The following is a 57671-nucleotide window of genomic DNA, read 5'->3' as shown; positions in this document are numbered from 1 at the left end:
GAAATTTGCCTTTGTGGGTAGCCAAAAACGATAAAGAAATCATTGGGTTTATTACTTTAAGCGAAAGTAGTGGGGATACAGGAGAACTGCATTGCATGGGTGTTAAAAAAGCATATCATAGAAAGACTATAGGCAGTAAGCTATATAATGCATTAGAGCAGTATGCAAAAGACAAATATAAATATTTACAAGTAAAAACTGTAGATGAAGGACACTATAAAGAGTATGATCAAACAATTGCTTTTTATAAAAATGTAGGTTTTTCTAAACTTGAAGTATTTCCATCGTTATGGGATGAATGGAATCCTTGCTTAATTATGATTAAAGCTATTTAGGAGTTGATAAAAATGACTATACAGAAACTAAAGTCTATTATTGAAAACAGCAACAATATAGTATTCTTTGGAGGTGCAGGAGTATCAACGGAAAGCAATATTCCTGATTTTAGATCCGAAACAGGACTCTATAAAAAAGATAATACTCAAAAGTATTCTCCGGAGTATATGCTTAGTCACACTTTTTTTAGAAAGCATACAGAAGAATTTTTCGAATTTTATAAAACTAAAATGGTATATACCGAAGCAAAGCCCAATAAAGCCCATTTGGCTTTAGCCGAACTTGAAAAAAGAGGAAAGCTAAAGGCAATAATTACACAAAATATAGATGGATTGCATCAAATGGCAGGCTCCAAAAATGTGCTGGAATTACATGGCTCCATTTATAGAAATTACTGTGTAGATTGTAAAAAAGAATACGGTTTGGACTTTGTAATGAAATCTGAAAATATACCCAAATGTGTAGAATGTGGTGGCATAGTTAAACCGGATGTAGTTTTATATGAGGAAAGTCTAAATATGTATGTAATGGACAAGGCATTGGAATATATTAGAAATGCTGATGTACTGATTGTGGGAGGGACATCTTTAAGCGTATATCCTGCTGCAAATTTAATAGAATATTATAGGGGAAACAAATTGATACTTATTAATAAGTCTGAAACATATTATGACAGAAGGGCATTCCTTACATTTAACGATAGCATCGGTGAAGTTCTTAGTCAAGTAATCTAACAAATTAATGATGTATTAGGGAAGGAATGACTAAAAATCAATTCCTTTTCTATTTTCTACACCCTTAGTGTAATAGTGTTTTATTTCCTTCATTTCTGTTATTAAATCGGCAATTTCAACCAATTCTTTTGGTGCATAACGACCGGTGATTATTACTTCCACATGAGGAGCTCTGTTGCTGATAGCTTTTATTACTTCTTCTACTGTAAATAATTTAAAATATAATGCTATATTCAATTCATCCATTACCACGACATCATATTTACCGTCTTTTAAGACGGAACTCATCTTTGCAAGACCTTGTTCAGCTCGTTTTATATCATCTTCGGTAGGATCATTATAAATAAAACATTCTTTACCAAATTGCTCAAATTCAATATTAGGAACAAAATCCGTACAATTTACTTCGCTATATTTCATTCCCTTAACAAATTGCCCAAAAAATACTTTTTTACCTATAGAAACAGCTCTCAAAGAAAGTCCCAAAGCTGCTGTTGTTTTTCCTTTTCCATTGCCAGTGTAAATCTGTACATATCCTTTATCCATTTTTCAACCTCCTTGGAATCAAATACTCATATTAATTATATGTGATGATCATATTTTACCGTATGGAGACATTAAATTTATCGATATTTATAAAATTTCATCAAAATCACACATTTATGTAGTATAATTAAAAAAGCATCTAAATCAAAGGGTTTTTAAAAAACTCATTGACGGGAGGTTTTTTGTATTATAAAATTCAAAGGTAGAACTTTCCTACAAGAAAGCATGTAATTAATTTTAAATGAGGAGGATTTTGATTTGAAGAAAAAGAAAGGTACATATAAATATGTAATATTGGCAACTATTATGGCCTTATCTATAAGCTTAACAGCATGCAAAAGTGGTGATGCTGTTGCTAAGGTAAACGATGAGGTTATTACAAAAGATGAATTATACCAAGCATTGGTAGAACAAAATGGTGCACAAGTATTGGATAATATGATTACTATGAAGGTCATTGACCAGGAAGCTAAGAAACAAAAAGTTACAGTAACTGAAGAGGATATAAACAAAGATCTTGATGCATTGAAATCAAGTTATGGCGGAGAGGCAGAATTTAATAGTGCATTACAGTATTTTGGATATGATATTGAAGACTTAAAGAAGGATATTTCCTTGAACTTGAAGATAAAGAAGCTTATAGAACCCAGCATAACCATAACAGAGGATGAAACCCTTGAGTATTTTGAAGAAAACAAGGATTCCTTAGGAGAAGAAGAGCAAGTGAGAGCTCGTCATATATTGGTTGAAACTGAGGATGAGGCAAAAAAAGTAAAAGGGAAATTAGATGCCGGAGAAGACTTTGCAGACTTAGCTAAGGAGTATTCATTAGACGATTCAAAAGATAGCGGAGGAGAATTAGGTTTCTTTAGCAAAGGTAAGATGGTCAAAGAATTTGAAGATGCTGCGTTTTCCTTAGATACAAATGAAATTAGTGAACCGGTAAAATCTGAATTTGGATATCATATTATACAGTTAGAGGAAAGAAAAGATGCAAAGGAAGCAACCTTAGATGAAGTTAAAGATCAAATAAAAGATGCTATTTTAAACAATAAAATCAATGAAGCATATCCTGCTTGGTATCAAGAAGTATTAAAAGAAAACAAAGTTGAAAATTATCTTAACACAAATAACTAAATAATAGGGCATTGGGGTATCCCCAATGCCCTAATTATAATTCCTCATTTGATAGATTGTCTACCGTATTTTTATCAGGATCTACAATTATTGTTTTATAATCATCATAGATTACCATCCCGGTTTTTGCGTTTTTAGGCTTTCTTACATTCTTCCGTTGAGTATAATCTACCGGAACATGTTTAGAGTTTTTACCTTTGCTAAAATATGATGCTAGAATTGCAGCTTCCTTTAAAGTAGTTTCAGGAACACCCCTTCCTTCGGATTTTATGATAACATGGCTACCTGGCATACCTTGGACATGAAGCCATAAATCTTCTCTATGGGAGAATTTCAAAGTCAAATAATCATTTTGTTTATTGTTTTTTCCCACGTAGATTTTGATATTGTCACTAGAGATGAATTCCATTGGTTTTGATACTTTTTCTTCTTTTTTTCTTTTATGTTTTTTGTCATTGCCTTTTAAATAACCTTCACTTATTAGTTCGTCTTTAATCTCATCAAGTTCTTCAATTTCAGTTGAGTTTTCTAAGCTCAATAGAACATTTTCCAGATATTCTATTTCTTTTTCCGTTTCAGGAATTTGTTCTAATAAAAGCTGATTTGCATTTTTGAGCTTTGAATATTTTTTATAATATTTTTGAGCATTGTCGACTGGAGAAAGTCTAATATCCAATGGAACTGTTAGTTTCGCCATATTTTCATCATAAAAGTTTTCCAGTTCTATTTTATTTACACCTCTAGGTATTTTATAGATATTTGCTGAAATTAAATCCGCATATACTTTGTACTTATCCCTAGATTTACTATCAAATAGCTCTTCTTTTTGCTTTCCGAGTTTAAGCTGTGCTCTATCAAGTTTTACATGGATGGATTTTCTTATAGAGTGAGATTTTTGATTTATTCGATCCATGATATCTTTTCTCCTATATACATTATCAAGGATAGCGGATATGCTATTCAAATAAACTTTATTATCATTACCATATTGGTCTAAATCCAAACTATAAAACGCGATGATGTCATTTTTATCGCTTGTTGTGATATACATAGGAGTATAATTGCCACTTTCAACTAAATCCATTATATTTTTAAATTCCATGTATAATTTAGCCTTATCATCTTCATTAAGACTAATTAAAGTTCTATCAATATCTATATCAGCTTGAAAACATATTTCCCTAGAAATCATAGGGCTTAGTCCTAAATAGTTAAAGTATAAAAATTTATATATGGGAGTATTTTTGTTTTCATTTTCAAGAAGGCTAAAAAATTCTTTTCTAGAGGTTTTCAATGGATTTTTCTTATCTCCTATAGGAGGGTATTGGTATATAAATCCGGGAAGTATCTGTCTTACTCTGGACATATCCGCTGACACCCTTTTAACCGAATCGATAATTTTATTAGTAGGTTTGTCTACAAGTATTATATTGCTGTGTTTTCCCATTATTTCGACTATAAGTCTTTTTTCTGTGGGTGTTCCCAATTCATCTATTGATGAAATATCTATGAAAACTACTCTATCCATTTCAAACTGCTCTATATTTAATACGATTCCCCCAGATAGATGTTTTCTTAAAAGCATACAGAATACAGGAGGAGTAGTCGGATTTTTCTTTGAAAATTTAGTAAGATATATTCTAGGGTTATTGCTACTTGAAGAAATAACTAATTTATGGTTTTCGTTTTTATTATAAATATTTATAAGGATTTCGTCTTTTTCTTGTTGGTAGATTTTATCTATTCTACCTCCCAGTATTGTTTCTTTTAATTCTTTAATAACCGAGTTTGTTACGATTCCATCAAATGACATCTTATACCTCCAAAATTATTGAATGGTATTAGTATATCATAACTATTTAATAAGTAACAGTGAATTATGAACTGTGGGCTTTAAATTGTTAACATTTCTTAACAATTAGTGGAATTATTAATATATAAACTATATAATAGAGTTCAAAGGAAGATGAGGTGATATATTTGATAAAAAGTATGACCGGCTATGGTATGGGTGAATTTTCAAATGAACATTTTAAGTTTAAAGTTGAGATTAAAGCAGTTAACCACAGATATAGTGACATAAGCGTAAAGCTTCCGAGACACATCAATTACCTTGAAGAAATCATCAAAAAAAATATCAAGGGAAGAATAAGTAGGGGAAAAGTAGATGTATATATTAATCTGGAATATATCAATGAATCTGCTGTAGATGTTAAAATAGATACTCCCTTAGCGAAATCTTATAAGGAAGCATTGTCCAATTTACTTATTGAATTAAATATGGATGAAAATATCCGCCTTAATAATATATTGTCAATTCCGGATGTTGTGAGGACAGAGAGAAAAGAGCTGGATCAGGACATGGTTTGGGAAGTTTTAAGCAAGGCTCTTAACTTAGCGTTGGATAATATTATGATTATGAAAGAAACCGAAGGAAAAGCTTTAAGGATGGACATGTTAAATAAAATAGATAATATAGAAGGATTTGTTCAAAAAATCGAGGACAGAGCTCCTGTTGTGGTACTTGATTACAAGGCAAAGTTGAAGGAAAGAATCAAAAACTTACTTGAAGATAATGTTCCTATAGATGAGGATAGGCTTAGTAACGAAGTTGCATTCTTCGCGGATAAGAGCAGCATAGATGAAGAAATAGTTAGACTTTACAGTCATATAAAGCAATTTAGATCTATATTGGATGAGGATGATTCAGTCGGCAGAAAGGTTGATTTTTTAATACAAGAGTTCAATAGAGAGATTAATACTATTGGTAGTAAGGCAAATGATATTGTTATTTCGAAATACGTAGTTGATTTGAAGTCTGAATTGGAAAAGATAAGAGAACAAATTCAAAATATTGAATGATGGGGGAATAATATGTCGGCGAAGTTAGTAAATATAGGATTTGGGAATATTGTTACGGCAAGTAGGATAGTAACAGTAGTAAGCCCCGAATCGGCACCTATAAAGAGACTTATTCAAGAATCAAGAGATAAAGGTATACTTGTAGATGCAACTTATGGTAGAAGAACCAGATCGGTAATTGTTACAGATTGCAATATTATAATTCTTGCTGCTGTTCAACCCGAGACTATTGCTAATAGATTACAATCAAAAGATGATATTACTAATGAATAAAAAAGGTTGGTGGACTGAAATGTCAAGAGGATTTTTATTAGTTTTGTCAGGACCTTCCGGTACTGGAAAGGGTACAGTAAGCAAAGCTCTTTTGAATAAGAGGACAGATATTGTATTTTCTGTTTCTGCTACTACCAGAAGGCCTAGACCGGGAGAATTAAATGGGGAAAACTATTATTTTGTGGATGAAGAAAAATTCTGTGAAATGGTAAATAGCAAAGAATTTTTGGAATATGCTCATGTTCATTCAAATTATTATGGTACCCCTAAGGAATTTGTATTTGATGAAATAGAAAAAGGAGAAATAGTTTTACTGGAAATAGATGTTCAAGGGGCTTTGCAGGTTAAGAAAAATTATAAAGAAGCTGTTTTTATATTTTTATTGCCACCAACAATGGACGAATTGAGGAATAGGATAGTAAAAAGAGGTACTGAAACACAAGAGGATATAAATAGAAGGTTTGAAAATGCCTTTAAGGAATTGGATTTTGTTGGTGAATATGATTTTTTCGTTGTAAATGATAAGGTAGAGGATGCCGTTAAAGACATAGAAGCTATAATAAGATCCGAAAAATTGAGGGTAAAACGACATAAGGATATAAAGGATAGAGTATTATTACAGGGAGGTAAATAAAAATGTTAAATCCATCATTTAGTGATTTACTTAAAAATGGGGAAAGCAAGTATACTTTAGTTATGGTAGCGGCAAAACGAGCAAGACAAATTATAGACGGATCAAAACCCTTGGTTGAAACCAGCTCAAGCAAGCCTGTTACAATAGCCTTGGAAGAGCTAATTGAAGGGAAAATAGAATATGAAACGCCTAATACAAATAGCATAAAGTAGGTGTATTAAAATGTTAAAAGGAAAAAATATTTTACTGGGTGTAACAGGGGGTATTGCTGTATATAAAGCTGCTGACTTGGTAAGCAAATTACGAAAACAACACGCAAATATTGATGTTATAATGACCGAAGGAGCTACTAAATTCGTTACTCCGCTGACATTTCAGACTATGGCTGAAAATTTTGTTCACACGGAAATGTTTGGCACGGTTAATCATTTTGATGTAGAGCATATTTCTCTAGCCCAAAAAGCAGATGCAGTTCTCATAGCACCTGCAACTGCAAATACTATAGGAAAAATTGCGGGCGGTATCTGTGACAATTTGCTGACAACAGTAGTTATGGCTACAAAAGCAAAGGTAATCTTTGCTCCTGCTATGAACACTCAAATGTATAACAATTCAATCGTTCAGGAAAATATAAATAAATTGAAGAACCTAGGCTATGAATTTATTAAGCCGGGGGTAGGACTTCTTGCTTGTGGAGATTATGGCGAAGGAAAGATGGCTGAACCAAATGACATAGTAGAGTATTTAATTAACCATTTCGTAGAAAAGGATTTGTTAGGTAAAAAAATCGTAGTTACAGCAGGACCTACTATAGAACCATTGGATCCTGTACGATATATTTCAAATCATTCCAGTGGCAAAATGGGATATAGTATAGCTAAAGAAGCACATGCTAGAGGCGCGGATGTTGTATTGATTTCCGGTCCTACAGTATTAGATGCTCCCGAAGGTGTGGAAATAGTTAGAGTAAATACTACCGAAGAGATGTTCAACTCCGTTGGAGAATTTTTCGATACTTGTGATTGTTTAATTAAATCTGCTGCACCGCTTGATTATAAACCTGAAAATGTTAGTCCTATTAAAATTAAAAAAGATGACAAGGAAAATGATGAACTGGATATTAAATTCATAAGAAATCCTGACATAGCAGCATACTACGGAAATCGAAAAAATAAGCAAATCATGGTTGGATTCGCTGCTGAGACAAACAATATATTTGAGTATGCATCTGAAAAGCTAAAGAAGAAAAACTTTGATTTTATAGTTGCCAATGACGTTACCGAAACGGGTGCAGGTTTTCAATCTGACACCAATATTGTGACTATTATCGATAATAATGGTAACCTTGAAAAATATCCTATTATGAGTAAAAAAGAAGTCGCAAAGATTATATTGGATAGAGTATCTTTGCTTATAAAAAGTAAAGCCTAGAGTTAGTAAAAGATTATGCCATATCAAGTATTTCAAAGGATTGAATTAAGCCTAATTGAAATGGTTTTTTAATGGAAAGGTATGATTAAATGAAGTATGCTGAAGTTGTAGTTGATAGAAAGGCTTCTGTATTGGACAGGCCTTTTACTTATGAAATAGGGTATCAGTTTGAAAACATTTTGAAGGAAGGCATGAGGGTTATCGTTCCCTTTGGGAATGGAAACAAAGCTATAAAAGGATTTGTAATTAAAATAGAGGACGATTTTACATCAAATTTCAAATTAAAAGAGATAATAGATATACTTGACGATAAACCTTTAGTATCAAAGGAATTAATTCAATTAGGTCTGTGGATTAAAGAAGAGTATTTATCATCATATATGGATGCTTTTCAACCCATATTGCCTCCCGGAGACTTTAAAGAGATAAATACCTTTGTTGAGTTATTTAAGACAAAAGCAAATACAATTAATTTAAATAATGTTGAGAAAAGCATAATTGAATATCTAAAAGATAATCATGCTCCAATGCTTTTATCAAAATTAAAAGAAGATTTAAATATAAAGAATATTAATCCCATATTAAATAAATTAGAAGAAGACGGAATTATTGGGGTCAATATTGAAATAAAAACAACTGTTAATAAAAAGACTGAAAAATGGGTTAAGCTAAATGAAAAATATAATATTAATGAAGCTTTAGAAATAGTGGGCACAAGGGCAAAAAAACAAATTGAAATAGCAAATCATCTATATATAAATGGTGAATCTCAATGTACTAGACTTATAGAGGGATTAAATACCTCATTGAGCACAATCAAAGCCTTAGAAAAGAGAAATGTAATAGAAATTTATGATAAAGAAGTTGAAAGAAATGCAGTTAAACGCCCAATTCCTTATTATAAAAAACATGTATTGACAAAAGAGCAGTATAATGCTTTTGAATGTATTTTAGAAGAATATGATATTAAGTCCAATAAATTTCTCATTCATGGAGTAACAGGCAGCGGTAAAACCGAAATTTATTTGCAGTTGGTGGAGGAAATGCTAAAGAAGGGGAAAGATGCTATTATCTTAGTTCCTGAAATTTCCCTAACTCCTCAAACTATAGATAGATTTATGGGTCGTTTCGGTGAAAAAGTGGCTGTTATTCATAGCAAATTATCATACGGAGAAAGATTTGATCAATGGAGGAGAATAAAGACCGGTAAGGCAAAATTGGTGGTTGGTGCCAGATCAGCTATTTTTGCACCTTTTAAAAACTTAGGACTGATAATTATAGATGAAGAGCATGAAAATACTTATAAATCATCTCAAAATCCAAAATATGATACAATTGATGTTGCGGAGAAAAGATGTGATTTAGAACATGCCATATTGGTTTTAGGCAGTGCTACTCCATTAATTGAAACATACTATAAGGCTCAGCGTGGAGAATATAAATTATTGGAACTAAAGGAACGAGCGAACAAACAAAAACTCCCCGAAATTCTATTGGTAGATATGAGGGAAGAGCTATCCTTCGGTAACAAATCCATATTTAGCCGTGCATTATATAATGAAATAAAGGGAAATCTTGAAAACAATCGTCAAACTATATTATTTTTAAATAGAAGGGGATTTTCTAATTTCGTATCCTGCCGAAGTTGTGGGTATGTTGTAAAGTGTACAAATTGTGATATATCGATGACTTATCATAAAAGTATTGATAAGCTCAGATGCCATTATTGTGGCGCTACAAGAGATGTTCCACATGTATGTCCGCAATGCGGAAGCAAATATATCAAGTACTTTGGCGTAGGTACAGAACAGGTAGAGATTACCACAAAGAAATTGTTCCCGAATGCTAGGATAGCGAGAATGGATGGAGATACGACTTCATTAAAGGGAAGCTACGAGAACATCCTTGAAGATATGAAGTCCGGAGAAATTGATATTTTGATAGGGACACAAATGATCTCAAAGGGGTTGGATTTTCCAAATGTTACTTTAGTGGGAATTATCGCAGCGGATACTACCTTAAACCTTCCTGATTTCAGGTCCCCTGAAAAGTCATTTCAGCTGGTAACGCAGGTAGCAGGCAGGGCAGGTAGAGGAGATGACTTGGGGAAGGTTGTACTTCAAACTTACAATCCGGAGCATTATAGTATTGAATATGCAAAATTACAAGATTATAATAAGTTTTATAAAACTGAAATTATGCTCAGAGAAGAATTTTTGTATCCGCCGTTTGTAAATATAATTAGTATTTTAGTTTATGGAGAAGATAGATATAACGTACAGCATGTAATTAAAAGCTGTTATGATATAATAAAGAAGGAATCATTTTTTATTAATGATTTTAATAAGCACTTCATAGGACCAAATCCTGCACCTCTAGAAAAAATAAAAAACAATTATCGATGGCAAATAATTATAAAAATAGAAAATAATCATATGGAATGTATGAAAAATATAATAAAAAGGGTATGTATATTAAATGAGTTTAACTTAAAACTAGATAATGTAAAATTTAGCATTGACGTAAACCCATTAACAATTTTGTAGGAGGAATGAAATGGCATTAAGAGAAATAAGAATAGATGGGGATCCCATTTTAAGAAAAATATCTAGGGAAGTAACTGATGTAAATAATAGAATTTTAACTTTGTTAGATGACATGTTAGAAACCATGAAGTATGCAGAAGGGGTAGGGCTTGCGGCACCCCAAGTTGGAGTTTTAAGACGCGCGATAGTTGTGGATGTGGGTGAGGGAAGTATAAAACTTATAAATCCCGCTGTAATTGAAAAAAGTGGTGAGAATATTGATATTGAAGGATGCTTATCTATACCTTTAAAATCCGGGAAGGTTAAAAGACCTGAATGGGTGAAGGTGAAGTATCTTGATGTTGACGGCAATGAAAATATTATAGAAGCTACCGGGATTTTAGCGAGAGTTTTGTGCCATGAAATAGATCATCTAGATGGAATATTATATACCGATTTGGCCATAGAAACTTATGATGATGATGATGAATATTATGAGGAAGATAGAAAAGATACTGAGGAGTAGATGATAAGTGAATATTATTTTTATGGGAACACCGGATTTTGCTGTGCCCAGCCTTGTAAAATTACATGAACAAGGCTACAATATTGATTTGGTAGTTACTCAAAAAGACAAACCAAGAGGTAGAGGCAAAAAAATTCAATATCCTCCGATAAAGCAAAAAGCATTGGAATTTGGACTTGAAGTTTACCAACCCGATAGCGTAAATAACGAAGAGAGTATTGCAAAATTCAGAGAATTAAAGCCTGATGTTATTGTAGTGGTTGCTTTCGGGCAAATACTAAAAAAGAAATTGCTTGAAATTCCAAAATACGACTGCATCAATGTGCATGCTTCATTGTTACCTAAATATAGAGGTGCAGCGCCTATTAATTGGGCTATTATAAATGGTGAATCTGAAACTGGAATTACAATTATGCAAATAGAAGAAGGGTTGGATTCAGGTGACATAATACTAAGCCAATCTATTTCGATTACACCAAAAGACGATTTCGAGTCTTTGCATGATAAATTATCAGTATTAGGCGGAGAACTATTGATCAAAGCTTTAGAAGAGATAAAAATTGGCAAAGATAATAGGGTGCCTCAAGATGATAATCTATCCTCTTATGCACCAATGATTTCAAAAAGCACAGGGAAAATAGATTGGAATAAATCAGGAAAAGATATATATAATTTAGTTATGGGTTTAAGACCAACTCCCAGTGCATATACCATTTATAATGATTTGATTATGAAAATACACAAGGTAAGTTTAAAGCCGAAGATGGATAATGAAGAAATTGGGAAAGTTATTAAAGTAAATAGGGAAGGTATTTTTGTTAATTCAAAGGATAACTGCGTAGTCATTGAAGAAATACAATTCCCCGGTAAGAAAAGAATGAGCGTTAAGGATTATTTAGCAGGCAATAAGATTGAAGAAGGTATTATATTTAATTCATAGAGAGGAGAATTTGTATGTATCCATATGGTGGTTTATATGTAGATATTCCTTATTTGTTATATGTACTACCTGCATTAATACTTGCAAGTTGGGCACAAATCAAGATTAATAGTGATTTTAATAAATATTCTAGGGTATCCAGCGAAACCGGGTTATCCGGAGCAGAAGTAGCCAGAACGATATTGGATAGAAATGGACTTAATGATGTAAGGATTGAAAAAGTTTCGGGAAATCTTACTGACCATTATGATCCAAGGACTAGGGTATTGAGGTTATCAAATGGAGTTTATGGCTATACAAGTATTGCTGCAATGAGTGTAGCAGCACATGAAACAGGTCATGCAATACAACATTCAGAAGGATATTTTCCATTGATATTAAGAAACAATATTGCGCCTATAGCAAATATTGGCGCAAGAATGGTTTGGGTTTTTATTTTGCTTGGCTTTTTAGCAAGTGAAGTTTTTATTGAAGTTGGGATAGCATTATTTTTAGCTGTTGTATTGTTTCAAGTGGTGACTTTACCTGTTGAGTTTAATGCAAGCAGAAGAGCAATGTTGCAACTGGAAAATGGCATAGCGCCTCAAGACAAATTGAAACCTGCAAAAAAGGTATTGACTTCTGCAGCTTTAACATATGTAGCATCAACATTGGTAGCTATAGGTCAATTGTTAAGAATATTGACTATGACAAATAGAAGAAGAGATTAAAGGGGGGAACCCCTTTTTTCTTTAGGAGGAAAAACAATGGATATAAACACAAGGGAAATTGCCATTAAAATATTAACAGATATAAATCAAAATAATGCTTTTTCCAATATAGCTACAAATAAACATATTCCGGATGGTGTAGCTTCCCAAGATGAAAATTTTATACGCGAAATAACTTATGGAGTATTAGAAAATAAAATCTACATAGATTATATATTATCAAAATTGTCTAAAATCAAAATAAAGAAGATTCATCCAATTATCATGGAGATACTTAGAATAGGAGTATATCAAATACTTTTTATGGATAGGGTGCCTAATAGTGCAGCGGTCAATGAATCGGTAAATTTGGCAAAAAAATATGGACATAAAGGCTCTATAGGTTTTGTAAACGGAGTTTTAAGGTCTTTGATTAGAGATAAGGATAATATAATAAAAATAGATGATAAGGATTATGAATGTTATCTCTCAATAAAATATTCCCATCCGATATATATGGTTAAGTCCATAACAAATGATTATGGGATAGAGTTTACTGAAGAGATATTGAAGTCAAATAATGAAAGACCAAATTTAAATATTAGGGTGAATACATTAAAGACAGAAAAAGAAGTATTAATGTCCAAATTAACGGACTATGGTTTTCAGGTATTGGAAGGAAATTATGGCAAGAATACTCTTATAATTAAAAATCCTTCCAATATCACAAAGGTAAAGGAATTTAATGATGGATATTTTACTATACAAGATGAAAGCAGTCAACTCGTATCTCAAATCATGAACCCTAATCCAAATTCCTTTGTTTTGGACGTATGCAGTGCTCCAGGTGGGAAAGCTACCCATATGGCTCAGATAATGGACAATAAGGGGAAGATATTAGCAAGAGATTTTTATAATCATAAAATTGAATTAATCAACGAAAATAGTAAGAGATTAGGTATTGATATAATTGAAACAGAGGTATATGATGCTATAAAGCGAGATGAAACTTTAATAGAAAAAGTGGATTACGTATTATTGGATGCTCCTTGTTCAGGATTAGGGCTTATAAGACGTAAACCGGAGATCAGATGGAACAGGAAAGAAGAAGATATAAAAGAGTTGACTAATTTGCAATGGAACATATTAAACACCGTTAAGAACTATGTAAAAAATCATGGCATCCTTGTATATAGTACATGTACTATTTTGAAAGAAGAAAATATCAATATGATAAATAGATTTTTAGAATTAAATAAGGAATTTAGGCTAATGCCCTTTGGCAAAGAGCTTAAAACCAAGGAAAATTTGAATACAATCAATGAAGGGTATATTCAATTATTCCCTCATATCCACGGCACGGATGGCTTTTTTATAGCTAAAATGATTAAAGAAATATAGATATATTTTATAATATTATGTATAATAAATAAGAAAGATAGTGAATAAGCGTACAGTGAATTGTGATTTATTAAAGGGTGATATATTGAATAAAACTGAATTAAATAGTCTGACTCTGGAAGAATCAAAGGTATATATGATGAACATAGGAGAAAAGGGCTATAGAGGAGAGCAACTTTTTCAATATTTTAATAAGCATTTAAATTTGAATTTAAACGAATTAAAACAGCTTCCTAAAGAGACTAGAAATAAGCTAAAAGAAGTCGGCAAAGTAAATGAAATTGAAATATTGGAAAGATTTGATTCTAAAATAGATAGCACTAAAAAATATTTATATTTATTAGATGATAAAAATATAGTTGAAAGTGTTCTAATGGAATATAAACACGGGTTTACCACTTGCATATCCACTCAGGTAGGATGTAAAATGGGCTGTACGTTTTGTGCTTCGACTAAAAATGGATTTATTAGAGATTTAACTCCGGCTGAAATGCTCAATCAGATATATATGATGGAAAAGGACAACAATATAAAAATAAATAATATTGTTCTTATGGGCAGTGGTGAGCCATTGGATAATTATGATAATACTTTGAAATTTATTAATATAATTCATGAGGAAAAGGGTCATAACATTAGTCTGCGTAATATTACTCTTTCTTCATGCGGCGTAGTACCGAAAATATATGACTTGGCAAAAGAGAATCTTCCGATTACGTTATCCATTTCTCTTCATTCGCCTTTTGATGCAAAGAGAGCAAAGATTATGCCAATTGCTAAGCGATATAGTATCAATGAGTTAATGAATGCTTGTAAGTTTTACGGAGATTCAACAAATAGAAGATTAACATTTGAATATACCTTAATCGAAGATGAAAATGATGGGGAAAAGGAAGCAATCGAATTGGCAAAGCTACTTAAGAATATAAATGCACATATAAATCTTATTCCTCTTAATTCTATTAAAGAGTTTTCAAAGGATAGGCCTGATAAGAAAAGCATCGAAAAATTTAAAGATTCTTTAGAAAAAAAAGGTTTAAGAGTAACAATTCGCAGAGAAATGGGAAGCGACATAAGTGCATCTTGCGGACAACTGAGAAGAAGTTATTTAGAAAATAAACTTCAATAGAGGTGATTTTTATGATAGTAGGTGCAGTAACAGACATAGGAAAAATAAGGGATATAAATCAAGATTTTATGTTTGTGGGAGATGTTGAAAGCTTCCCCCTATATATTGTTGCTGATGGAATGGGAGGACACAACGCAGGGGAAGTAGCCAGCAATATGGCGGTACATATTATTAAAAAAGTATTTATAGATAATATTAAGCGCCTAAAGGATAAAGAAAACATAAAAAGGACTATTGAAGAAGCCATTTCCCAAGCAAATAAAAAAATATATTTAGAATCTAAAAAAGTCCTAAAGTACGCAGGAATGGGGACTACTATTACTCTAGCCTATATATTCAATAACAATATTTATATAGGGCATGTGGGAGATAGCAGAGCTTATTTTGCCACCGGAGAAAAGATTTATCAAATTACTGACGATCATTCTTTAGTAAACGAATTGATCAAAAATGGCAGTATTACTCCTGAAGAAGCCATAAATCATCCGCAAAAAAATCTGATAACCAGAGCTGTCGGGACAAGCAGTGAAATTCAATTGGATTTTTACATGCTGGATTATAAATCAGATGATATACTTATTATTTGCAGCGATGGATTGTCAAATATGTTAAGCGATGGTGATATTATGAAATTAATTAAAAGTGAAAGTGATGTTGATAAAGCATGCAATAAGTTAATTTCTGTAGCCAATGATAATGGCGGAAGAGATAATATAACTGTAATAGCAATTAAATTCTAGTAGTGAGGTGAAAAAAAGATGATAGGAAAAATTCTTGGAAATAGATATGAAATTTTAGAAAAAATAGGCGAAGGTGGGATGGCAAAAGTTTATAAAGCTAAAGATAAACTTTTAAATCGATTTGTTGCTATAAAAATACTTAAAGATGAATTTACAGAAGATGAGGATTTTGTAAGAAAATTTCGAAGGGAATCCCAATCAGCAGCCAGCCTATCACATCCAAATATCCTATATATATATGATGTTGGTGTGGAGGAAGAGGATAACAAAAAAATTTATTATATTGTAATGGAATATATAAATGGAAAAACACTGAAAGAAGTCATAAGAGAAAAGAATAAGTTATCGGCAGATGAAGCCATATATTATTCTTTGCAAATAGCGGAAGCACTTGAAAATGCTCATAAAAATCATATAGTTCATCGAGATATAAAACCTCACAATATAATGATTACAGAAGATAATCGGGTGAAGGTTACTGACTTTGGAATTGCAAGAGCTGTAACTTCATCTACCGTAACTACTACATCAAATGTATTGGGATCAGTACATTATTTTTCACCCGAACAGGCTAGAGGCGGCTATACTGACGAAAAATCGGATATCTATTCGCTGGGGATTGTAATGTATGAAATGGTGACGGGCAAAGTGCCTTATGAAGGTGACAGCCCAATAAGCGTAGCTTTAAAACATGTTCAAGATGACATAATACCACCTAGAGATATTGATGCAACTATTCCACTAAATCTTGAATCCGTAATTTTAAAGTGTGTTCAAAAGAAACAAAGCGACAGATATAATAATACAACAGAACTTATAAATGATTTGAAAAACATCAGATTGTTAGGTAAAGACGTTCATGTTGAAAGAGTAAATGATATGAGTTCTGCAACGAGAGTTATGCCGGCAGTTGAATCGGATATTAAGGGTGACAATAAAATGAATAAAAGTAAAAACAAAAAAACAAAGAAGAAAGGGAAAAAATCCGATGGCGGTATTAAGGTAATCTTTGCTGCAATTCTTTTAGCATTTTTGCTTGTAACAAGTATATTTTTTGGATTTTTTAAGTTTAAGTCTTTCTTAAAGTCTGATGAGATACCAGTTCCCAATTTAGTTGGAATGGATCAAAAAGTAGCTGAAAAGACCCTAAATGATTTAGGTTTAAACATGAAAGTTTTAGATAAAGTAAAGGACAGTAAATATAAAGTAGGAGAAGTAGTACATCAAGATGTGGATGCCGATCTAAAGGTCAAGGAAGGCTATACAATCGGAGTTACCATAAACGAAGGTGAAGAACTTGCCTTTGTTCCTTTGGTTATGAACAAACCATTGACTGACGCAGAAGCGCTAATAGAAGATGCAGGGTTACAAGTTGGAAAACGCGATGTTGAAACTTCAGATACAGTTCCTAAAAACTCTGTAATAAGGCAATACCCAGATGCAATGACGGAAGTTGCTGTAGACTCAAAGGTTGACTTAGTAATAAGCGAGGGACCGGAAATCAAAGAGGTTATAATGAAAAAACTTGTAGGGAAATCAATTGATGAAGCTCAAAAAATAATTACAGATGATGATTTGGTCGTTGGTGAAGTCAACACTCAGCCAAGTAATGAAATCCCCGCCGATATAGTAATTTGGCAAGAATATAATCAAGGAACAGTCTTGGAGACAAAGACGAGTGTGGATTTGATTATAAGCTCCGGACCATCTACAGATCAACCGGGAGATCAACCTACTGAACCCGGAACAGAAAGTGGAATGGGGTCTATTACGATTGTTTTACCTCCACGTATGGATAAGGAAGAAACAAATATAAAGATAAATAAAAGAATAGACGGAACAACAGAAGTAGTATTCAGTGGAACGATTAAGGCAAGCGATGAACCACTAGTACGTACATTTACAGGCAAGATAGGTACAGAATTTGATATAATGTATGACGATGTTTATCAGTCCACTAAGACTATCACGAAAGATAGCCAATAAGGAGAAATTTGATGATAGAAGGTATCATTATAAAAGGTGTTGGCGGGTTTTATTATGTAAAAACTCCCAATGGTACAATTGAGTGCAGAGCAAGAGGTGCTTTTAGAGAAGAAAATCTCACACCTCTTGTTGGTGACAATGTTAGGATAAGAATAAATAAAGAGGATAATACAGGATATATAGAGGAAATTCTTGAAAGAAAATCCTCATTAATTAGACCTCCTGTTGCAAATGTAACTCAAGGGATTGTAGTTATGAGTGTTAAAAAACCCGATATCAATACTTGGCTTTTAGACAGGTTTTTAATAATCGGAGAATATCAAAACCTTGATATGATTATCTGTTTTAATAAAACCGATTTATCTTTTAGTGAAACCTCAAATCTTGCTGAAACATACGAAAAGATAGGTTATAGAGTTATAATCACAAGCGCTAAGGAAAATTTAGGGATAGAAAGATTAAAAGATATTCTTAAAAACCATATTTCGGTATTTGCCGGACCTTCAGGAGTTGGCAAATCATCTTTATTGAATAAGATAAATCCTTGTTTCAAATTGGAAACCGGAGCAATAAGTTCTAAATCCAAAAGGGGAAAGCATACTACAAGACATGTTGAGCTGTTTGAATTGGAAGAAAATACATTTGTCTTAGATAGTCCGGGATTTAGTTCTTTAAGTTTAGATTTTATAGAAGAGGAAAGTGAATTAAAAAATTATTTTAGAGAAATAAAAAAATATGGAAGAGATTGTAGATTTTTAAGCTGTTTACATGACAAAGAACCTAATTGCAATGTAAAAAAATTAGTAGAGGAGTCTATTATAAGTAAGGCTAGATATGATAATTATATTCAATTTTTAGAAGAGGTAAGAAAATTTAGGAGGTACTAATATATGGCAGGACTTGCACCTTCCCTATTATCTGCAGATTTTGCAGAATTAAAGGAAGAAATCAGAAAAGTAGAAGAAGGCGGAGCAGATTTTTTACACTTAGATGTAATGGATGGTAATTTTGTTCCCAATATTACCTTTGGACCACCGGTTATAAAATCTTTGAGAAAGGTTTCGACTCTTCCATTTGATGTTCACTTGATGATAGATAGACCGGAAAGATATATTGGAGATTTTGTAAATGCAGGTGCTGATATATTGACTGTTCATGCAGAGGCGACTATTCATCTTAATAGAACTATACAAGCTATTAAATCAGAAGGAATCAAAGCAGGAGTATCCTTAAATCCATCAACCCCTTTAAATGTATTAGATTATGTTTTAGAAGATTTGGATTTAGTTTTGATTATGACCGTTAATCCCGGATTTGGTGGTCAATCATTTATTAAAGCAATGGAAGATAAGATAAGGACACTTCGTAAGATGATAGATGAAAAAAATTTAGATGTAATATTGGAAATAGACGGAGGAGTTAATTTAGAAAATGCAAAGCATTTAAAAGAGCTTGGGGTAGATATGATAGTAGCCGGCTCAGCAGTATTTGGAGCTGAGGATATCACAGCTCGTACACAAGAATTTAAAAAAATCATTGAATAATCATTTTCAATGTGATAACATGAGTTTAACTTAATAATTTGTAATTGCACTAGGGGGGCGAAAGCTGAGATTGGACAACTGTCCAGACCCTTAAAACCTGAACTAGGTAATTCTAGCGGAGGGAAGTGTGTATTGACGTTTAAATACCCATTACCTCAAGGTGATGGGTTTTTTTGGAGGGATTTTATGAAAAAATGGAACATACAAATGCTCGCTGAAGGCGGAATCATGATAGCCTTATCCGTTGTATTAAGCTATATTAAGATTTATACAGCACCAAATGGCGGAAGTGTAACTGCAGGCAGCATGATACCTATATTATTGTTTGCTATAAAATGGGGAGTAGGACCGGGAGTATTGGTCGGAGCAACCTATGGTATTTTAGATTTTATTTTAAAGCCTTATTTTTATCATCCGATACAGTTTTTATTAGACTATCCTATTGCATTTGGTCTATTGGGATTGGCTGGAATAGGAAGCAAAAAAAATGAAAATAATAAGTACAAAGAGTATTTCTCATTAATTTTGGGTATTGTCCTAGGTATAGGAGGAAGAATGGTATCTCACGTACTTTCGGGAGTTATATTTTTTTCGGAAAATGCAGGAGATTTGAATACATGGCGTTATTCCATTGAATATAACGCAACATATTTGGTGCCGGAACTTATTATTTCAATTGCAGTTTTAGTATTTATATGGAAACCCTTGAAAAGGGTAATCAAAAAATAAAGGAAGATGAAAATTGAAGGGGCTAATAATATCTAGTGGGGATGTTGCTAATTACAAATTATTGGTAAAATTATTAGAGTCACATGACTTTATACTTTGCGCGGATGGGGGTATCAGGCATCTTATGGCAGTAGGTGCAATACCCCATTTGCTTATTGGCGATTTAGACTCAGTAAGTAAAGCTGGGATGAATTATATAAATAAAAATAATATAAAATTATTAAAATATCCTGTTATGAAGGATGAAACGGATACGGAATTGGCTTTAGATTACCTTATCAGAGAAGGGTTTGATGAAATCACCCTAGTTGGAGTTACAGGCAGTAGGATGGATCATACTCTATCCAATATTTTTTTGCTTAAAGGTTTGAATGACAAAGGTATAAAAGGGAAAATTGTAGATGAAAATAATATCATATATTATTCAGATGATTATATAAGAGTTGAAAGAAAAGAAGGTTTCTATACATCGGTTGTTCCCATTAGCAATAAAGGAGCTAAAGTTACTTTACAAGGATTTTTATATCCTTTAGAAAATCATCTGATAAAATTTGGTTCAACTCTAGGAGTCAGCAACCAAATTGTTAATGAATATGGAGTAGTTAAAATAATAGAGGGTGAATGTTTGATTATCACATCAAAGGACTAAATAATTGTAACATATGATACCATCAATGAATAGAATAGTTATAACAACTGTGAATTTATTGGGGTGTTTTTATGAAATTATTTATCTATAGGCATTTTGACAAGATAATAAAAATAATTGGGATTCTCTTTTTAATTATGGGAAGTATAACGCTTATATATAGCTTTAAAATTAGAATTTTACTGTTTATTGTTGCTTTAATTAATCTTGGAATAGGATATTTACTTATAAAAATAAAATAAGGCTCTCCATTTTATTTTTATGGAAGCCTTTTTTATGTCACAATTATCAAATTATAAAGCTCTCTCAACATAACCAGATCTTAAACATCTTGTACAAACATTTACTCTTTTAACAGATCCATTTACAACTGCTCTTACTGTTCTGATATTAGGTGACCAACTTCTTGAACTTTTTTTATTAGAGAAAGTAACTTTATTTCCAAATACTTTTCCTTTTCCACATATTTCACATACTTTTGACACTACCAACACCTCCTTAGTCCTATTCTCATAGCGTTTTTTATTATTAGCTAAAGAACATATTATATTGTAACACATGAATATATAAAAAATCAATAAAAATATTATTAATAAAAGGTATTTCAATACTTTCTAATCTTTTTTATTTAATTTATGGATAGTAATTAGTTGAACTATTTATACTAATAATGTAAAATAGAAGAAAAGCTTCTAATATAAAATAAAAGTTTAAATTGAAGTATAAAGGTCAATGAGATTTTTACTGAAGGAGATATAAAGAATAAGTTATATTTAATTAAGGAGGCGAAGTTTATGCCAGCCAAAGTTCATGGTGATTTAGGGAATATAAATATTGACGACAATGTAATAGCTACTATTGCGGGGATATCTGCAATGGAAAGCTATGGGATTGTCGGAATGGCTTCAAAGAATGCAACTGACGGATTATTTGAATTATTAAAAATGGATAATCTTGCAAAGGGGATTAAGGTATATAGCAAAGAAGATGCTATTGTAATAGATTTACATGTAATTTTAGAATATGGAGTAAAGATATCTGTTGTGGCAGAAAATATCATTGATAGGGTGAAATTCAATGTTGAAAACCAAACAGGTTTGAAAGTGGAAAAGATAAATGTAAATGTACAAGGAATAAGAGTAGAAAAGTAATTTAGGGAGGTCACTTAACTTGAAAATAGAATTTATAGATGGGGTATTGCTAAAAAAAGCCCTAAGTGGCGCAGCTAGACTCCTCGAACAAAATAAAGAGGAGGTAAACTCCTTAAATGTTTTTCCTGTTCCGGATGGAGATACAGGTACAAATATGTTGTTAACTGTAAAATCAGCACTAAAGCAAGGATTAAATGTTGATGAAAATGATACTTATAAAATAGCTTTGGCTACTAGCCAAGGCTCTTTAATGGGAGCTCGTGGTAACTCGGGTGTAATTTTATCACAGCTTTTTAGAGGTTTTGCCAATGGGTTAAAATCAAAGAACAATATTGATATAATTACCTTGGCAAATGCTCTAAAACAAGCTTCTGATACTGCTTATAAAGCTGTTATGAAACCTACAGAGGGTACCATATTGACTGTTGCCAAGGAATGTGGAGAATTTGCAATATCCATCTCCAAGGAAGAAAAAGATATTGAAAATTTCATTAAAAGAGTAATTGAACATGGTAACAAAGCATTGGATAAAACCCCTGAAATGCTTCCGGTACTTAAGCAGGCAGGTGTAGTAGATGCCGGTGGTAAAGGATTGATGTATTTATTTTTAGGTGCATATAATGCTATTATCGGATTAGAAGAGTATTTTGAGGAAGAGGAAGCTGTTGAAATAAAAAAAGAGACTGTTCATCAGGAGAGAGAACACATTGATACTGATGATATTAAATTTGGTTATTGCACTGAATTTATGATAAATACGAATTATGATGATATTGAAAAATTCAGAAAGGAACTTTCAATTCAAGGAGATTCTTTGCTGGTTGTAGGTGGAGATGGAATTATAAAGGTTCATATTCATACAAATAATCCGGGAGTTGTTATTGAAAAAGCTCTAACATTAGGTGAACTTAAGGATATAAAAATTGATAATATGAGAATACAACATAGGGAAATCCTTTTGAAAGATGAACTTGCAGATTTGAAAAAAGAATCTGAAAAGGTTAAAATAAATAAAAAATATTCTTTTGTTGCTGTTTCAATTGGAGAAGGAATTGATGAAGTGTTCAGAGGATTAAATGTCGATGCAATAGTACCTGGTGGTCAAACGATGAATCCAAGCACTGAAGATATATTGAAAGCAATAGAAGATACAACAGGTGAATCTGTAATCATTTTACCAAACAATGGAAATGTCATATTGGCTGCCGAACAAACAAAGGTTATAAGTACAAGAAATATATTTGTATTACCTACTAAAAATATTCCGCAAGGGATAGCAGCACTGATTTCATTCAATGAGGAAGCTTCTATAGAAGAAAATATGATAAATATGTCAGAGGCAATTAATACTGTACTTACAGGACAGGTAACCTATGCAGTAAGAGATACAGAATATAAAGATAATAAGATAAATAAGGATGATATTATAGGACTTACTGATGGAGAGATTGAAGTAACAGGAAAGGATATAAACGATGTATCATTAAAGCTGATTGAAAAAATGGTTGATCATGATATAGGCATAATTACTATTTTTTATGGAAATGATGTAGATGAAAATAAGGTAAACGAGTTGTCAAATCTTTTAGAAGAAAGATTTAAAGATATAGATGTTGAGGTAGTATTTGGTGGGCAGCCATTATATTATTATATATTTTCCATAGAATAAAACCCTACCCTTTGGTGGGGTTTTTTTGAATAATGGAGGTAGTCATGGATAATTTGAATTTAAATGTACAGTACATAAAAGGAGTAGGTCCGAAAAGAGCATATCGGCTTAGGAGATTAAATGTCGAAACGGTCAGAGATTTAATATATTTTATACCTAGGGACTATGATGATAGAAGCCTTTTCAAAAATCTTGGGAGTGCGGTAAATGGAGAGAAAATAAGCCTTGAGGTTGAAATATGTGGAAATTCAAGCTTAAATAGAATTAAAAAAAACTTATCAATTTTAAAAATTCCTGTCAAAGATAATAGCGGATTTGGTAATTTGACTTTTTTTAACCAAGATTACCTTAGAGAAAAATTTAAAATCGGAGAGAAATATATTGTTAACGGCAAAGTAAATAAGACACATTTTGAAATCCAGATTACAAATCCAATTTACGAAAAAGAAGGAGAAAGTAAAAAGACTGGGAAAATTATTCCCATATATAACCTTACCAGTGGATTGACAAACAATGAAATGTTAAAGATTATTCATAATGTTTTGGAAGAATACTTAACATCTATTGATGAGAGTTTGCCTTCATATCTTATCAAAAAATATAAGTTAATGGGAATTCAAGAATCTATAAAAAACATCCACTTTCCGGAAAGTAAAAACAATATAAATTTAGCAAGGAGAAGACTGGCTTATGAGGAACTATTAGCTTTGCAATTAGGATTAACTACTATAAAAAACAAGGCTTACAATAGCACGAATGGAATAAAATTCCCATCAAGGGATGAAGTTTATGACTTTCTGGACAATTTACCATTTAAATTAACAAAAGCGCAACTTAAAGTGACAAATGAAATAATAGAGGATATGGAAAACGACAGGCAAATGAACAGACTAGTGCAAGGCGATGTTGGAAGCGGTAAAACTGTTGTGGGGGTTGTTGCAATGTACAAAGCGGTACTTTCAGGATATCAGGCTGCAATGATGGCTCCTACAGAGATATTGGCATCCCAGCATTTTGATTCCATATCCAAATTTTTATCACCCTATGGTATAAGTTGTGAGCTTTTAGTTGGCAGCATTTCAAAGAAAAGAAAGGACGAAATATTAGAAGATTTAGAATCCGGAAAGATTGATATAATAGTTGGAACTCACGCATTGATACAAGATAATGTTGAATTTCAAAGACTGGGATTAGTAATTACTGATGAACAGCATAGATTTGGGGTTAAACAAAGAGTGAGTTTAAGTGAAAAAGGCTCTAATCCCGATATCATAGTTATGACTGCAACACCAATACCCAGAACTCTTGCATTAATTTTATATGGGGATTTGGATATATCTGTAATTGATGAACTTCCACCGGGGAGAAAAGAAATTGAAACCTTTGCTGCGGGAATTGACATGAAGGAAAGAATCTATAAATTTGTAGAAAAGCAATTACAAGAGGGTAGACAAGCATATGTAGTATGCCCGTTGATAGAAGAATCAGAAAGTTTAACAATAAGTGCAGCGGAAAAATTATATAGGGAATTGAAAGAAGATGTATATAGAAAATTCAACGTAGGGATTTTACATGGGAAAATGACCTCGAAAGAAAAAGATGAGATAATGGAGGATTTTAAGGCTAATAGGATTAATATTTTAGTTTCAACTACTGTTATTGAAGTTGGAGTAAATGTTCCGAATGCCAATATTATGGTGATATTCAATGCTGAAAGATTTGGTCTGGCACAGTTGCACCAATTGAGGGGAAGAGTTGGCAGGGGAGAATATCAATCCTACTGTATACTTATCAATGAAAGTTTTAACCCTATATCTATGGAGAGAATGAGAATCATGCAACAGTCAACTGATGGCTTTGTAATATCTGAAAAAGATCTGGAGCTTAGAGGACCAGGAGAATTCTTTGGAACTAGACAACATGGATTACCTGAATTAAGGGTAGCAAATTTATTTACTGATATAAATATATTGAAAGCAGCACAAAAGGATGCAAAATTAATTTTAGAAAGGGACCCTGATTTAGCAGATCCAGAGCATATAGGATTAAGAAAAAGGGTCTTAGAACTATTTAAAGAGCCCTCCAATTAAAGACTTGAGAGTGGAATTGTAAATTAATTTATATTTTAAAGTTTAATAAAATGATAAAATATGATAAAATATTTCAATAAGGAAGGAAAGAATATTGAGAGTTATATCAGGCAATAAAAAAGGACATAGATTAAAGGCTCCTAAAGGGTTTGATGTTAGACCAACTGAGGATAAAATCAAAGAATCCATATTTAATATACTTAAACCCTTAAAAATTGAATTTACCGTATTGGATTTATTTGCAGGCTCCGGATCTATAGGCATTGAGTTTTTAAGCAGAGGGGCTAAGAAGGTATATTTTATAGATGTGAAACAAAATAGCATCGATATTATAAAAGAAAATCTAAGACATACAAAATTAGAAGATAAATCTACAGTATTAAAGCTGGAAGCAAATAGAGTGTTGAGGAAATTTTTAAAAGATAATCTTAAGTTTGATTATATATATCTTGATCCTCCATTTAAAAATCATGAATTATTGTTTAATGTTGTAGATTATATTACTAAACATGATTTACTTGAAAAGAATGGACTCATATTAATTGAACATGAAAAGGAATTGAATCTTAAGCTAAATATAAACAATTTTTACAGATGTGATTATAGAAACTATGGAAGTAAATCAATATCATTTTATAAAAAGCAAGAGGTGCTGAAATGAATGTAATATATCCGGGCAGTTTTGATCCCATTACATATGGTCATTTAGATATTATAAAGAGATGTTCATCAAAATTTGATAAAGTAATAGTTGGTGTTTTAAGCAATTCATCAAAAAAAGTAATATTTACTATCGATGAACGAGTTGAATTGATACGCAAGTGTACAAAGGAGCTTAAAAATGTAGAGGTTGATTCTTTTTCAGGATTACTTATAGATTTTGCAAAACAAAAGAATTGTCCTAATATTGTAAGAGGTTTAAGGGCTGTTTCTGATTTTGAATATGAAATGCAGATGGCATTGGTCAATAGAAAATTATATCCGGAATTAGAGACATATTTTATGGTTTCCGGGAATCAATATTCTTTTTTAAGTTCAAGTATTGTAAAGGAAATTGCAATGCTTAATGGAAATATATCTTGTTTTGTACCAAAGGTTGTTGAAGAGAAATTAGTAAATAAAATAAGGGGGTAGCTATAGTGGATATTTTGAATCTTATCGATGAAATAGAAGATATAGTTGAAGCCGGTACAAGCGTTCTTTTTACAAATAAGGTAATGGTAGATAAAGAAGAACTTTTGGAAATAGTTCAAGAAATAAGAATTAAATTGCCTGATGAAATAAAACAAGCCGCATGGATAAAAGACGAAAGGCAAAGGATTCTTGCTGAGGCACAAAAAGATGCGGATACAATGCTCAATGAAGCCGAATATAAATTAGAAGAGCTGGTTGACCAACAAGAAATAATCAAAAAGGCAAATGCAAGGGCCGAAGAAATCATAACTAAAGCGAAAAGCAATGCAAAAGAGATAAGAATCGGGGCAATGGAATACGCCGACAGTTTATTACTGGAAACACAAGAAAACTTAAAGGAAGCTATACAATTACTTAATGACAATAGAAAAGAACTTAGAGGTATGGAGTAATTGAATCTCTAGTAAGTTAAATCATTTAAAGGGTTAGCACCAATTTTTAAAATTAATTGGTGCTATATTTTTTTGATCCAAATATTTAAATCTATATTTTATCTTATTTATTAAGGCATAGGGCATATAATACATTTTTCTTTAGTTGTGGGCATAATAATAAATGCAAAATTACTATAATCACATATTTTAATAAATATATTGACAAGGGAAATACATCAGAATATAATAAATGTAAAGAGTTGCTCATTAATGATGAGCAAGTATTATTAATTTATTTGTAAACGTTATTTTAATTATAAAATTATAGTGGCTATTAATTTTACTATAAATAAAAGACAAAGGAGAGAGTTGCATGACATTAAGTACATGTAAAAAAACGATCTTAAAAGGTGGCACTATTGTATTACCAGATAGATTGGTTGGAGCATCTTTGGTAATTGAAAACGGTATTATCAAAGGAATCACCAATGCGAAAATTGGAGGTGATTATGAAATTGTAGATGTAACAGGGAAAGTTCTAATGCCTGGTGTTATAGATTCTCATGTACATATGTGGGATCCTTCTCCATTGAATTATCGTGAAGACTGGTATCATGGATCACAGGCAGCAGCAGCAGGGGGGATTACTACTATCGTCGAAATGCCGCTAAGTGTACCTCCTGTGACTGACAGACATGGTTTTGAACTTAAAAAAGAAGTGGCTAGTAAAGACTCATTTGTAGACTTTGCATTATGGGGAGGGCTTATTCCTTCTTGTATTGATAAGCTTGAAGAGCTTAATGACTTAGGTTGTGTGGCATATAAGGGTTTTATGTCCTTTGCAAACCCCGATTATCCGCAGATTACGGATGGATATTTAGTTAAAGGAATGAGAGAGGTAGCGAAGTTTGATGGATTAATAGGTGTGCATGCTGAAAATGCTGAGGTAGCTGATTTTGGCAGTAAGCATATGAGTGATATAAATTGCAAAGATGAATCCATGCATGATGAGGCTCGACCTTGGTGGGCTGAACTTGAAGCAATTCAGCGAGCAGTATTGTTTTCTAAGGTAAATAATTCACGATTGCTTATTTGTCATATGACAATTGCAGAAGGCGCTGAATACTTAAAAAAAGCAAAGATGGAAGGGGTTAAAGTATCTGTAGAAACATGCCCACATTATCTATTGTTTGATAAAAATATATTACGTGATAAGAAATCCTATGCTAAATGCAATCCGCCGTTGCGTAGCCGTGAAAATGTTGAAAAATTATGGGATTATATATTTGATGGAACAATTGATATAATTGGTTCCGATCATGGACCATATAGTGATGAAGAAAAAGTCAAGGAAGGGAGTTTTTGGAATGAGTATAGTGGGTTTGGTGGATTTGATGCTATGCTATCCGGACTTATTACTGAAGGAGTTCATAAGCGTGGTTTACCATTATCTCATTTATCTAAAATCACTTCTGAAAATACTGCAAGAATTATGGGCTTGTATCCTAAGAAAGGAAGTTTATTGCCAGGCTCAGATGCCGATGTGCTGGTAGTAGATCTTAATGAAGAATGGATTTATGATGGCATGAAATCTTTTTCAAAGACAAAAAGCAACAAAGGAATCTATCAAGATATGAAATTTAAAGGTAAGGTTGAAAAAACACTTGTAAGAGGAGAGCTGGTATATGATAATGGAATGATTGTAGGAAAACAAGGATATGGGCAGTATGTACCTAAACAGAATCAACATAGTTAAAGAAAGGAGTCCATTATGACACAGGAAAACTTGAAAGCACGTGAAGTGATGATGGGAGGCATTAAGGTATCTCAGATTGCGTTTGGAACTGAGCATCTTAACCAATATACTCCAAATTTTGGAGGAGCGATTTTACGAGATGCAGCATTACAAAATAATGTGTTTTTTTGGGATACAGATAATTGCTACGGTAGTCAACCTGCTGTTGCAGCGGGTCTTAAAATGTTAGATAGGTCAAAGGTAATAGTTACAAGCAAGACTTATGCAAAGACCGAACAGGAATCGGAGGAAAGTCTTGCAAGAATATTAAAGGATTTAGATACACCTTATATCGATTTTTGCTTACTACATGGTGTTGTGTATGGAGAATTAATTGATCATTTGCCTGCATTAGCTGCATTAAGAAGACTTAAAGACAAGGGATTTGTAAGGCAAATAGGATTATCAACTCATTCAGCAAGTGTTGCTTGGGATGCGTCTGATATTGAAGGAATTGAAGTATTATGTGTTACTTTCAATCGAGACGGTTCCCGTATAGAAGAAGGTAATTTTGATGGCATGGTTAGAGCTTTAAAAAAAGCACATGATGTAAAGAAAAAAGGCACATATGTTATTAAAACCTTAGGAAGAGGGGATTTGGTACATGATCTGGAAAATGCGTTGAATTGGGTAATGGACTATCATGAATATATTGATGTATATAACATTGGATATAGAAATCTTCGAGAATTGCGTCAAGATTTGAGTGTAGTAAACAATTATTACGATAAATTGGAGGTGAGAAATAATGAGTGAAAATTTGTTAATAAAAAATGTTACAATGTTAACATTCTTCAATGATGGATACAACGCAATAAAGATTCAAGAGACTGATATTTTAATAAAAAATGGACTTATTGCACAGATTGACAAAAATATTGAAGACTCATGTAAAACAATAGATGGAACAGGGAAATTGGCTGTTCCTGGTTTAGTAAATTCACGTAGTCGCTCCTTGGCTTCAAAAGTTTCCAAGAGTATTGCTGAAGATGTTAATCTTGATAAATATGGAAATTCACCTTTATATACAATGGTAAATCCATTTCTCAATATTTCATTAGACATTTTGAATGACGAAGAATTAAAATCAATACTAGAAATTGCTCTTTATGAAGCGATAGATAGTGGTACTACTACTTTGCTCGAGCAATGTGTAGGTCGTGAATTACCACTTTATTTAGAATTATGCGAAGAATATGGATTACGGACTTTTGCAGCACCAATGTTAATGAGCAGAAAATCTTTGCCTGAAGCAGATGCATGGGGTAATTTTGATTTGTGTTTGCAAGAAGTGGACGAGCAGGGAATTGTTGATTGGAACTGTTCACTGGTTGAAAAGTATAAAAATAACGAGATAGTAAAAGCATCTATGGGGCTCGGTTCAGTTGATACAATATCTGAGAGTTTGATTGCTAAAGTGGCAAAAAATGCTTTCGAAAGTAATAGTATTTTAATGATTCCTGCAAATGAAACTTTGAGGGAAAGAGAAATTTGTCAGGAAAGATATGGCCTTTCTCCAATTGAAGTATTGCATAAAAACCATGCTTTATCTAGAAAGACTTTATTAGGTGGATTAATATATACTACTAAAGAAGATCGTAGAATTATCAAAAGTATGTCTTCTCAGGCTGTAGTATGTCAGTATCAGGGAATGTTGGATGCAGTTTTATCTCCATTTATAGATTTTCTAATTGATGATATTAATACTACAATCGGTACTGGACGTTGCTCAATAAATATGTTAGAGCAACTAAGAATGTCAGCAATTGCTGGTAAGTTACAATTTGGAAAGCGCTATCAGATGCGAGCATCCGATGCATTTTATGCCTCTACAGAGGCAGGAGGAAGAGCAGTCGATATGAAAATTGGCCGACTAGAAGAAGATTGTAAAGCTGACATATTGTTAGTGGATTTAAGTAATCCTAGTTTTCATCCCTTTGCATTGCCAGTAAGGGAACTAATATATAATACTAAAACTTCAGATATTAGTGAGGTGATTATAAATGGTAAATTGTTAAAGCAAGGTGGAAAGGTTCTGGTAGCGGATAAAAAGGATATTGTTATGCGTTCAGAAAAGGCTATGGAGAAGGTTTGGCAGCGTGCGAGAGATATTGGTGTATTATAAATAAGATATGAAAGGGTGTAAATAATGAAAAAAATGAAAAGAATCATTAGTCTGCTGTTGGTATTTATACTTATGCTTTCACTTGTAGCTTGTGGAGGAGAAAAGAAGGATCCAATCAAGATTGGTTTCGAAGGTTGGTCATCTGGAGCTGATGCTTATATGGGACAAGTTGCTATTGCAGTTTTACAGGATTATATTGATAATGTAAATGCTAATGGAGGTTGGTTGGGTAGACAGGTTGAATTAGTACCTTATGATATTTCTAAAGATTTTTCTGAATCTATTAATGCAACTAATAGATTAATTAATCAAGATAAAGTTACAGCTATTATAGGACCAGATGGGAGTCCATTTGCAATACCTCTTGGCGATATTGTGGAAAATGCTCAGATTCCATTGTTACCTTATGGATCCAATGCAGCTGTTACACTTAATGATGATGGTAGTGTAAAACCGTATGTATTCAGAGCTTGTCCTGTTGACTCTGATAGTGCTACTGTTTTAGCGTCATATGTATATAAAGAAATGGGTGTCCGTAGGGTGGCTACTTTGATTGAGACAACCAATGCATATTGTGTTGGTATGGGAGAAGCCTTTGTCAAAGCTTTTACAAGTCTAGGTGGTGAAATTGTAGCTACAGAAAGTTATCCAGTAGAAGAAATTGAATTTCGTGCACAATTAACAAAGTTAGCAGAAAGTAAACCAGAATATATTTTCATGCCTGCAGCAGCCTATAAAGAAGTAGGGAATGCTGCAAAGCAATTAAAAGAATTGGGATTCTCAGATAATATTAAAATATTGGGAACAGATGGATGGTACATTCCTGAATTAATGGGTATTGCCGGACCCGAATTGGAGGGTGCACATTTGATAATTGGTGCTGATATGAGTGATCCAGAATTTGCTGATATTATTACTGATTATAATAAAAAACATGGAGATTTAGATATGGAATTACATATCTATGCTCTTTATGCTTTAAATGCACTTCAATTCATTGAACATGCTATTTTAGAAGCTGGATCTACGGAAGGGCCTGCAATTAGAGATGCTTTAGAAAATATTAAAGATCTTGAAGTATCAACTGGTGGAAAGTGGACGTTGGATCCTAAGACACATAATCCTAAGGGTTCAGAATTTAGTATTGTAAAAGTAACGGATAGCCAGTTTAAGACAATTACTAAATATACTGATTAAGGATTAAACCAATAACATAATTTATACCTTTATTAGGTGGGAGATAATATATATTTTATCTCCCACAGATTCTAATTTGAAAATGGAATAATAATACCTTTATTCAGTATAAAAGTAGGGAAAACTGAGAAAGGTGTGTATATCCTATAAAGTGAAACAGGGGTGATATATAATGAATATTTTTTTACAGCAGTTAATTACAGGATTATCTATAGGAAGCGTATATGCACTATTGGCAGTAGGATATGCATTAATATATAGTATTTTTGATTTTACAAATTTTGCTTTTGGAGCTCTAATGATGATAGGTACTTATGCTGCATTTTATTCAATTTCTCTAGTTAATTTTCCGCTATTAGGAGCTATTATTATAGCTATGTTAATAACAGCGGTAGCATCTATTTTGGTTGAAATATTAGCATACCGTCCTATGAGAGAGAAAAAAGCATCAAAACTATATTTAATGATAACTGCAATGGGTGTAAATATATTTATTCAGAATTTAGCAATCCAAACTATTGGAGGCAGTGTTAAAGCTTTTCCTTCAGATTGGGCTAAACAAGTAGTAAATTTTGGCATTGTTAAAATGCCACGTTCAGATATTTTAGCGGCTATTATTTCTCTAGCAATGTTAGCCATATTATGGTTTTTTTTATATAAATCGCGTTTAGGGCTGGGGATACGGGCAAGTGCATACGATACTCGTACAGCTGGACTTATGGGATTAAACGTAAATATTATTTCTCTTACAGTATTTGCTATATCTGGTTTTACCGCGGGGCTTTCGGGTGTATTTTTTGGAATGAAATATGCAGTATATCCAGCAATGGGGGGGATATCTAATAAAGCTTTTATAGCAGCTGTAATTGGAGGACTAGGGAGTTTACCAGGTGCTGTAATTGGTGGCATTGCCTTAGGTCTTATTGAAACGATGGTCTCTGCATATGTGTCTACTACATTTAGAGATCTATTTTCCTATGCAACTCTCGTGTTAATCCTACTATTTCTACCAAATGGTCTACTTGGAAAGAATATACAAGATAAATTGTAATCGAAATAAAATGTTTTGAAAGGAGAGAATGGTATGGGTTATGCAAAAGGGATATTAATACTGATGAGCATAAATATCGTTGGTGTATGTGGTGTTATAATTCTTACAGGATTTACAGGTTTATTTTCTTTGGGACATGCTGGTTTTATGAGTATTGGTGCTTACGTCGCTGCTATACTTACAAAATACTTTGGAATTCCATTTTTACTTTCTATGTTAATAGGAGGCTTGATTGCTTCATTGAGCAGCCTGATAGTAGGATATCCTACTTTACGTGGAAAATTAAAAGGAGATTATTTTGCAATCGCAATGATGGGCTTTGCTGAATCAATTAGGTTATTATTTAGTAATATCTATCCATATTTTAATGGGGCTTTAGGCCTTAGTGGAATTCCGCTAAAAATGAATTTAACTACTTCCTTAATCATTTGTGCAATTGTAGTTTATTTCACTTTCCGATATCTAAATTCTCAACATGGTAAATTATTAATATCAATTAGAGAACAAGAGGTGGCAGCCGAATTAATCGGTGTTAATGTTACAAAAGAAAAACTTAAATCTTTATTGATTAGTGCATTTTTATGTGGTATTTCAGGTGGAATGATGGCTTTCTATTATACTTATATGACTCCAAATACTTTTTCTGCTGAACTTTCTAACAATATGCTCGCAGCAGTTGTATTTGGCGGTATGGGTTCAATTTCGGGTCCAGTTATTGCAACAATTATTCTTACAGCACTCCCTGAGCTGTTACGCGCTGTGGCGAGATGGAGACTTGTTATTTATGGTTTATTAATGATCATAGTAATGCTTTTCCGTCCTGAAGGCTTATTGGGTAACAAGGAAATTTCTTTATACCCTTTTATAAAAAGAATAAAAAAAGAAAAAAAGGTACGGGATGTTACTATTAAGGAGGGCAAATAATGTCGCTACTAGAAATTGAAAACCTAACAGTAGAATTTGGAGGATTGAAGGCATTAAGTAATGTAAATTTAGAAGTAAATGAAGGCGATTTTTTAGGGCTAATAGGGCCAAATGGTGCTGGAAAAACTACTCTATTTAACGCAATAACAGGTGTTGTAAAACCCAGTGATGGAGATATTAACTTTGAAGGGAAAAACATTAAAGGTATGCGTCCTGATAAAATCGCATTAAGGGGGATAAGCCGTACCTTTCAGAATATTCGTTTATTTCCTAAAATGAAAGCATCTGAAAATGTAGAAATTGGCATTATTAGAGTACCACAATATAGTATTCATGATGCTATTCTAGGATTACCTAAACAACGTAATAAAGATAAAGAAAATTATGAACAAGCCTTAAGACATCTAGAGCAGGTTGGTATTCTTGAGTACAAAGATGCTTATGCTGGTGAATTACCTTATGGAATTCAGCGCCGATTAGAGATTGCAAGAGCAATTGCTACAAACCCTAAAATTTTATTTTTAGATGAGCCAGCAGCTGGAATGAATAATGATGAAACAAAAGATTTAATTAATTTTCTTAGTAAGTTGCATAAGGATACAGGTATCACAATTGTTTTAATTGAACATCATTTAGATGTAGTTATGGAATTATGTAAAAATATTATGGTCTTAAACCTTGGTAGTACGTTAGCATATGGAAATCCAAAAGAAATTCAAAGTAATCCTGATGTAATAAAAGCATATATTGGTGAGAGGAGGCAAAAAACTAATGTCTGATAAAAGAATTCTAGAGGTAAAAAATCTGGAAGTCTATTATGGTGGTATTCATGCATTGCATGATATCAATATGCATATAAATCAAGGTGAAATTGTAACTATTATAGGTGCAAATGGTGCTGGTAAATCTACATTATTAAATACAATTGCAGGTGATAAAGAAAAAAAGCATGGGAATATTTTATTTGAAGAGATAGATGTACCTGAAAAATCTTATAAGGCAGTGGAGAGGGGAATTTGTCTTGTCCCAGAAGGACGTCGTATATTTGTAAATTTGACAGTAAAGGAAAATCTTCGTATTGGAGCTTTTCTTGAAAAAAAATCATCAACTATAAATCGTTTATATGATGAAGTATTTGAACTGTTTCCACGATTAAAAGAGCGTACTAATCAGATTGGAGGTACTCTTTCGGGTGGCGAACAACAAATGCTTGCAGTTGGGAGGGCACTAATGGCTAGACCCAAGTTATTAATGCTAGATGAACCCTCACTTGGTTTGGCGCCTATAGTCATTGATGAAATGTTTGAAAAAATTGTACAAATTAATAGAGAATTAGGAACAACAATTCTACTAGTAGAGCAGAATGCATTTATTGCATTAGATATTGCTAATAGGGGCTATATACTAAATGTTGGTAAAGTTACAATTGAAGATAATGCAAGTGATTTGATGGAAAATCCAATAGTACAGGAAGCTTATATGGGGATAAAATAGAGTAAAAACCTATTAACATTATACTTATGAGGGGGTTTTGAATATTGAAAAGATTTAATAATAAAGTTGCGGTAGTAACTGGAGGAACGAGTGGAATTGGACTTGCTGTTGTAAAAGATTTACTTACAGAAGGAGCAAATGTCATAATGTCAGCTTCTGATAAAGTGCGTGGATTGGATGTTGAAAAAAAACTTCAGGAATATCATGATAGAGTCAATTTTTTTTGTTGTGATGTAAGTAATGAAGGAAATGTAAAAGAATTATTTCGGTATGTAAATGATATGTTTGGCCGCTTAGATATCTTACATAATAATGCAGGGGTATCTATGGGAAGTAATTTAGAAAATACTACTAGCGAAGAATGGGAAAAGACATTAGATGTGAATTTAAAGGGCGCATTTTTATGTTCAAAATATGCTTTAAATATGTTGAAAAATAGTAATTCGGGGGTTATTATTAATACAATTTCTGAGCTAGGTATTGTAGCTACAAAAAATTGTATTGCTTATTTATGTTCAAAAGGAGGGCTTATACAGCTTACTAGAGGCATGGCTTTAGAATTGGCACCTTATGGTATTAGGGTGAATGCAGTATGTCCAGCAAGCACAGATACACCTATGTTTCATGCAGATATGGATAGTGATGGCAATTATGAGGAAAATGTTAAGAGATTAGTTAAGTCTTATCCATTGGGGAGAATAGCTAAGCCGGAAGAAATATCTCCAGCGGTGTTATATTTAGCGAGTGAAGAAGCTTCTTTTATAACTGGGCAGTATATTGTTTTGGATGGTGGATTTACTATTCAATAATAACTGATGGAAATTTGTATGGGGTATTAATTGGTAGGAGTATTAACTATTTATAACTCCTAAATTAGTAGAATAATTTGCATTTATTAGGCGCATTCATAGTAAAAATTAAATATTTAATTAACAAAATTAAAAGTTATAAACAATGGAGGAGACTAATGATACTTGATATAATAATCCATGGTGGATATGTCATTACTATGGAGGGAAAAGGAACTGGAGTAATTAACAATGGTTCAGTAGGGATTAAAGGAAATACAATTGTTGCTGTAGGGACTACAAATGATATATTGGAAAAATATACTGCTCATAGATATATTAATGCTCATAATAAAGTGGTTATGCCTGGATTTATAGATTGCCACATCCATACTTCTGATACTATTGTTAGAGGGGGGTGTCAAGATATTGATAATTGGATGGAAGATGGAATTTGGCCTTTGCTTAGTCGAGCGGATGATGAGGATCTTGTTGCAGGGTCTATGGTCAATATAATTGAAGCAGTAAAGGCTGGTACAACTACATTTTGTGATTATGAAACGCCAATGCTAAAATTGATTCCAAATCATATAAAGGTGGGAACTAGACTTGTTGCAGCAAATATGATTAATGAATTACCAACTAATGTAAAAAAGATTCCAGGAGAACCATACCCTTTAGATCCCGCTGTAGGGCAACATAAATTGCAGGATAATATTAAGATGATTGAACAATACCATGGATATAAGGACAACCTAGTAACATGTATGTTTGGGCCTCAAGCCGTTGATATGTGCTCTACTGAGCTGCTAATAGAAATAAAAAATTTAGCAGAAAAATATGATGTAGGCATTCATATGCATCTTGCACAGGGAGATAGAGAAGTTATTCAGGTTAAAAAACGTTATGGAAAACGCTCAGTAGCCTACGCACAGGAATTAGGACTTCTAAATGAACGTCTCTTGGCTATTCATATGACTTCAGCTACTGAAGAAGAAGTTAAGATTGTTGCTGAATCTGGTGCGGGAATGGTACTTTGTACAGGAAGCATAGCAATATTAGGTGGAAATCTTCCTCCAGCAGAGGAATTTGGAAAATATTCTACTAGGATAGGACTAGGAACAGATCAATCACCGGGTAATAATTGTAATAATTTGTTTAATGAGATGAAGTTTACTTCAATTGCACATAAGTACAAACATAAAAATGGGACTGCATATCCTGCTTGGAAGGTAATGAGAATGGCAACCATTGAAGGAGCCAATGCATTAGGAATGGGAGAGATTATTGGTTCACTTAGGCCGGGTAAAAGAGCGGATATTATTATGATAGATATGACATTTCCAAATCTTTCTCCTATTATGGATTGGCCTATTAGAAATATTGTACCCAACTTAGTATATGCTGGACGAGGAAATGAGGTTGAAATGGTTATTATTGATGGAAAAGTAATTGTTGAAGATTACAAGATATTAACTGTAGATGAAAAAAAGGCAGTTGAACATATAAACCAATGTGCTAAGAAGATATGCATTGAACTTGAAAAGGACAAAAAAAATTATGATTTACCGCTGGCTAAATGGACAAGAGAAGGATATCAATAGCAAAGTAGGAAAGCTTATGAATGTTGATATGATTATTCTTGGTGGGTATATTATTACTATGGAAGGAGTAGATGAAACGAAAATTATTATGCAAGCTAATGATGCTGCCAAAAGAATTAGCAGAGACTTGAAAAGATCAAAATGGTCTGCAGATTTACCTTTAGCCAAGTGGACAAGTGAAGATAAATATTAATAGTCTAATCAAGATAATTAAGAGGTAGATTTATATGAATAGAAATAGCAAGAAATTAAGTTTAAACCAAGCTAGGATTTATCTAACATTAACTGCAATAGGCTATAGTACAGCAGGTGTGGCATTTAAGTTGGTAGATTGTCCTATGGTGATAAGTGGGCTTAGGGGGATAATTGTACTTACTTTTGGAGCAATTTAGCTCCAGGGCATTTAATTGGTAATATGTTTGCATTACTGAGTGGAGTACTTATGGCAATGATGACTGTTTATGCAAAATACTCTAAAACAAATATACAACATTATTATATAATTTCTAATATTATTGAGATAATTATTGGAATGCTTTTTATGGCTCTAAATCCACCTACCTTTACATTTCACTCTATTATTGGTATATTAATATTGGGAATTTTTTCATTTGGAATTCCACAAATCTTATTTGCAAGAGCAATTAAGCATACAACCCCTATTGAGGCTTCAGTATTGCTGATGTTGGATCCAATTTTAAATACTTTGTCAGTGATCATATTTATAGGAGAATGACCAAGTTTTTGGGCTATGATTGGTAGTATTATTGTAATTCTTGATGTAATATTATGGTGTGCTTTAGGCAGTAAGGAAAGCAACAAATTGCCAAAGGATAATTTGTATTAATATTGTTAATATAATTTTTTATAACATATGCTCTATGCATAAAGATTAATTCTTATGAAATAAAATTAGAAGTTGGTGAGGGAATATGAGCGATCTGTTATTAGATGAAAAAGTTTTAATGCAAACAGGAGTATTTTCAAACAGAATGGAGATGCTAAATTATCTTTTATTGAAGGCTGTTTATGAAAAAAATACCCCGGTGGGTTCTTGGATTTTAAGGGAAGAGATAAGTAATTATGGAATTGATTTAAGTACAGCTACGATAGGACGCTACTTAAAGGAGTTGGATTACAAGGGATTTACTCTCTTAGAAGGAAATCAAGGGCGGATATTGACTCAAGATGGAAAATTATTGTTAGATGAAATTGAAGATAATATTGCGAATGTTTTAATGCGTGATAAATTAACGTTAGATATTAAGATAACAAAATATGATGAACTTATTGATCTATTGAACGTGAGGCAGATCCTGGAGACAGAAGCAGCACGCTTAGCTGCGATAAATGCAACAGATAGTGAAATAGAGCTGCTTCGTGAATCCTTAGAAATTCATAGGACATGTGTAGAAGACAATCAGGATCCGACAGAGCCTGCATTGGATTTTCATGCTATGATAGCAGAAGTTTGTCATAACAAATTCATTTATGCATTGTTAAATGTATTAATTTTTGAAGAAAAAAGAATAGAGTCTGATTTTGAAACCCTCACTACTCGTGAACGAGGCGGAATTTATGTGAAAGAGCATGAAAAGATCACTGAAAAAATTGAGACAAGAGAATCCAGACAGGCTGCCTATTTGATGCAAAATCATATTCAAGAGTTAATCGATACTATTAAGGAACAGGCATATGAAGATTAAAAATAATTTATGTTTATATATGTAAGATGGTTTTAATATATTTTTAAAATTAATAGATTAATATTTTTGGAGGTGTTGTTTATGAATAATTCCGCACTAAATCCTGCAAAATTATTTGTGCGACCTAAAGAAGAAAGATTTCAAGATTCATATCGTAGATGGCAAGGGATACCTTCTATTGAGGTAACAAAAAAAGGCCGTATTTTTATAAACTTTTATTCTGGGCAAGATGCTGAAGTTGGCGGAAATATAATGGTTTTATGTGTTAGTGATGATCAAGGGAAGACTTTTAGGTCCTGTGAGGCTGTAGTTGAGCATCCGGATCCTGAATGTCGTATTTACGACCCTTGCTTATGGATTGATCCTTTTGGTCGTCTTTGGATGACCTGGACACAGGCAAGAGGATTTAATGACGGCCGTAGCGGCGTATGGGTTTCGATTTGTGATAATCCGGATGAAGAAAATCTCCAATGGTCTGCTCCCAGAAGGATTGCTAATGGAATTATGATGAATAAACCTATAGCTACAAGTAGAGGAGAATGGCTTTTCCCTTGTGCTATTTGGTGCAATACAAGCGGTAGTGTGCCAAGTGAGGATCATGGCTTGGAAAATGAACAATTTTCTAATGTATATGCTTCCGAAGATGAAGGAAAAACTATTTTATTGCGAGGCAGCGCGGATGTTCCTAATCGTAGTTTTGATGAACATATGATTGTGGAAAAGAAAGATGGTACATTGTGGATGTTAGTACGTACTTTTGATGGAATTGGAGAAAGTTTTTCAACAGATGGTGGGTATACATGGACATTAGGACGTAAAAGCCATATTGACGGACCTTGTTCAAGATTTCATATTCGCAGATTAAAATCTGGTCGCCTTTTAATGATCAATCACAATAATTTTAATGAGCGTATTGATTTAGATGATATTATGAATCAAGGCAACGTAAAAAAATGGAAGGGACGCAGTCATTTAACAGCGATGCTTAGTGAAGATGATGGCGAAACTTGGCCTTATAAATTATTGCTGGATGAACGAAATGAGGCTTCATACCCCGATGCTAAAGAAGCTGATGACGGTTATATTTATGTAACATATGATTGGGAGAGAGTTAAAGAACGGGAGATATTGATGGCTAGATTTACCGAGGAAGATATAATAAAAGGAAAGATTGAAAGTGAAGGAAGGCTAAGCGTTGCTGTAAACAAGGCTCTTGGGCAACCTGATATTCAGTAATAACAATAAAAATTGGATGCCATGGCGAGCTATAACTCGCCATGGCCTATATTTGCATATTTATTTTAATATAAAATTGCCTTCAATTTTTTACCTTCAATTGTTTAATTAAGATAGATAAAATGGAAATAAATATAAATGAAGTCACTGTAATTTTTGCTGAATTTACAAGTACTGATAACCAATGTTCAAAATCAGTAGGGATGGTAAAGTTAGATGTATTGAAGGTTGTCGATAACATTCCTTTATATTTGAATATATACAGTAAATATGTATAAAAAGAAGCTAATGCTCCATGAAAAAACTTGGATACAAGATATATCTTTGAATTTATATCCGTGTTGCTTATAAAGCTTAATGCTTGACTGTGAATAGAGAATCCACCCCATCCTATGAGAAAATTTAATATCAATATTTTATTGATTAATTTGATATTTAAACTGGATATCATTTTACACCCATTGGTAAGTTCAATAATACCTGCAACTATACCTTTCAATATTTCTATATCCACGAACGTAACCTTGGATACTATATTAAGAATTGAATTAAATAAATTGGATTTAAACATAATATTTATTATCACACTGTAAATGATTACAAACCCACCGATCATAAGCATAGAATCAATACCATCCTTTATACATCCGGATATTAAGGCTCCAATTGAATTATTTGTGGTTTTGAGATTATAAACATCATGTTCTATAGAGGATTTATCATTTTTTTTATAAAATCTAAATATTAAACCAATTGTAATTGCTCCTAAATAATGGGGGATTAGAATTAAAGGGCTTAGTTCAGGTGCGTTTAACATTCCCGTTAATACAGTACCAAGCAAGAATAACGGTCCTGATGTAGAGGAAAAACTTATGAGTCTGTCCCCTTCAATTTTTGTTATAAGGTTGTTTTCTCTTAAGTTTGAGGTAAGTTTGGCACCTACGGGATATCCGGATATCATACTTATTGAAAATGGGAAAATACCAATACCCGAAACATTAAAAAGTGGCTTCATCAATGGTTCTAAGAATCTTCCGAATAAGTCCATAAATCCAAGTGATATAAGTAAATTGGATATTATGAGAAAAGGAAAAAGAGATGGCAAAAGAAGATTTGCCCATATGTCCAATCCTTCCTTTGCACTTTTTATACTTAAACCGGGATTTCTAAATATTTGAATCATTATTAATATGAGTAGGATTATAAATATATATTTCAACTTAAACGACTTTTTCTCTTTCATAAAACAATTCCTCCCCTTATTATTAGAATTTGCTCATATAATCTATATATATGATAGGGGAGATGATATTATTTTGTTTTGATATAAGGGGAAATTAAAAAATCCATATTAACCAAAGGTTTTTTAGGGCTTAAACCTAAGAAAAATAAATTAGTTGCTTTTTCTTCTGCTTTTAACATTTTTTTAACATAAATATCTTCTATATATTTGGAATCTGCAAATTTTGTAATAATTGGTACATTGGATGATTCTTTAATTCTGTTTATCAGTTCCAGCCCCTTTTCATTACTTCCCAAAATTCTAACATATGAAGGAGATTTTTTGTAAATTTCTTTGATAGTATATCCATATAGATCGTTTAAAAGATGTATAAATATCCTTTGGATTCTGGTCTTAGGGTACCTTCTTGTCTGTATGCTATCTATTATAATATTTATATCGCTTGAAAGACTGCCCTTATCCAAGACTCTATTTTCCAGTCCGTTTTCCATATCCATAATTTCCAACATATTTTCTTTGGTGGAAGTTCTTAGTATATATTGGAATATTTCATTGTAATTTTCTAAATAATTGAAGTGATTATATCTGTTGTAGAATCCTTCTAATTCAAGAAATGTTTCATTTGGGACATAATCTTTAATTGATTCTAATCCATCTTCCTGTATTCTTTTTCTGATAGCTGTAGCAGAAGCTATTGTAGTGGTGATATTTTCATCCTTATAGTCATTACCTTGTCTTTTTATTGCAATAGGTTGTATAGAAGAATTCAGCCTTTCCAATGCCTTCATATATTCTATAGCTAAAATATTGTTGGATTGCTTTAGTAACTCACTATAGTTATATTGATTATCAGTAAAATATGAGCTCAAGGACAAACTCCGAGCTTCTGAAAAGGATAAGCCTAAGTTTAAATATTTTTTAAAAATTTCTTTATAAATAATTGGCTCTTTGTTTAAAACTGTTACTATTTTTTTCAATGGCTCGATTTGCCCTGTTTCACTTCCAAATGCCAAGTAATCAACAATGCCTAAAGAATTAAGTATATTCACTCCACCATAGGCAAATAATTCCGCACTTTGCACTGAATAAATAAATGGCAGCTCAATGACCAAATCAACTCCATTTTCAATTGCTATTTTTGCCTTTGTCCATTTATCAACTAGTGAAGGTTCACCTCTTTGTACAAATGAGCTGCTCATTGCAGCAATACTGTGAGTTGAATTAGTTAATTTTTTTGCTTCCTCTAAGTGAAACTTATGACCGAAATGAAAAGGATTATATTCAGTAATGAAACCTACAACTTTCATAATTTCCTCCAAAATCTTAATTTTATTTAATATCTTTTTAATGGAAACCTTTTATATTATAACATATATTTTATTAATAATTGCAGAAACTATAGCAAATACTATTCGATAACCTGTTGATTTTTTAACACAAATATAATACTATATGTTATAGTTAATGATAAAGATACAGGAGGAATGATAATGAACATATTAGTAATAAACTGCGGCAGTTCTTCTTTAAAATATCAATTGATTGATATGAAGGAAGAAACGGTTCTTGCAAAAGGTTTGGTTGAAAGGATCGGGATCGAAGGCTCAAGGATTAAACATGATACTACAGGGAAGGAAAGAGTTACAATTGAAGAGCCCATGAAAGATCATAAAAGAGCTTTAGAATTGGTTTTAAACGCAATATTAGATAAAAACTATGGTGCAATCTCATCTTTGGATGAAATAGCAGCAATTGGACATAGGATCTTACATGGAGGAGAAGATTTTGTTCAACCAGCTTTAATTACTAATGAAGTTATTGAAGCTATAAGAAAAAATATAGTATTGGCTCCGCTTCACAATCCTGCAGGACTTATGGGAATCGAAGCGTGTAGAGACTTGATGCCTGATACACCAATGGTTGTAGTTTTTGATACTGCTTTCCATCAAACAATGCCGGCAGAAAACTATATCTATCCGATTCCATACGAATACTATGAGAAATACAAAATAAGAAGATATGGATTTCATGGAACATCACATAAATATGTATCTCTAAGAGCTGCTGAAATACTTAATAAAGATATTAAGAATTTAAATATCGTAACATGTCATTTAGGAAATGGATCTAGTATTGCAGCTGTAAAAGGAGGAAAATGTATAGATACATCTATGGGATTGACTCCACTGGAAGGATTGCCAATGGGAACAAGGTCAGGAGATATTGATCCTGCAATAATTCCGTTTATTATGGATAAAGAAGGTATAACTACTTCTGCAGAAATAAATGATTTTTTAAATAAAAAATCAGGTGTTTTAGGCATATCAGGTATCAGCAGTGATTTTAGAGACTTGGAAGATGCTGCTGAAGCAGGAAATGAAAGAGCAAAATTGGCACTTAATATATTCTGCAACGGGGTAAGAAAATATGTAGCAGCATATGCAGCTCAGATGGGCTCCATAGATGTATTGGTATTCACTGCAGGTATCGGTGAAAATTCATCTTATGTACGTGAAAGGTCATGTAAAGGGTTGGAGTGTTTAGGTTTAATAATAGACCATGAATTAAATGATGTAAGGGGAAAAGAAGCAATTCTTTCAAAAAATATTGTGGGGCCGACTATAATGGTTATACCTACAAATGAAGAATTAATGATAGCAAGAGATACTTTGGATATTGTTAATAATAGATAATTCTTGACAAATTTATACCGCCTTTATATAATAATGTTTGTTAGTTTATGAGGTGAAATAAATGATTTTAGACATATCAAGTTTTCTGAGTGGTGAAGAGATAGTTTTTAATGTTGAAGGAGAGCTTGAAAATAAAGACATAGGTAAAAATTTAGATGACGAGTTCAGAATTATTGGACCGATTAAATTTAAAGGAAAAATTTTCAAGGCTGATGTTGAGCGTCTTATTCATTTAAATATTTTTTATAAATATGAAACTAAATGTGCAAGGTGTCTTCAACCCACGATTAAAGAAATTGAAACTGCATTAGATGCAAAACTTGAAGATTATAATGGGAAATATAATGATGATTATGAAGAATTAGAAGAGACAGTCTATTATGATGATGATCTTTTAGATCTAGAGGATTATATTTATAATGAGGTTATAAGTTCCCTCCCTATGAAAACCCTTTGTCATAAAGATTGTAAGGGTTTGTGCCCTAAGTGCGGGGCAAATTTAAACACAGAATCTTGCGATTGTATACAGGAAGAGATAGATCCAAGATTGGAAAAGTTAAAAGATTTTTTTAAGAATTAAGGAGGTGTTTTTGATGGCAGTACCAAAGCGTAAAACTTCTAAGGCTAGAAGAGACAAAAGACGTGCCTCTTCATACAGATTAAATAAGGCTACTGTTGTAGAATGTCCACAATGTCATGAGCCAAAAGAACCTCATAGAATTTGTAGAAACTGTGGCTATTATAAAAACAGAGAAGTTATTTCAGTTGATTAATAAAAAGGGATAGTGATACAAATTCACTATCTTTTTTGTTTTAGTAAATTTTGTATAAGTTATTGATTTTTGTGGCATTGTCATATATATTAAATATCAGTGGCTTATACATGAACAGGGGGGATAAAATTGAAGATAATTGTTGATGGTATGGGCGGAGATAATGCTCCAAGTGAAATTGTCAAGGGTGTAGTAGATGCTGTTAATGATTTTAACATAGAGGTAATTCTTGTAGGAAAGGAAGATATTATAGAGAAAGAATTAACTAAGTGCAAATATCCTGAAGACAAAATTGAGATACTAAATGCAACTGATGTTATTACAAATGAAGATGATCCGTCATTGGCTATACGAAGGAAAAGGGACAGTTCTATGGTTGTCGGGCTTAAAGCATTGAATGAGGGTTTAGGAGACGGTTTTATATCTGCCGGAAGTACAGGAGCGCTATTAGCCGGAGGATTATTTATCGTTAAACGCATTGAAGGTATAGAAAGGGCCGCTTTGACCACTATTTATCCAACAGGAAAAGGAGTTTCACTTTTGGTAGATGCAGGTGCCAATGTAGACTGCAAACCCGAGTATTTAAAACAGTTTGCAGTTATGGGATCAATATATATGGAAAATGTTATGGACAGGAACAATCCAAAAGTAGGACTAGTCAATATTGGTGCAGAGGAATCAAAAGGCAATCAGCTAACAAAGGAAACATTTAATCTATTAAAAAAATCCGACATCAATTTTATTGGGAATATCGAAGGAAGGGAAATACCATCAGGTAATGCCGATGTTATTGTGGCAGATGGATTTGTTGGCAATATAGTTTTAAAGCTTACTGAAGGAATGGCTATTTCTATATTTGATTTATTAAAATCTGCATTTTATGAAAATACTAAATCCAAAATCGGAGCATTATTATTAAAACCTCAGCTTAAAAATATAAATAAAATGATGGATTATAGAGAATATGGCGGAGCACCACTATTGGGAACAAAGATGCCGATTGTAAAGGCTCATGGAAGCTCTGATGCACTTGCCATTAGAAATGGAATAAAACAACTCATGGATTTTGCTGAAAAAGATATAATTAAAATTATTGAAGAGAATATGAGTTTAAAGAATTAAATTAATTAGGAGGATGTTTTTATGATAAAGGACAAAGTTTTTGAACTAATTTCAACACAATTTAATTTAGATGAAAGTGATATTGATTTAAGCACTTCATTTAAGGATGATTTAAATGCAGATTCACTTGATTTAGTTGAATTGATTATGGCATTAGAAGATGAATTTAACTTAGAAGTAGAAGATGAAGATGTTGATTTAATAAAAACAGTCGGAGATGCCATTGATTATATAAAAAAGGCAATAGGTGATGAATAATTATTTTAGACGGTATTTTATACCGTCATAACATCATCACCGCGAACCATTGGAGGAATTGATATGCATTTAGAGCTTTTAGAAAAGAATTTGAATTATAGATTTAAAGATATTGATCTACTTAAAACAGCTCTTACTCATAGTTCCTATGCAAACGAGAATAAGATGCACGAAAGTCAATGTAATGAAAGATTGGAGTTTTTAGGTGATGCTGTACTCAATTTGCTTGTAAGTCAATATCTATATAAGAAGTACCCATTCTATCCGGAGGGGGAATTGACAAAGATTAGGGCTAAGGTAGTATGCGAGTCTTCTTTGGCAATTGCTGCCAGAAAGATAGATTTAGGCAATTTTCTTTATCTTGGAAAAGGCGAAGAAGTTACCGGCGGCAGAGAAAGAGAGTCAATTTTAGCTGATGCCAGTGAATCTATAACGGGTGCTATTTATATGGATAGTGACTTTGAAACTGTTACAAGGCTTCTTCTGGATAAGTTTGAAACCGATATTGTTGCTGCTGTTGCAAAGGGAGATTTGTTTACAGACTACAAAACCCAGTTACAAGAAAAGCTTCAAAAGGTTACTAAAGGGAAAATTGAATATATAGTAACAAAGGAAGAAGGTCCTGATCACAATAAATTATTTTATATGGATGTTTGTATCAATAAGAACGCTATTGGCTCAGGCATTGGCAGAAATAAAAAGGAAGCTGAACAGATGGCAGCTAAGGAAGCATTGATATTGATGGGTGAAGATTATGACTAAACACTATATTATTCCTATTTTTGTCCCCCATTTTGGTTGTCCGCATGATTGCATATTCTGCAATCAAAAAAAGATTACAGGACTCAATACAAATGTTAAACCTGAAGAAGTAGAAAATATTATAGAAGATTATCTTAGGCTTTTTAGAAAAGACTCATATATTGAAGTTGCTTTTTATGGTGGAAGCTTTACAGCTATTGATATAGATATTCAAAGTGAACTTCTGGAAATTCCCTTCAAATATAAGACACAAGGGATGATAGATGCTATAAGATTATCCACAAGACCTGATGCTATAGACAATAAAATCTTGGATAATCTCAAAAAATATAGTGTGGATACCATAGAATTAGGTGTGCAATCATTAGATGAAGAAGTACTTAATGCAAGTGAAAGAGGACATACAGCCAAAGATGTATATAAGGCTTCAGAGCTTATTAAGAAATACGGATTCAATCTGGGACTTCAAATGATGTTAGGACTCCCGGAGGATAACTTTGAAAAGTCCTTGTATACCTGCAGAGAATTTATTAAACTTGATCCATTCAATGTGAGGATTTACCCTACATTGGTAATCAAAGGTACTTTCCTTGAAGAACAATGCTTACATGGCAAATATAGGCCTTTAAGCATAGAAGAAGCTGTGGAAGAATCCAGTATATTGTTGATGTTATTTTATATAAATGATATCAATGTAATAAGGGTGGGATTACAACCTACCGAAAACATCCAAATGGGAAAGGATGTAGTAGCAGGCCCATTTCACCCTGCTTTCAGACAGCTTGTTGAAAGCAATATTTATAAGATAATAATCGATTTTTATTTATCTATTAATGATATAGAAACAAAAAACAAGGAACTGATATTGGAGTTAAACAGCAGATTAGTATCGTTCATCGCAGGGCAAAAATCATCTAATACTATTTATTTTAAAAATAGATATAAATTTAGAAATATAAAAATTTATGGAAATGATTTTGATTTAAATGAAATTGCGATAAAACTTGATGATTTTTATGATAAAATAAATATAAAATCTCTAATGAAGTCATATTTAATGGAGAATTCATTGGTATAATAGGTTTCCTATAGCTTGGAAGCCTTTTTAAAACGAATAGAGAAGCTAATGGGGTGTTGTGATTTGTACTTAAAAAAAATAGAGATACAAGGCTTTAAATCCTTCGCAGATAAGACCGAGATAGAATTCACAGAAGACATTACAGCTATTGTTGGACCAAATGGCAGCGGCAAAAGCAATATTGCTGATGCTATAAAATGGGTGCTTGGAGAGCAAAGCGTGAAAAGTCTTAGGGGTAATAAGATGGAAGACGTAATATTTTCCGGAACTGATAAAAGAAGAGCGGTTGGTTTTTCTGAAGTTGCGATTACTTTTGATAACAACGACGGTGTAATTCCCATAGATTATTCTGAAGTGGAAGTTACAAGGAGAATGTTTAGATCCGGTGAAAGCGAGTATTACATAAATAAAAACTCTTGTAGATTAAAGGATATTAGGGAGCTATTCATGGACACAGGTGTCGGCAAAGACGGATATTCTATAGTTGGACAAGGCAAGATAGATGAAATATTATCCAATAGACCTGAGGACAGAAGAGGTGTATTTGAAGAAGCAGCTGGTATTGTAAAGTACAAAACAAAAAAAGAAGAATCAGAAAGACGTTTAGAGAAAACAGAAAACAATCTTGTGAGGATTAAGGATTTACTTCATGAGATATCAAGCCAGAAAGATATATTGGAACAGGAGTCCGAAAAGGCTTTAAAATTTACAAGATTATATTCTAGACTTAAAGACCTTGAAATTAACCTTTTTATAAGAGATTATAAAAAAATAAATAAGCAAATAGAAGATGCAAACACCGAGAAAGAAAAAATAATAACACAGGTAAATATATTAGAGGAAGAAAAAGATGCTATTGACGGAAAATATAATAAATTAAAAGAAACTGTTCACAATCTTGAATCAGAAATTGAAGAATCAAGAAGCATTAAATTTGATACAGTCAAACTCTTTGAAAATAATAGAAACAAAATATCTTTATTAAATGAAAAAGAAAAATATCTTAATTTAGATTTAGAAAGATTAAAAGAGGAAAAGATAAAGCATATTGAGTCTTTAGGAAATTTGCACAAGTCTAAAGATGAGTTAGATAAAGAAAAAGGAATAATAAAAGAAAATTTAAATTCAATAAATGCAGAATATGAATTCAACAAAGAAAAATTGGAGCAAATGAACGATTATTTATTGGAAATTGAAAGAAAATCAAATTACGATAAGGATCAAATGATTAATATTTATAACAAGCTTTCTGACAAAAAAAGCGAAATTAATTCAATTAATTCATTTAAAGAAAATATAGATAAGAGAATTAATCAATTAAATAAAGAAGTTGAAAATACTAATAGAAGCATATTGGATTTGGAAAAGAGATATGATGAACTTGTAAATTCAGAAAGTGAATTGAAACGAGAATTAGAGATTAGCAGCGATAATTTAAAGGAGCTGGATGTAAAAAAAGGTACCATATTGAATAAATGCAACAACATTAATGACGAAATCAAAAAGAATGAAATTAAACTTCATGGACTTATTTCCAATTACAATTTATATAAAAATATGGAAGAAGGCTATGATGGGTATTATAAAAGTGTAAAGGGATTACTCCAAGGAGCAAAGAAAGATTTGAGCCTTAATAAAGGCTTAATTGGAGTAGTGTTGGAACTTTTTACTGTAGATGTAAAATATGAGAGAGCAATTGAAGTTGCCTTAGAATCGAGCGCTCAACATATTGTGGTTAACGATGAAAATGATGCAAAGAAATTGATTGAATACTTGAAAAAGCAAAGGCTGGGCAGAGCAACATTTTTACCAAAGAATGTCATTAAGGGAAAAACTATAAGCCTTAACCCTAAGGATAAAATTGATTATAATATATTGGGACTTGCCAGCGACCTTATTACCTACGAAAAAGAATATCAAAATATCTTTGAAAATCTATTGGGTAGAATTATAATTGTAAAGGATTATGATAGTGGAATTAAGCTTTCGAAAAAATATGAACACAATTACAGAATTGTCACATTAGAAGGTGAAGTCATAAATATAGGCGGTTCTATTACCGGAGGAAGTTCCGGGAACAATTCCATAAGCATTATTAGTAGGAGAAATAAGATAGCAAGCCTTAAAGCCGAAATTGATAAAAATAATCAATATATTGGAGAGCTGGAAAATGAGAAGTCAAAATTAGATGAGGAATTATATAGAATAACGCTCTCTTTAACTGAATTGGAGCCCAATATAAAGAAAATTGAAATGGACTTATTTAGCAATAAAAACAGCAAAGATAATTGTTTAAATGAGAAGATTAAGCTAAGTGAAGAAATTGAAAAAAAGGAACAGGAAATCAGCACCCTTGTAAATGAAAATAAAGATTTTGAAGCCAATTCAAGTAAATTAAAATTGGCTATAAATGAATATGAAAAAAATATTGAAGATATAAAGGGAAAAATTAGTGGTAATTCAAAAGAACATGAAAACAATAAAATTTCAAGGGACGAATTAGAAGGGAAAGTTACAGATTTAAGAATAAAGATAAATGCATTAAAAACCAATCTTCAAAACATGAATGATAAGGAAGAAAGTTTTAATTCAAATAAAATTGAAATTGAAGATTTAATTCAAAAAAAAGATGCTTTAATTTTAGCTATAAATGAGGAATTAAAAAATCTAAAGAGCAACCGACTAAGCCTTGATGAAGAGATTAAAAATCAAGAAAGAGAAGAAGAAGCTACAACCAGCAAATTAAATGATTTGTTAAAGAAGAAGGACAATTTTATGAAGACCTTTTATGATGAGCAAGATCGGTTAAAAATCGTGAATAATAAACTTTCTGAATTAGAAAAGTTGAAAAACAATTTGGAAGTAAAACTTACTAAGTATGAAATTCAACTTGAAAATAGCAGAAATAAGATTTATGATGATTATGGAGTCTCAATTGAGGAAAGTTCAAGATATGAAATTGAAATTAACAGTATACAAGATGCTCATAAAGAAGTCGAAGAATTGAAATTGGAAATTAAGAATCTAGGGAATGTCAATATAGATGCGATAGAGAGCTATAAAAATACAAAGGAGAGATTGGAATTTTTAACAAATCAGCATGATGATCTAATAGAGGCAAAAGATAATCTCGAAGAAGTTATAAAAGACATGGAAAAGAAAATGAAAAGCAGATTTTTGGCTACTTTCCAAGAAATAAATAAAAACTTCTCTGAAATATTTAAAATATTATTTAGTGGTGGAAAAGCCTATTTGGAAATTGAAGAAGGCGATGATATTTTAAATGTAGGAATAAATATTAAAGCACAGCCTCCGGGGAAAAAATTACAAAATTTAACGCTTTTATCAGGAGGAGAAAAATCTCTTACTGCTGTAGCATTGTTGTTTGCAATACTTAAGGCTAAGCCAGCTCCTTTTTGTATACTAGATGAAATTGATGCTGCTCTTGACGAGGCGAATATCAATAGGTATACTAGTTATCTAAAGGATTTTTGTAATTCTACTCAATTTATATTGATAACTCATAGAAAGATTACGATGGAAATTGCCGATGTATTATATGGCATTACCATGGAAGAAGAAGGGGTAAGTAAGCTAGTATCAGTAAAGCTTAAAGATAATATGGATAATATGGCTAGTTAGGGTGAGAAAAATGTTTAATTGGTTTAAAAAGAAGAAAACAGAAAAAGAAATAGAAATAGAAGAAGCAGGGGAAATTGATGACTCTCAATTTGAAGAAGAAGCTGTTGAAGAAGTTGAAGAAATCATTGAAGGGACCCAAACAGAGAAGAAAACAAATTTTTTTGAAAAGCTTAAGGGTGGACTTACAAAAACTCGTAAAGATATGTCAAACAAAATAGAAAATATCCTTAGTTCTCATAAAAAAGTTGATGACGAGCTATTTGAAGATTTGGAAGAAGTTTTGGTCACTGCTGATGTTGGCGCAGCAACTACCATGGAGCTTATAGATAGATTAAAAGCAAAAGTAAAATCGGAAAAAATTAATGATCCTATGGAAGTTAAGGAATTATTAAAGGATGAAATTAAAAGCCTTATGAAAGAATCAGTTGATGACAATGTACTATCGATTGAACCTACGCCTGCTGTTATCTTGGTAGTTGGTGTTAATGGTGTGGGAAAGACTACCACTATAGGGAAGCTGTCTTATAGTTTTAAAAAGGATGGTAAAAAAGTCCTTATAGCCGCTGGAGATACCTTTCGAGCAGCTGCTATTGAACAATTAGAGGAGTGGAGTAAACGTTCAAAAGTAGAATTTGTGGCTCATAATGAAGGCGCAGACCCTGCTGCAGTCATATATGACGGAATTCAAGCTGCAAAAGCAAGGAAAACAGATGTGCTAATCTGTGATACTGCCGGTAGACTACACAACAAATCAAATTTAATGAATGAGCTAAACAAAATATTTAGGGTCGTAGACAGGGAATTTGGAAATGCAACTAAAGAGATTTTGTTGGTTCTAGATGCAACAACTGGTCAAAATGCAATCAATCAGGCAAAGGTATTTAAAGAAGTAGCTAATATTACCGGAGTTGTTCTTACAAAACTTGACGGGACTGCAAAAGGCGGAGTAATCATAGCACTGCAGGCTGAATTGAGACTTCCGGTAAAACTTGTGGGAATTGGTGAGGGTATTGAAGACTTGCAGCCATTTATAATAGATGATTTCGTTGAAGCAATATTTGGTTAAAATTTATTATATAGGAGGTAAAAGAAATGAAGGATTTAAAATTATACTATATGGAAGGATGTCCATATTGTAATAAGGTCAGAAAATATATGAAGGAACATGATATTGATGTAGATATGGTGGATATTCATGCAGATAAAAGCAATGAGGAAGAATTAATAAAATTAGGGGGAAAAGATCAAGTCCCAATGCTCTTAATAGATGGTAAGCCGCTTTATGAATCAGATGATATAATTGGATGGTTTAAAGAAAATAAATAATATTAAGCAAATCTCTCAAAATCCCACATTTCTCAGGTACGCTGATGTGGCTCAGAGGCAGAGCAGCGCACTCGTAATGCGCAGGTCGTGGGTTCAAATCCCACCATCAGCTCCAATTGAAAGATGTGTTTATAAGTTTTCATAAAGAGTGTGCCGGTGTGTTGGAATTGGCAGACAAGACGGGTTCAGAGTCCGTTGCTTGAAAGGGCGTGTGGGTTCAAATCCCACCATCGGCATCAAAATAAAACATGGTATGTTATTAGAAGTATTTATTATATGAAAGAGGTGGTTATATGTTTAGAGAAATGCGTCGTAAAAAGCAGGTATTATCCTCACAAGAATGTATTGAGATTTTAAATAGTGGAACATCCGGTGTATTGGCAGTATTAGGGGATGATGATTACCCATATGCTGTTCCGGTTAGTTATGTATATCATGATGATAAAATTTTCTTTCACGGTGCTAAAAAAGGCCATAGAGTGGATGCTGTCAGGAAAAATCAGAAAGTTTCTTTTTGCGTAGTTAATAAGGATCAAGTGGTGCCCGATGAATATACCAATTATTTTAGAAGTGTCATAGTCTTTGGAAAAGCTCACATTATGGAAGATGAATTAGAAAAAAGAAATGCAATCAATATTCTTTCTAAGAAGTATGCACCGGATCACGATGAAGAACATCGTCAACAGGCAATTGACAGGGAGTATAATGCTACATGCATGATAGAGCTTAAGATTGAGCACATGAGTGGTAAGGAGGCAATTGAACTGGTTAGAAGCAAAAATTCTCAAACCAATTAGTATATTAATTATTTTAGTTTTCATAAAGAGTGTGCCGGTGTGTTGGAATTGGCAGACAAGACGGGTTCAGAGTCCGTTGCTCGAAAGGGCGTGTGGGTTCAAATCCCACCATCGGCATCTAGTTATAAGCTACATTTTTGTTGGTATTAAACCAATGGAAATGTAGCTTTTGTTATAACGAATAGGAAAGTTCTACTTTGATTAAAGTAATAAAGAACTTTTCGTAAATGAGTTCCAAGAAAATCTACCTTAACGCATCGCTGGATGCCTTTTTTTATATTTGTTATAGGTATAAAAATATTATCCTTATCAGAACAAATGTTTGCAATACCATGTTATTTAGGATACAATAGAGAAAAAGGAGGGGGCAAAAATGGTACAAGTGGAATTTACAAATAAGCAAGCTCGACACTTCATTCTTTTAAAACAGGGGTTAATAGGGGATTATAAATTTACCGAAGAACAGGGTATATGTGATTATATTAAACAGGCGGGCTGCATCCAATTTGACCCCATCGATGTCTGTGGGAAAAATTCTGAGTTGGTATTACAATCTAGAGTGGAGGGATTTTCTAAAGATATGTTATATAAGCTTTTATACATAGACAGAAAGCTCGTGGACTATTTTGATAAAAATATGTCTATTTTTAGTATAGATGATTGGAAGTATTTTTCAAAGCAGCGAATTAATTATGGACAAAATATCAGAAGTAAGGATCAAATAGATGCTGTTAGAGAAGAAATAAAGGAAATTATTAGAGAAAAAAATTTTGTGTCTTCAAAAGATATTAATTTTAATAAACAAGTTGATTGGTATTGGAGTCCTACCACTTTATCCAGAGCAGTGTTGGAGACTTTGTATTTTGGGGGTGAGCTTATTATTCATCATAAAAAGGGAGCAATCAAGTATTATGCACTTACTGATGAATATATTCCTGATGAGGTATTGAATGCTGATAACCCCAATATAACACAGGAAGAACATTTAGAGTGGAATATATTAAGGCGTATTGGTTCAATAGGAATACTTTGGAACAGAGCATCAGATGCATGGCTTGGAATTGGCGGCTTAAAAGCATCCGATCGAAATATTATATTTGAAAAATTATATAATAAAGGTAAAATTATCAAAGTCATTGTTGATGGCATAGAAGAGAATTTTTATTGTTTATCAGAAGATAGGTCTTTAATTGAAATTGTATTGAATAGCGATAATTTTATGAAACGAACTGAATTTATCGCACCTCTTGATAACATGCTATGGGACAGAAAATTGATCAATAAAATATTTGATTTTGAATATAAATGGGAAATTTATACGCCTATTACACAACGGAAATATGGGTACTATGTATTACCCATTCTATCTGGAGATAGTTTTGTCGGAAGGATAGAGGTCATAAATGATAGAAAATCAAGGCGGCTTATAGTTAAGAATTTTTGGCTTGAAAATGCTGATTATTGCTATGATGGGCTTAATGAGAATATCATAGATTGTATTAGAAGGTTTGCTAGGTTTAATGATTGTAAAGATATCAAATTTGAACGTAAAACTCGAAATGGTATTTGCTAAACTTCGTAAATCTTATATTTCGGAACGTTGTAAAAAATACAGATATTAAAGTTTCAGAAGAAAAACAAGCTTCCTTAGATGTTATTTTTTCAGATGATACTTATATTTATTTTTAAAAGAAAACTTGTGCTATATAATTTACCTAAACAAAAAATTTACAATATTATTACAATTAATCGGAAATGGGTCAATGTATTCTATAATATGGTATTATTAAAGTGATAAAATAAATAATAATCATGTTTAAATATATGGTGAAAGGCTGTCATGCATTATGAAATATAAAGGAAAATCTAAATGGACGTTTGTGTTGACATTTGTTTTAGCGTTCCTGTTAACAAGCTGTGCTGTCGCTTTAAGCTCCGGCAATAAAATTAAAGCTGAAAACAGTGCGCTTAAATGTGCTTCAGCACAATATACAAGTGATAAAGCAGCAGAAGAGAAAGTCAGTCCGTTTGTGGGATATGTAAAAGATGGAACCATTGACACTTTTGACGTTTACACAGAAAAGGGCGGAACCTACATCATCAGTCTGCCTATGTTATTATTTGATGACTTTCCTGCAAGCGACTACATGGAACCTGGTTGGATGAATGTTGATGTTTACTGCGGTACTATCGATGACTTCACATGGGCGGTAGTCTGCACTGGACCATCGTTGGGATCTGGAAATGCGAATGTCTGCACTTCTACGGACGGCGGAGTGACTTGGTGGGTTGGTGACAAGTTTGCAATGTATCCGGGAACAGTGACCGGAGCCGGTTTTGCATCTTCAGAAGTTGGCTTTATGAGTTATCGCTACTTTACTGATCAAGGACCTGAAATCAGTCGAACACTTAATGGAGGGAAAACTTGGGAACGCATGATGGTAGATATACCCAATTATATGAATGAATACTGTTTTACTCCGCTTTCTCCTACTTTTCAAGAAGAGTATGGCAGATACCCAATTGAGCTTTACAGTGATGATAATTTTACTTCAGTTCTATATCTTACGACGGAGGATGGTGGGCTGACATGGCAATGGGTAGAGCAAGATGAATTGTAAGCTGTGAATTTAATCAAATGACTTCAATGAGCAATCTGGTAATATGTCAAGATAAAAAAACAAATAAAAACAAAAGAAATGATTAAAAAAGGGCAAAATTAATAGAACCTCTTAAATTCAAAGAAAAAAACAGGATAGAGAGAAAAA

The 57671-nt window shown here is 32.5% G+C and carries 59 protein-coding genes, 3 tRNA genes and 1 riboswitch (1 of these 63 running past the window's edge); of the genes, 57 read left to right on the top strand and 5 right to left on the bottom strand.

All coding sequences use genetic code 11. The features are described from left to right. Both H8707_RS10525 and H8707_RS10520 read left to right on the top strand, forming a co-directional pair. Positions 1–335: the 3' portion of a GNAT family N-acetyltransferase gene (locus H8707_RS10525; RefSeq protein WP_262430102.1), read on the top strand. The gene continues 133 nt to the left of window position 1, outside the view; the window shows 335 of its 468 coding nt (coding positions 134–468); its start codon lies off the left edge, out of view; it ends in the stop codon at positions 333–335. Between the two features lie 12 nt (positions 336–347). Further along, positions 348–1070 carry an NAD-dependent protein deacylase gene (locus H8707_RS10520; protein WP_316699652.1) on the top strand — a complete coding sequence of 241 codons (723 nt, stop codon included), beginning with the start codon at positions 348–350 and terminating at the stop codon, positions 1068–1070. A 30-nt stretch (positions 1071–1100) separates the two neighbouring features. Here H8707_RS10520 and cobO read toward each other — a convergent pair whose 3' ends face one another. Further along, positions 1101–1616, bottom strand: coding sequence for a cob(I)yrinic acid a,c-diamide adenosyltransferase (gene cobO / locus H8707_RS10515; RefSeq protein WP_262430101.1), 516 nt, complete (start codon positions 1614–1616; stop codon positions 1101–1103). 258 nt (positions 1617–1874) lie between these two features. Here cobO and H8707_RS10510 point away from each other — a divergent pair, with 258 nt between their 5' ends. Beyond that, entirely contained in the window at positions 1875–2753 is an 879-nt protein-coding gene (locus H8707_RS10510) for a peptidylprolyl isomerase (RefSeq protein WP_262430100.1), read from the top strand. A gap of 34 nt (positions 2754–2787) precedes the next feature. Here the strand turns inward: H8707_RS10510 and H8707_RS10505 are convergent, their stop codons facing one another. Continuing rightward, positions 2788–4566, bottom strand: a complete 1779-nt coding sequence (locus H8707_RS10505; RefSeq protein ID WP_262430099.1) for an Rqc2 family fibronectin-binding protein — start codon at positions 4564–4566, stop codon at positions 2788–2790. 167 nt (positions 4567–4733) lie between these two features. On the opposite strand from H8707_RS10505, the gene H8707_RS10500 reads away from it, so the two are divergent. The 17 genes from H8707_RS10500 to H8707_RS10420 all read left to right on the top strand — a co-directional run bounded on the left by H8707_RS10500 (position 4734) and on the right by H8707_RS10420 (position 20811). Beyond that, a complete protein-coding gene (locus tag H8707_RS10500) occupies positions 4734–5615 on the top strand; it encodes a YicC/YloC family endoribonuclease (protein WP_394354661.1) in 882 nt (293 codons plus the stop codon). Between the two features lie 12 nt (positions 5616–5627). After that, positions 5628–5888, top strand: coding sequence for an extracellular matrix/biofilm regulator RemA (gene remA / locus H8707_RS10495; protein WP_262430097.1), 261 nt, complete (start codon positions 5628–5630; stop codon positions 5886–5888). A 19-nt stretch (positions 5889–5907) separates the two neighbouring features. After that, entirely contained in the window at positions 5908–6522 is a 615-nt protein-coding gene (gmk, locus tag H8707_RS10490; RefSeq protein WP_262430096.1) for a guanylate kinase, read from the top strand. Positions 6523–6524: 2 nt separating this feature from the next. Beyond that, a complete protein-coding gene (rpoZ, locus tag H8707_RS10485; protein WP_262430095.1) occupies positions 6525–6734 on the top strand; it encodes a DNA-directed RNA polymerase subunit omega in 210 nt (69 codons plus the stop codon). 10 nt (positions 6735–6744) lie between these two features. Beyond that, entirely contained in the window at positions 6745–7953 is a 1209-nt protein-coding gene (coaBC, locus tag H8707_RS10480; protein WP_262430094.1) for a bifunctional phosphopantothenoylcysteine decarboxylase/phosphopantothenate--cysteine ligase CoaBC, read from the top strand. Between the two features lie 89 nt (positions 7954–8042). Then, positions 8043–10499: a primosomal protein N' gene (gene priA, locus H8707_RS10475; RefSeq protein ID WP_262430093.1), complete on the top strand. Its 2457-nt coding sequence runs from the start codon at positions 8043–8045 to the stop codon at positions 10497–10499. A gap of 10 nt (positions 10500–10509) precedes the next feature. Next, entirely contained in the window at positions 10510–11004 is a 495-nt protein-coding gene (gene def / locus H8707_RS10470) for a peptide deformylase (RefSeq protein WP_262430092.1), read from the top strand. 22 nt (positions 11005–11026) lie between these two features. Continuing rightward, entirely contained in the window at positions 11027–11944 is a 918-nt protein-coding gene (gene fmt / locus H8707_RS10465; RefSeq protein ID WP_262430091.1) for a methionyl-tRNA formyltransferase, read from the top strand. Positions 11945–11958: 14 nt separating this feature from the next. Then, positions 11959–12654, top strand: coding sequence for a zinc metallopeptidase (locus tag H8707_RS10460; RefSeq protein ID WP_262430090.1), 696 nt, complete (start codon positions 11959–11961; stop codon positions 12652–12654). Between the two features lie 36 nt (positions 12655–12690). Continuing rightward, positions 12691–14034: a 16S rRNA (cytosine(967)-C(5))-methyltransferase RsmB gene (gene rsmB, locus H8707_RS10455; RefSeq protein ID WP_262430089.1), complete on the top strand. Its 1344-nt coding sequence runs from the start codon at positions 12691–12693 to the stop codon at positions 14032–14034. Positions 14035–14119: 85 nt separating this feature from the next. Continuing rightward, entirely contained in the window at positions 14120–15163 is a 1044-nt protein-coding gene (gene rlmN / locus H8707_RS10450) for a 23S rRNA (adenine(2503)-C(2))-methyltransferase RlmN (RefSeq protein WP_262430088.1), read from the top strand. An 11-nt stretch (positions 15164–15174) separates the two neighbouring features. Continuing rightward, positions 15175–15903 (top strand): Stp1/IreP family PP2C-type Ser/Thr phosphatase, encoded by a 729-nt coding sequence (locus tag H8707_RS10445; RefSeq protein WP_262430087.1) that lies wholly within the window; start codon positions 15175–15177, stop codon positions 15901–15903. 18 nt (positions 15904–15921) lie between these two features. Beyond that, complete coding sequence (gene pknB, locus H8707_RS10440; protein WP_262430086.1) at positions 15922–17889, top strand: Stk1 family PASTA domain-containing Ser/Thr kinase; 1968 nt, start codon at positions 15922–15924, stop codon at positions 17887–17889. Between the two features lie 11 nt (positions 17890–17900). After that, positions 17901–18776, top strand: a complete 876-nt coding sequence (gene rsgA, locus H8707_RS10435) for a ribosome small subunit-dependent GTPase A (RefSeq protein ID WP_262430085.1) — start codon at positions 17901–17903, stop codon at positions 18774–18776. A gap of 3 nt (positions 18777–18779) precedes the next feature. After that, entirely contained in the window at positions 18780–19433 is a 654-nt protein-coding gene (rpe, locus tag H8707_RS10430) for a ribulose-phosphate 3-epimerase (protein ID WP_262430084.1), read from the top strand. Positions 19434–19474: 41 nt separating this feature from the next. Beyond that, positions 19475–19574, top strand: a riboswitch (TPP riboswitch). A 45-nt stretch (positions 19575–19619) separates the two neighbouring features. Continuing rightward, entirely contained in the window at positions 19620–20162 is a 543-nt protein-coding gene (gene thiT / locus H8707_RS10425) for an energy-coupled thiamine transporter ThiT (RefSeq protein WP_262430083.1), read from the top strand. Between the two features lie 13 nt (positions 20163–20175). Further along, complete coding sequence (locus tag H8707_RS10420; protein WP_262430082.1) at positions 20176–20811, top strand: thiamine diphosphokinase; 636 nt, start codon at positions 20176–20178, stop codon at positions 20809–20811. A gap of 293 nt (positions 20812–21104) precedes the next feature. Here H8707_RS10420 and rpmB read toward each other — a convergent pair whose 3' ends face one another. Then, the gene (rpmB, locus tag H8707_RS10415) at positions 21105–21296 is read right to left on the bottom strand and encodes a 50S ribosomal protein L28 (RefSeq protein WP_262430081.1); all 192 of its coding nucleotides are present in this window, start codon (positions 21294–21296) and stop codon (positions 21105–21107) included. Between the two features lie 309 nt (positions 21297–21605). Here rpmB and H8707_RS10410 point away from each other — a divergent pair, with 309 nt between their 5' ends. The 21 genes from H8707_RS10410 to H8707_RS10310 all read left to right on the top strand — a co-directional run bounded on the left by H8707_RS10410 (position 21606) and on the right by H8707_RS10310 (position 41209). Continuing rightward, positions 21606–21962, top strand: a complete 357-nt coding sequence (locus tag H8707_RS10410; RefSeq protein ID WP_262430080.1) for an Asp23/Gls24 family envelope stress response protein — start codon at positions 21606–21608, stop codon at positions 21960–21962. 19 nt (positions 21963–21981) lie between these two features. Next, positions 21982–23631 carry a DAK2 domain-containing protein gene (locus H8707_RS10405; protein ID WP_262430079.1) on the top strand — a complete coding sequence of 550 codons (1650 nt, stop codon included), beginning with the start codon at positions 21982–21984 and terminating at the stop codon, positions 23629–23631. Between the two features lie 44 nt (positions 23632–23675). Continuing rightward, positions 23676–25721: an ATP-dependent DNA helicase RecG gene (gene recG, locus H8707_RS10400; protein ID WP_262430078.1), complete on the top strand. Its 2046-nt coding sequence runs from the start codon at positions 23676–23678 to the stop codon at positions 25719–25721. Between the two features lie 94 nt (positions 25722–25815). Beyond that, positions 25816–26382, top strand: coding sequence for a 16S rRNA (guanine(966)-N(2))-methyltransferase RsmD (gene rsmD / locus H8707_RS10395; RefSeq protein ID WP_262430077.1), 567 nt, complete (start codon positions 25816–25818; stop codon positions 26380–26382). Then, a complete protein-coding gene (gene coaD / locus H8707_RS10390; protein ID WP_262430076.1) occupies positions 26379–26855 on the top strand; it encodes a pantetheine-phosphate adenylyltransferase in 477 nt (158 codons plus the stop codon). The genes rsmD and coaD overlap by 4 nt, the downstream gene beginning before the upstream one ends. A gap of 5 nt (positions 26856–26860) precedes the next feature. Beyond that, complete coding sequence (locus H8707_RS10385; RefSeq protein ID WP_262430075.1) at positions 26861–27307, top strand: ATPase; 447 nt, start codon at positions 26861–26863, stop codon at positions 27305–27307. A 355-nt stretch (positions 27308–27662) separates the two neighbouring features. Next, positions 27663–29045, top strand: coding sequence for an allantoinase AllB (gene allB / locus H8707_RS10380; protein ID WP_262430074.1), 1383 nt, complete (start codon positions 27663–27665; stop codon positions 29043–29045). A 15-nt stretch (positions 29046–29060) separates the two neighbouring features. Then, positions 29061–29840: an aldo/keto reductase gene (locus H8707_RS10375; protein WP_262430073.1), complete on the top strand. Its 780-nt coding sequence runs from the start codon at positions 29061–29063 to the stop codon at positions 29838–29840. 25 nt (positions 29841–29865) lie between these two features. Beyond that, positions 29866–31209, top strand: coding sequence for an amidohydrolase family protein (locus tag H8707_RS10370; RefSeq protein ID WP_262430072.1), 1344 nt, complete (start codon positions 29866–29868; stop codon positions 31207–31209). Between the two features lie 24 nt (positions 31210–31233). Continuing rightward, positions 31234–32406: an ABC transporter substrate-binding protein gene (locus H8707_RS10365; protein WP_262430071.1), complete on the top strand. Its 1173-nt coding sequence runs from the start codon at positions 31234–31236 to the stop codon at positions 32404–32406. A 172-nt stretch (positions 32407–32578) separates the two neighbouring features. Beyond that, a complete protein-coding gene (locus tag H8707_RS10360; protein ID WP_262430070.1) occupies positions 32579–33457 on the top strand; it encodes a branched-chain amino acid ABC transporter permease in 879 nt (292 codons plus the stop codon). A gap of 33 nt (positions 33458–33490) precedes the next feature. Next, complete coding sequence (locus H8707_RS10355; RefSeq protein WP_262430069.1) at positions 33491–34381, top strand: branched-chain amino acid ABC transporter permease; 891 nt, start codon at positions 33491–33493, stop codon at positions 34379–34381. Next, complete coding sequence (locus H8707_RS10350; RefSeq protein WP_262430068.1) at positions 34381–35160, top strand: ABC transporter ATP-binding protein; 780 nt, start codon at positions 34381–34383, stop codon at positions 35158–35160. The genes H8707_RS10355 and H8707_RS10350 overlap by 1 nt, the downstream gene beginning before the upstream one ends. After that, positions 35153–35875, top strand: coding sequence for an ABC transporter ATP-binding protein (locus H8707_RS10345; RefSeq protein ID WP_262430067.1), 723 nt, complete (start codon positions 35153–35155; stop codon positions 35873–35875). The genes H8707_RS10350 and H8707_RS10345 overlap by 8 nt, the downstream gene beginning before the upstream one ends. Positions 35876–35919: 44 nt before the next feature. Further along, entirely contained in the window at positions 35920–36684 is a 765-nt protein-coding gene (locus tag H8707_RS10340; protein ID WP_262430066.1) for an SDR family NAD(P)-dependent oxidoreductase, read from the top strand. 158 nt (positions 36685–36842) lie between these two features. Beyond that, positions 36843–38267 (top strand): amidohydrolase family protein, encoded by a 1425-nt coding sequence (locus H8707_RS10335; protein ID WP_262430065.1) that lies wholly within the window; start codon positions 36843–36845, stop codon positions 38265–38267. Continuing rightward, positions 38224–38460 (top strand): hypothetical protein, encoded by a 237-nt coding sequence (locus H8707_RS10330; RefSeq protein ID WP_262430064.1) that lies wholly within the window; start codon positions 38224–38226, stop codon positions 38458–38460. Before H8707_RS10335 ends, H8707_RS10330 begins: the two co-directional genes overlap by 44 nt. A gap of 34 nt (positions 38461–38494) precedes the next feature. Further along, on the top strand, positions 38495–38659 hold the full coding sequence (locus tag H8707_RS10325) for a hypothetical protein (protein ID WP_262430063.1): 165 nt from the start codon (positions 38495–38497) through the stop codon (positions 38657–38659). 23 nt (positions 38660–38682) lie between these two features. Continuing rightward, complete coding sequence (locus H8707_RS10320) at positions 38683–39003, top strand: EamA family transporter (RefSeq protein WP_262430062.1); 321 nt, start codon at positions 38683–38685, stop codon at positions 39001–39003. A gap of 196 nt (positions 39004–39199) precedes the next feature. Then, positions 39200–39973 carry an FCD domain-containing protein gene (locus H8707_RS10315; RefSeq protein WP_262430061.1) on the top strand — a complete coding sequence of 258 codons (774 nt, stop codon included), beginning with the start codon at positions 39200–39202 and terminating at the stop codon, positions 39971–39973. An 81-nt stretch (positions 39974–40054) separates the two neighbouring features. Continuing rightward, positions 40055–41209, top strand: coding sequence for a sialidase family protein (locus tag H8707_RS10310; protein ID WP_262430060.1), 1155 nt, complete (start codon positions 40055–40057; stop codon positions 41207–41209). An 82-nt stretch (positions 41210–41291) separates the two neighbouring features. Here H8707_RS10310 and ylbJ read toward each other — a convergent pair whose 3' ends face one another. Together ylbJ and H8707_RS10300 are read right to left on the bottom strand one after the other, a co-directional pair. Then, positions 41292–42452 (bottom strand): sporulation integral membrane protein YlbJ, encoded by a 1161-nt coding sequence (ylbJ, locus tag H8707_RS10305; RefSeq protein WP_262430059.1) that lies wholly within the window; start codon positions 42450–42452, stop codon positions 41292–41294. Positions 42453–42520: 68 nt separating this feature from the next. Beyond that, positions 42521–43759: a nucleotidyltransferase gene (locus H8707_RS10300; RefSeq protein ID WP_262430058.1), complete on the bottom strand. Its 1239-nt coding sequence runs from the start codon at positions 43757–43759 to the stop codon at positions 42521–42523. A gap of 183 nt (positions 43760–43942) precedes the next feature. Here H8707_RS10300 and H8707_RS10295 point away from each other — a divergent pair, with 183 nt between their 5' ends. From H8707_RS10295 to H8707_RS10220, 16 genes are all read left to right on the top strand, one after another. After that, complete coding sequence (locus H8707_RS10295; RefSeq protein ID WP_262430057.1) at positions 43943–45145, top strand: acetate/propionate family kinase; 1203 nt, start codon at positions 43943–43945, stop codon at positions 45143–45145. A 61-nt stretch (positions 45146–45206) separates the two neighbouring features. Next, positions 45207–45725 carry a YceD family protein gene (locus tag H8707_RS10290; protein ID WP_262430056.1) on the top strand — a complete coding sequence of 173 codons (519 nt, stop codon included), beginning with the start codon at positions 45207–45209 and terminating at the stop codon, positions 45723–45725. A gap of 13 nt (positions 45726–45738) precedes the next feature. Then, positions 45739–45918: a 50S ribosomal protein L32 gene (gene rpmF / locus H8707_RS10285; protein ID WP_262430055.1), complete on the top strand. Its 180-nt coding sequence runs from the start codon at positions 45739–45741 to the stop codon at positions 45916–45918. 129 nt (positions 45919–46047) lie between these two features. Beyond that, a complete protein-coding gene (gene plsX / locus H8707_RS10280) occupies positions 46048–47040 on the top strand; it encodes a phosphate acyltransferase PlsX (protein WP_262430054.1) in 993 nt (330 codons plus the stop codon). Positions 47041–47061: 21 nt separating this feature from the next. Further along, the gene (gene acpP, locus H8707_RS10275; RefSeq protein ID WP_262430053.1) at positions 47062–47298 is read left to right on the top strand and encodes an acyl carrier protein; all 237 of its coding nucleotides are present in this window, start codon (positions 47062–47064) and stop codon (positions 47296–47298) included. 63 nt (positions 47299–47361) lie between these two features. Further along, the gene (gene rnc, locus H8707_RS10270) at positions 47362–48060 is read left to right on the top strand and encodes a ribonuclease III (RefSeq protein ID WP_262430052.1); all 699 of its coding nucleotides are present in this window, start codon (positions 47362–47364) and stop codon (positions 48058–48060) included. After that, positions 48053–49138 (top strand): elongator complex protein 3, encoded by a 1086-nt coding sequence (locus H8707_RS10265; RefSeq protein WP_262430051.1) that lies wholly within the window; start codon positions 48053–48055, stop codon positions 49136–49138. The genes rnc and H8707_RS10265 overlap by 8 nt, the downstream gene beginning before the upstream one ends. A gap of 63 nt (positions 49139–49201) precedes the next feature. Continuing rightward, positions 49202–52780, top strand: coding sequence for a chromosome segregation protein SMC (smc, locus tag H8707_RS10260; protein ID WP_262430050.1), 3579 nt, complete (start codon positions 49202–49204; stop codon positions 52778–52780). A 10-nt stretch (positions 52781–52790) separates the two neighbouring features. Beyond that, a complete protein-coding gene (ftsY, locus tag H8707_RS10255; protein WP_262430049.1) occupies positions 52791–53846 on the top strand; it encodes a signal recognition particle-docking protein FtsY in 1056 nt (351 codons plus the stop codon). 26 nt (positions 53847–53872) lie between these two features. After that, positions 53873–54106: a glutaredoxin family protein gene (locus H8707_RS10250; protein ID WP_262430048.1), complete on the top strand. Its 234-nt coding sequence runs from the start codon at positions 53873–53875 to the stop codon at positions 54104–54106. A 40-nt stretch (positions 54107–54146) separates the two neighbouring features. Continuing rightward, positions 54147–54221: transfer RNA gene (locus tag H8707_RS10245), tRNA-Thr, on the top strand. A 37-nt stretch (positions 54222–54258) separates the two neighbouring features. Continuing rightward, positions 54259–54342 (top strand) — tRNA-Leu (locus H8707_RS10240). Between the two features lie 57 nt (positions 54343–54399). Beyond that, the gene (locus H8707_RS10235; protein WP_262430047.1) at positions 54400–54903 is read left to right on the top strand and encodes a pyridoxamine 5'-phosphate oxidase family protein; all 504 of its coding nucleotides are present in this window, start codon (positions 54400–54402) and stop codon (positions 54901–54903) included. 33 nt (positions 54904–54936) lie between these two features. Continuing rightward, positions 54937–55020: transfer RNA gene (locus tag H8707_RS10230), tRNA-Leu, on the top strand. Positions 55021–55276: 256 nt separating this feature from the next. After that, positions 55277–56476, top strand: coding sequence for a winged helix-turn-helix domain-containing protein (locus H8707_RS10225; protein WP_262430046.1), 1200 nt, complete (start codon positions 55277–55279; stop codon positions 56474–56476). A gap of 574 nt (positions 56477–57050) precedes the next feature. Beyond that, complete coding sequence (locus H8707_RS10220; protein WP_262430045.1) at positions 57051–57524, top strand: beta propeller repeat protein; 474 nt, start codon at positions 57051–57053, stop codon at positions 57522–57524. Positions 57525–57671 lie beyond the last annotated feature (147 nt).

The sequence above is a fragment of the Paratissierella segnis genome (assembly GCF_014385195.1).
In the GTDB taxonomy this organism is placed as follows: domain Bacteria; phylum Bacillota; class Clostridia; order Tissierellales; family Tissierellaceae; genus Paratissierella; species Paratissierella segnis.
Note: the sequence above shows the minus strand (reverse complement) of the source record. Positions and strands in the feature narration are given on the sequence as shown.

Coding starts and splice junctions, on each gene's coding strand:
- H8707_RS10365 (WP_262430071.1), top strand. CDS start 31,234: ATGAAAAAAATGAAAAGAATCATTAGTCTGCTGTTGGTATTTATACTT.
- H8707_RS10345 (WP_262430067.1), top strand. CDS start 35,153: ATGTCTGATAAAAGAATTCTAGAGGTAAAAAATCTGGAAGTCTATTAT.
- H8707_RS10320 (WP_262430062.1), top strand. CDS start 38,683: ATGTTTGCATTACTGAGTGGAGTACTTATGGCAATGATGACTGTTTAT.
- thiT (WP_262430083.1), top strand. CDS start 19,620: ATGAAAAAATGGAACATACAAATGCTCGCTGAAGGCGGAATCATGATA.
- ylbJ (WP_262430059.1), bottom strand. CDS start 42,452: ATGAAAGAGAAAAAGTCGTTTAAGTTGAAATATATATTTATAATCCTA.
- H8707_RS10330 (WP_262430064.1), top strand. CDS start 38,224: ATGATTTACCGCTGGCTAAATGGACAAGAGAAGGATATCAATAGCAAA.
- H8707_RS10520 (WP_316699652.1), top strand. CDS start 348: ATGACTATACAGAAACTAAAGTCTATTATTGAAAACAGCAACAATATA.
- H8707_RS10460 (WP_262430090.1), top strand. CDS start 11,959: ATGTATCCATATGGTGGTTTATATGTAGATATTCCTTATTTGTTATAT.
- def (WP_262430092.1), top strand. CDS start 10,510: ATGGCATTAAGAGAAATAAGAATAGATGGGGATCCCATTTTAAGAAAA.
- rpe (WP_262430084.1), top strand. CDS start 18,780: ATGGCAGGACTTGCACCTTCCCTATTATCTGCAGATTTTGCAGAATTA.
- rsgA (WP_262430085.1), top strand. CDS start 17,901: ATGATAGAAGGTATCATTATAAAAGGTGTTGGCGGGTTTTATTATGTA.
- fmt (WP_262430091.1), top strand. CDS start 11,027: ATGGGAACACCGGATTTTGCTGTGCCCAGCCTTGTAAAATTACATGAA.
- H8707_RS10225 (WP_262430046.1), top strand. CDS start 55,277: ATGGTACAAGTGGAATTTACAAATAAGCAAGCTCGACACTTCATTCTT.
- H8707_RS10505 (WP_262430099.1), bottom strand. CDS start 4,566: ATGTCATTTGATGGAATCGTAACAAACTCGGTTATTAAAGAATTAAAA.
- coaD (WP_262430076.1), top strand. CDS start 26,379: ATGAATGTAATATATCCGGGCAGTTTTGATCCCATTACATATGGTCAT.
- H8707_RS10355 (WP_262430069.1), top strand. CDS start 33,491: ATGGGTTATGCAAAAGGGATATTAATACTGATGAGCATAAATATCGTT.
- H8707_RS10235 (WP_262430047.1), top strand. CDS start 54,400: ATGTTTAGAGAAATGCGTCGTAAAAAGCAGGTATTATCCTCACAAGAA.
- H8707_RS10335 (WP_262430065.1), top strand. CDS start 36,843: ATGATACTTGATATAATAATCCATGGTGGATATGTCATTACTATGGAG.
- recG (WP_262430078.1), top strand. CDS start 23,676: ATGGATAATTTGAATTTAAATGTACAGTACATAAAAGGAGTAGGTCCG.
- pknB (WP_262430086.1), top strand. CDS start 15,922: ATGATAGGAAAAATTCTTGGAAATAGATATGAAATTTTAGAAAAAATA.
- H8707_RS10290 (WP_262430056.1), top strand. CDS start 45,207: ATGATTTTAGACATATCAAGTTTTCTGAGTGGTGAAGAGATAGTTTTT.
- H8707_RS10360 (WP_262430070.1), top strand. CDS start 32,579: ATGAATATTTTTTTACAGCAGTTAATTACAGGATTATCTATAGGAAGC.
- H8707_RS10375 (WP_262430073.1), top strand. CDS start 29,061: ATGACACAGGAAAACTTGAAAGCACGTGAAGTGATGATGGGAGGCATT.
- H8707_RS10315 (WP_262430061.1), top strand. CDS start 39,200: ATGAGCGATCTGTTATTAGATGAAAAAGTTTTAATGCAAACAGGAGTA.
- priA (WP_262430093.1), top strand. CDS start 8,043: ATGAAGTATGCTGAAGTTGTAGTTGATAGAAAGGCTTCTGTATTGGAC.
- H8707_RS10220 (WP_262430045.1), top strand. CDS start 57,051: ATGGAACCTGGTTGGATGAATGTTGATGTTTACTGCGGTACTATCGAT.
- H8707_RS10265 (WP_262430051.1), top strand. CDS start 48,053: ATGACTAAACACTATATTATTCCTATTTTTGTCCCCCATTTTGGTTGT.
- H8707_RS10370 (WP_262430072.1), top strand. CDS start 29,866: ATGTTAACATTCTTCAATGATGGATACAACGCAATAAAGATTCAAGAG.
- gmk (WP_262430096.1), top strand. CDS start 5,908: ATGTCAAGAGGATTTTTATTAGTTTTGTCAGGACCTTCCGGTACTGGA.
- acpP (WP_262430053.1), top strand. CDS start 47,062: ATGATAAAGGACAAAGTTTTTGAACTAATTTCAACACAATTTAATTTA.
- H8707_RS10445 (WP_262430087.1), top strand. CDS start 15,175: ATGATAGTAGGTGCAGTAACAGACATAGGAAAAATAAGGGATATAAAT.
- cobO (WP_262430101.1), bottom strand. CDS start 1,616: ATGGATAAAGGATATGTACAGATTTACACTGGCAATGGAAAAGGAAAA.
- rnc (WP_262430052.1), top strand. CDS start 47,362: ATGCATTTAGAGCTTTTAGAAAAGAATTTGAATTATAGATTTAAAGAT.
- H8707_RS10310 (WP_262430060.1), top strand. CDS start 40,055: ATGAATAATTCCGCACTAAATCCTGCAAAATTATTTGTGCGACCTAAA.
- H8707_RS10250 (WP_262430048.1), top strand. CDS start 53,873: ATGAAGGATTTAAAATTATACTATATGGAAGGATGTCCATATTGTAAT.
- allB (WP_262430074.1), top strand. CDS start 27,663: ATGACATTAAGTACATGTAAAAAAACGATCTTAAAAGGTGGCACTATT.
- coaBC (WP_262430094.1), top strand. CDS start 6,745: ATGTTAAAAGGAAAAAATATTTTACTGGGTGTAACAGGGGGTATTGCT.
- rsmB (WP_262430089.1), top strand. CDS start 12,691: ATGGATATAAACACAAGGGAAATTGCCATTAAAATATTAACAGATATA.
- H8707_RS10410 (WP_262430080.1), top strand. CDS start 21,606: ATGCCAGCCAAAGTTCATGGTGATTTAGGGAATATAAATATTGACGAC.
- H8707_RS10350 (WP_262430068.1), top strand. CDS start 34,381: ATGTCGCTACTAGAAATTGAAAACCTAACAGTAGAATTTGGAGGATTG.
- remA (WP_262430097.1), top strand. CDS start 5,628: ATGTCGGCGAAGTTAGTAAATATAGGATTTGGGAATATTGTTACGGCA.
- ftsY (WP_262430049.1), top strand. CDS start 52,791: ATGTTTAATTGGTTTAAAAAGAAGAAAACAGAAAAAGAAATAGAAATA.
- H8707_RS10295 (WP_262430057.1), top strand. CDS start 43,943: ATGAACATATTAGTAATAAACTGCGGCAGTTCTTCTTTAAAATATCAA.
- rpmF (WP_262430055.1), top strand. CDS start 45,739: ATGGCAGTACCAAAGCGTAAAACTTCTAAGGCTAGAAGAGACAAAAGA.
- H8707_RS10325 (WP_262430063.1), top strand. CDS start 38,495: ATGAATAGAAATAGCAAGAAATTAAGTTTAAACCAAGCTAGGATTTAT.
- H8707_RS10300 (WP_262430058.1), bottom strand. CDS start 43,759: ATGAAAGTTGTAGGTTTCATTACTGAATATAATCCTTTTCATTTCGGT.
- rpoZ (WP_262430095.1), top strand. CDS start 6,525: ATGTTAAATCCATCATTTAGTGATTTACTTAAAAATGGGGAAAGCAAG.